Annotated in this window: 38 protein-coding genes, 2 tRNA genes and 1 pseudogene (1 of these 41 running past the window's edge); 19 read left to right on the top strand and 22 right to left on the bottom strand. The window is 41.5% G+C overall.

Annotation, left to right across the window (positions count from 1 at the left end; genetic code table 11):
• Nucleotides 1–385 precede the first annotated feature (385 nt).
• The 5 genes from B4Q04_RS18355 to B4Q04_RS18335 all read right to left on the bottom strand — a co-directional run bounded on the left by B4Q04_RS18355 (nucleotide 386) and on the right by B4Q04_RS18335 (nucleotide 10,962).
• Nucleotides 386–1,498 carry a family 16 glycosylhydrolase gene (locus tag B4Q04_RS18355; RefSeq protein ID WP_236631047.1) on the bottom strand — a complete coding sequence of 371 codons (1,113 nt, stop codon included), beginning with the start codon at nucleotides 1,496–1,498 and terminating at the stop codon, nucleotides 386–388.
• 113 nt (nucleotides 1,499–1,611) lie between these two features.
• Nucleotides 1,612–3,267 (bottom strand): hypothetical protein, encoded by a 1,656-nt coding sequence (locus tag B4Q04_RS18350; protein ID WP_123772398.1) that lies wholly within the window; start codon nucleotides 3,265–3,267, stop codon nucleotides 1,612–1,614.
• Between the two features lie 30 nt (nucleotides 3,268–3,297).
• Nucleotides 3,298–4,914, bottom strand: a complete 1,617-nt coding sequence (locus B4Q04_RS18345; RefSeq protein ID WP_088697663.1) for a RagB/SusD family nutrient uptake outer membrane protein — start codon at nucleotides 4,912–4,914, stop codon at nucleotides 3,298–3,300.
• Between the two features lie 9 nt (nucleotides 4,915–4,923).
• Nucleotides 4,924–7,893, bottom strand: coding sequence for a SusC/RagA family TonB-linked outer membrane protein (locus B4Q04_RS18340; RefSeq protein ID WP_088697662.1), 2,970 nt, complete (start codon nucleotides 7,891–7,893; stop codon nucleotides 4,924–4,926).
• Nucleotides 7,894–8,166: 273 nt separating this feature from the next.
• Nucleotides 8,167–10,962: a triple tyrosine motif-containing protein gene (locus B4Q04_RS18335; protein WP_088697661.1), complete on the bottom strand. Its 2,796-nt coding sequence runs from the start codon at nucleotides 10,960–10,962 to the stop codon at nucleotides 8,167–8,169.
• A gap of 461 nt (nucleotides 10,963–11,423) precedes the next feature.
• Between B4Q04_RS18335 and B4Q04_RS18330 the strand changes: the two genes are divergently transcribed.
• The 5 genes from B4Q04_RS18330 to B4Q04_RS18310 all read left to right on the top strand — a co-directional run bounded on the left by B4Q04_RS18330 (nucleotide 11,424) and on the right by B4Q04_RS18310 (nucleotide 15,151).
• Entirely contained in the window at nucleotides 11,424–12,788 is a 1,365-nt protein-coding gene (locus B4Q04_RS18330; RefSeq protein ID WP_088697660.1) for a tyrosine-type recombinase/integrase, read from the top strand.
• A 22-nt stretch (nucleotides 12,789–12,810) separates the two neighbouring features.
• A complete protein-coding gene (locus B4Q04_RS18325; protein WP_088697659.1) occupies nucleotides 12,811–13,488 on the top strand; it encodes a hypothetical protein in 678 nt (225 codons plus the stop codon).
• A 98-nt stretch (nucleotides 13,489–13,586) separates the two neighbouring features.
• A complete protein-coding gene (locus tag B4Q04_RS18320; RefSeq protein ID WP_088697658.1) occupies nucleotides 13,587–13,865 on the top strand; it encodes a helix-turn-helix domain-containing protein in 279 nt (92 codons plus the stop codon).
• A 3-nt stretch (nucleotides 13,866–13,868) separates the two neighbouring features.
• Nucleotides 13,869–14,249, top strand: coding sequence for a Rha family transcriptional regulator (locus B4Q04_RS18315; RefSeq protein ID WP_088697657.1), 381 nt, complete (start codon nucleotides 13,869–13,871; stop codon nucleotides 14,247–14,249).
• Nucleotides 14,243–15,151 (top strand): hypothetical protein, encoded by a 909-nt coding sequence (locus tag B4Q04_RS18310; RefSeq protein ID WP_088697656.1) that lies wholly within the window; start codon nucleotides 14,243–14,245, stop codon nucleotides 15,149–15,151. Before B4Q04_RS18315 ends, B4Q04_RS18310 begins: the two co-directional genes overlap by 7 nt.
• Nucleotides 15,152–15,632: 481 nt before the next feature.
• Here B4Q04_RS18310 and B4Q04_RS18305 read toward each other — a convergent pair whose 3' ends face one another.
• Nucleotides 15,633–16,424, bottom strand: a complete 792-nt coding sequence (locus B4Q04_RS18305) for a hypothetical protein (RefSeq protein WP_088697655.1) — start codon at nucleotides 16,422–16,424, stop codon at nucleotides 15,633–15,635.
• Nucleotides 16,425–16,513: 89 nt separating this feature from the next.
• Here B4Q04_RS18305 and B4Q04_RS22970 point away from each other — a divergent pair.
• Nucleotides 16,514–16,615: pseudogene (locus B4Q04_RS22970) on the top strand (IS1595 family transposase); the annotation flags it as partial.
• A gap of 258 nt (nucleotides 16,616–16,873) precedes the next feature.
• Here B4Q04_RS22970 and B4Q04_RS18300 read toward each other — a convergent pair.
• The 4 genes from B4Q04_RS18300 to mutS form a co-directional block, all read right to left on the bottom strand.
• On the bottom strand, nucleotides 16,874–17,185 hold the full coding sequence (locus B4Q04_RS18300; RefSeq protein WP_088697654.1) for a hypothetical protein: 312 nt from the start codon (nucleotides 17,183–17,185) through the stop codon (nucleotides 16,874–16,876).
• 253 nt (nucleotides 17,186–17,438) lie between these two features.
• Nucleotides 17,439–17,522 (bottom strand) — tRNA-Leu (locus B4Q04_RS18295).
• 87 nt (nucleotides 17,523–17,609) lie between these two features.
• Nucleotides 17,610–17,682 (bottom strand) — tRNA-Gly (locus B4Q04_RS18290).
• A gap of 133 nt (nucleotides 17,683–17,815) precedes the next feature.
• On the bottom strand, nucleotides 17,816–20,398 hold the full coding sequence (mutS, locus tag B4Q04_RS18285; protein ID WP_046287892.1) for a DNA mismatch repair protein MutS: 2,583 nt from the start codon (nucleotides 20,396–20,398) through the stop codon (nucleotides 17,816–17,818).
• Nucleotides 20,399–20,596: 198 nt separating this feature from the next.
• Between mutS and B4Q04_RS18280 the strand changes: the two genes are divergently transcribed.
• Complete coding sequence (locus B4Q04_RS18280; protein WP_013993789.1) at nucleotides 20,597–21,136, top strand: RNA methyltransferase; 540 nt, start codon at nucleotides 20,597–20,599, stop codon at nucleotides 21,134–21,136.
• Here the strand turns inward: B4Q04_RS18280 and folK are convergent.
• Nucleotides 21,133–22,278, bottom strand: coding sequence for a 2-amino-4-hydroxy-6-hydroxymethyldihydropteridine diphosphokinase (folK, locus tag B4Q04_RS18275; RefSeq protein ID WP_046287464.1), 1,146 nt, complete (start codon nucleotides 22,276–22,278; stop codon nucleotides 21,133–21,135). The two genes, B4Q04_RS18280 and folK, sit on opposite strands and share 4 nt — an antisense overlap.
• A gap of 71 nt (nucleotides 22,279–22,349) precedes the next feature.
• On the opposite strand from folK, the gene sppA reads away from it, so the two are divergent.
• Nucleotides 22,350–24,113 (top strand): signal peptide peptidase SppA, encoded by a 1,764-nt coding sequence (gene sppA, locus B4Q04_RS18270; RefSeq protein WP_088697653.1) that lies wholly within the window; start codon nucleotides 22,350–22,352, stop codon nucleotides 24,111–24,113.
• 74 nt (nucleotides 24,114–24,187) lie between these two features.
• On the opposite strand, the gene B4Q04_RS18265 is transcribed toward sppA, so the two are convergent.
• Nucleotides 24,188–26,287 carry an OmpA family protein gene (locus B4Q04_RS18265; protein ID WP_088697652.1) on the bottom strand — a complete coding sequence of 700 codons (2,100 nt, stop codon included), beginning with the start codon at nucleotides 26,285–26,287 and terminating at the stop codon, nucleotides 24,188–24,190.
• A 106-nt stretch (nucleotides 26,288–26,393) separates the two neighbouring features.
• Between B4Q04_RS18265 and B4Q04_RS18260 the strand changes: the two genes are divergently transcribed.
• Together B4Q04_RS18260 and B4Q04_RS18255 are read left to right on the top strand one after the other, a co-directional pair.
• Nucleotides 26,394–27,104 carry a queuosine precursor transporter gene (locus B4Q04_RS18260; protein ID WP_046287893.1) on the top strand — a complete coding sequence of 237 codons (711 nt, stop codon included), beginning with the start codon at nucleotides 26,394–26,396 and terminating at the stop codon, nucleotides 27,102–27,104.
• Nucleotides 27,105–27,268: 164 nt separating this feature from the next.
• On the top strand, nucleotides 27,269–29,998 hold the full coding sequence (locus B4Q04_RS18255; protein WP_088697651.1) for an AsmA family protein: 2,730 nt from the start codon (nucleotides 27,269–27,271) through the stop codon (nucleotides 29,996–29,998).
• Between the two features lie 220 nt (nucleotides 29,999–30,218).
• Here the strand turns inward: B4Q04_RS18255 and B4Q04_RS18250 are convergent, their stop codons facing one another.
• Nucleotides 30,219–31,013, bottom strand: a complete 795-nt coding sequence (locus B4Q04_RS18250) for a DUF2797 domain-containing protein (RefSeq protein WP_046287894.1) — start codon at nucleotides 31,011–31,013, stop codon at nucleotides 30,219–30,221.
• A gap of 77 nt (nucleotides 31,014–31,090) precedes the next feature.
• Here B4Q04_RS18250 and B4Q04_RS18245 point away from each other — a divergent pair, with 77 nt between their 5' ends.
• Nucleotides 31,091–32,605: a GH3 auxin-responsive promoter family protein gene (locus B4Q04_RS18245; RefSeq protein WP_088697650.1), complete on the top strand. Its 1,515-nt coding sequence runs from the start codon at nucleotides 31,091–31,093 to the stop codon at nucleotides 32,603–32,605.
• A 74-nt stretch (nucleotides 32,606–32,679) separates the two neighbouring features.
• Nucleotides 32,680–33,243, top strand: coding sequence for a hypothetical protein (locus tag B4Q04_RS18240; protein ID WP_013993797.1), 564 nt, complete (start codon nucleotides 32,680–32,682; stop codon nucleotides 33,241–33,243).
• 125 nt (nucleotides 33,244–33,368) lie between these two features.
• Here B4Q04_RS18240 and clpX read toward each other — a convergent pair whose 3' ends face one another.
• From clpX to B4Q04_RS18210, 6 genes are all read right to left on the bottom strand, one after another.
• Nucleotides 33,369–34,604 (bottom strand): ATP-dependent Clp protease ATP-binding subunit ClpX, encoded by a 1,236-nt coding sequence (gene clpX / locus B4Q04_RS18235; RefSeq protein ID WP_013993798.1) that lies wholly within the window; start codon nucleotides 34,602–34,604, stop codon nucleotides 33,369–33,371.
• A 97-nt stretch (nucleotides 34,605–34,701) separates the two neighbouring features.
• Nucleotides 34,702–35,382 (bottom strand): ATP-dependent Clp endopeptidase proteolytic subunit ClpP, encoded by a 681-nt coding sequence (clpP, locus tag B4Q04_RS18230; protein ID WP_046287895.1) that lies wholly within the window; start codon nucleotides 35,380–35,382, stop codon nucleotides 34,702–34,704.
• Nucleotides 35,383–35,484: 102 nt separating this feature from the next.
• Nucleotides 35,485–36,807 (bottom strand): trigger factor, encoded by a 1,323-nt coding sequence (gene tig / locus B4Q04_RS18225; RefSeq protein ID WP_013993800.1) that lies wholly within the window; start codon nucleotides 36,805–36,807, stop codon nucleotides 35,485–35,487.
• A gap of 96 nt (nucleotides 36,808–36,903) precedes the next feature.
• Nucleotides 36,904–37,254, bottom strand: a complete 351-nt coding sequence (locus B4Q04_RS18220) for a phage holin family protein (protein ID WP_088697649.1) — start codon at nucleotides 37,252–37,254, stop codon at nucleotides 36,904–36,906.
• A gap of 113 nt (nucleotides 37,255–37,367) precedes the next feature.
• Nucleotides 37,368–38,138, bottom strand: a complete 771-nt coding sequence (locus tag B4Q04_RS18215) for an alpha/beta fold hydrolase (RefSeq protein WP_088697648.1) — start codon at nucleotides 38,136–38,138, stop codon at nucleotides 37,368–37,370.
• Nucleotides 38,139–38,852 (bottom strand): pyridoxine 5'-phosphate synthase, encoded by a 714-nt coding sequence (locus B4Q04_RS18210; RefSeq protein WP_013993803.1) that lies wholly within the window; start codon nucleotides 38,850–38,852, stop codon nucleotides 38,139–38,141. It lies immediately after the preceding gene.
• 93 nt (nucleotides 38,853–38,945) lie between these two features.
• Between B4Q04_RS18210 and B4Q04_RS18205 the strand changes: the two genes are divergently transcribed.
• The 7 genes from B4Q04_RS18205 (at nucleotide 38,946) to B4Q04_RS18175 (ending at nucleotide 46,486) form a co-directional block, all read left to right on the top strand.
• The gene (locus B4Q04_RS18205; RefSeq protein WP_013993804.1) at nucleotides 38,946–39,602 is read left to right on the top strand and encodes a CBS domain-containing protein; all 657 of its coding nucleotides are present in this window, start codon (nucleotides 38,946–38,948) and stop codon (nucleotides 39,600–39,602) included.
• A gap of 102 nt (nucleotides 39,603–39,704) precedes the next feature.
• On the top strand, nucleotides 39,705–40,586 hold the full coding sequence (locus B4Q04_RS18200; RefSeq protein WP_088697647.1) for an NAD kinase: 882 nt from the start codon (nucleotides 39,705–39,707) through the stop codon (nucleotides 40,584–40,586).
• Nucleotides 40,587–40,687: 101 nt separating this feature from the next.
• Nucleotides 40,688–41,386: a DUF6089 family protein gene (locus B4Q04_RS18195; protein WP_013993806.1), complete on the top strand. Its 699-nt coding sequence runs from the start codon at nucleotides 40,688–40,690 to the stop codon at nucleotides 41,384–41,386.
• A 176-nt stretch (nucleotides 41,387–41,562) separates the two neighbouring features.
• Complete coding sequence (locus B4Q04_RS18190) at nucleotides 41,563–42,303, top strand: isoprenyl transferase (protein ID WP_088697646.1); 741 nt, start codon at nucleotides 41,563–41,565, stop codon at nucleotides 42,301–42,303.
• A gap of 4 nt (nucleotides 42,304–42,307) precedes the next feature.
• A complete protein-coding gene (bamA, locus tag B4Q04_RS18185) occupies nucleotides 42,308–44,920 on the top strand; it encodes an outer membrane protein assembly factor BamA (RefSeq protein ID WP_088697645.1) in 2,613 nt (870 codons plus the stop codon).
• Between the two features lie 91 nt (nucleotides 44,921–45,011).
• A complete protein-coding gene (locus B4Q04_RS18180) occupies nucleotides 45,012–45,833 on the top strand; it encodes an OmpH family outer membrane protein (RefSeq protein WP_088697644.1) in 822 nt (273 codons plus the stop codon).
• 143 nt (nucleotides 45,834–45,976) lie between these two features.
• On the top strand, nucleotides 45,977–46,486 hold the full coding sequence (locus B4Q04_RS18175) for an OmpH family outer membrane protein (protein ID WP_013993810.1): 510 nt from the start codon (nucleotides 45,977–45,979) through the stop codon (nucleotides 46,484–46,486).
• Nucleotides 46,487–46,555: 69 nt separating this feature from the next.
• Here B4Q04_RS18175 and B4Q04_RS18170 read toward each other — a convergent pair whose 3' ends face one another.
• The 3 genes in view from B4Q04_RS18170 to B4Q04_RS18160 are tightly spaced (at most 47 nt apart) and all read right to left on the bottom strand, a layout consistent with a single transcriptional unit that may run on beyond the window.
• A complete protein-coding gene (locus B4Q04_RS18170; RefSeq protein ID WP_088697671.1) occupies nucleotides 46,556–47,407 on the bottom strand; it encodes a glycosyltransferase family 2 protein in 852 nt (283 codons plus the stop codon).
• Between the two features lie 47 nt (nucleotides 47,408–47,454).
• Entirely contained in the window at nucleotides 47,455–47,991 is a 537-nt protein-coding gene (locus B4Q04_RS18165; RefSeq protein ID WP_088697643.1) for a methyltransferase, read from the bottom strand.
• Between the two features lie 43 nt (nucleotides 47,992–48,034).
• A protein-coding gene (locus tag B4Q04_RS18160) for a 3-oxoacyl-ACP synthase III family protein (RefSeq protein ID WP_013993814.1) crosses the window boundary here: on the bottom strand, nucleotides 48,035–48,530 show its end. It continues 560 nt past the right edge of the window; only the last 496 of its 1,056 coding nucleotides appear in the window; its start codon lies beyond the right edge, outside the window; it ends in the stop codon at nucleotides 48,035–48,037.

Here is a 48,530-nt window from a genome sequence, read left to right as displayed (position 1 = left end):
TTTTTTTTTTTTTTTTTTTTTTTTTTTTTAATTATTCAATATTGCCAACTAACTTAAGAAAACTTATATAGTACTAGGGTTAAAAAGGTAGGAATAATGCATTGGGTTTGCGAAAAACTTGAATAAATCGAAATATTAGGGGGGTAGATAAATGAAAGCTTGATGGTTTGTTGTTTAAGGTATTCATTATCTATTAAGGAAAACGAATGGTCTTAAAGTTTTTTACATGTGTGGGAACCTACAAAAGGAAGAAAACGCTAAGCTTTTGTATAGCTATTCCGTGTTTAAAATGATTGGCAAGTTTCAGTCGTTTAGAAAAAAACCTTGAAAATCCGAAGATTGACAAGGTTTTTAGTTGATTAGAGCAAAAGGTTGGTTCGTGACCTTATTGATAGATCCTTACATAGTCTATTTCAAAAATATCATCTGTGAAATTCTCGGGGATATCACCGCCCAGGGTTCCGCCCATGGCAATGTTCAACAGTAGGTAATGCGGGGCGTTATATGGCGTGTTCTGAGAGTTTTTCAATTCGTAAACAAGGGTGTCGTCTAGAAATACTTTCATTGCGGAGGCGTTCCATTCTAGGGAATAAACGTGGAATGAACCGGAGGCGTTTGTTATGGGGGTGGTGCCACCTAAATTCTGGTATTCATCAGAGTTAAGATCGGACCAATGAAAATGGGCAATAGTACTTTCCTTGTCCCAGCCGTTTTGTTCCAGAATGTCAATTTCGCCGCATGCGGGCCATTCGGCGTTGCCATATTGTCCGCCAAAATAGTTTCCGGTTTCATTTGAGTTGGCACCCAAAGTCCAGATGGCGGGCCATGTGCCTTTTTTACTTGGTAGTTTTGCCCTCACTTCAACTTTTCCATAAGTAAAGGCGAATTTTGAATTCAGCCTGGCCGAAGTGTAATCTTTTGTAGAGCCCTCAAAGGTATACTTCTCTTTTATGGCCCTTATTTTTAATGTGCCATCGCTTACAAATGAATTTTCACTACGATTTGTGTAATGCTGTAATTCGTTATTATGCCAGCTGCCATTATTCGGGGGGATCACCTGATAGTGCCATTTTTCCGGGTCGGGTTTTCCTTCGTATTCAAACTCGTCTGAAAACACTAAGGTATTAAAGGCTTCATTCGACTTATATACTTCTACATTGAAGGTCTCGTTAATGAATTCGCCCGTAGGGGAATAGGCCCAAACCACTATCGTGTAGGGGTGGGTGCCCTCTTCTGTAAATGTATGGGTGGTGGAACCATCCGTGCTGTCTTCTACATCACCATTTTCGAACCTGAAGGCATATCTCACCGCATTTGAGGCTGAGGCCGAAACCTCTACGATTCCGGAACCATTACCATTTGGGTGGGCGTCATCTGTACCTACAAGGGTGATGTCTACCTTCAAATCAGTAGGTTTTAGATCCTGTCCTGAATCCGTAGAACTGCAAGAAAGTGCAACTAGAAGTATAGAGAGTGATAGGTTTAGGTAGTTTATCATAATCATTCGGTAAAAGGGCGTTTTTCGATTAATTTTCATGATATTTTTTTCTGGTTATAGCAGTTTTCTATGAAAACCTTTCGAATAACTACCACAGGATTTAAGTTGCTGATTTATTTGTGAAAGTATACATTGTCAATAAATAGGGTGGCAGATCCAACGGGTTGTGCCGCATAGATGAGCTGGGCGATATTGCCTTTGGTGGTTAAGCCCGTAAAGTCGGACAAGGGTATGTCAAGCGATATCCAAGTGTTCTGTTCCGGATTGGCAATGGTAATTTCATGTTCTACGTCGTCGCCTCCGTCATAAGCTCCATTGGCGCCAAAGTCTACAAGTTTAATCCGTATTTCGGTGGCATCGGCCGTCCAGATATCCGTATGAAAATGGGTCATGCTACCGGCGTCGATTTGATTGTTTACGGTTTCTATTCCCACAAAGTTGAGGTCGCTGTACTTTTTCGTTGCATTGCCATCGATGTCGATTTCTTCAAGGGCAGCCTCCGACCAATCGGTCCTCCAAGTATCTACGGGTATATTGGTATAGGTGTCGCTAAAGAGGGAAATTACATCGGTATCGGGAGTTAGGGGAGTAGGGGCTGCCGCTGTTGGGTCGGTAGCCGGCGGGTTATAAAAATAGATGTTGTCGAGGTAAATGGTGCCATTGCCATCGAACTTTAATTGAATAATATCCGTAAGGTCTACAACACTTGAAAAATGACTTAGGGGAATGTCTACACTGTTCCATTGACCTGTGCTGATTTCAAAGGCATAGGCCGTTTCAGCTGGGCCGGAGCTGATGAGGTAGCCGTTCAGTTCACTTGAGTCGTCCGTCCAATAATCGATATGGAGCATGGTCATTTCCGAAGCATCTATGGGCGTGGCGAATTGGGTGCCTTGATAGTTCAGGTTTTCGTATTTTAAAACGGCATCGCCTACTATCTCTATTTCCGAAACAGCGGTGGCTTGGCCCCAGTCGGGGTTAAAATTGGTATCCGCTACGTTAGTATAGGCGTCGCTGAATAGGGAAATAACCTCGGTTTCGGCCACAGTCGGTGTAGGGGCTGCCGTGGTGGGTTCCCCGGTTTCGGTAGGTTCTTCGATAACACTTCCTTCGCCCATTACGATATTGTCGAAATAATGGGTGGTAGGGGCGGTCTTCTCCCCTGAAAAATCAAAGAAAAGCACCATTCTATCGTATTTGTCGGTGTCGCTTGCGGAAAAAGTAAAGGAGAGTTCCTCCCATTCATCGGCGGTAGTCGTTTCTGATTGTACTTCTTTGTTGATAGTACCGTCGGAACTGTCTTCAAGTTTTAAAAGCACAATTTGTTCTGCAGCAGGGGCGTATACCATGAGCTTTATCGTCTGAAGCCCTGAGAAATCAATTTTTCCGGATAAGTCAAAAAATAGTCCGGCCCAAGATTCGACTCCTTCCGTTTGAGTGTATGCTGCTACCCTATCTGAAGTATTGATCCCCGAAGCATCTGGGTTTTCGGTAAATTCAAGGGAAAGTGAACCGTCTTTTTCACCGAAAAAGGAAACATCGGGTCCCTCGCATTCAAAATCCAATCCTTTTGAGATATCGGGTAAGACCGTTTTGAAAGTACATTCTTCGGTAACGGGCTCAGGCTTCGGAGCCACATAGGCCGAAGGCGGTGGTGTATCATCTTCCATTTCACAAGAAAGATTAACGACCGACAATGCCCCTATAAAAATTAGTGGCCAAAGAATTGAGGTACGTGGGACTCTTATATTTGTTCTGTATTTTTTCATAATTCAATGTTTTAATTATGTTAGGCCATTTTAGTTGTATCCATCGTTTTGAGGGTAGTTAGGACCGAGTAAATCCATCTGTTCTTGTGGAATAGGCCAATTTTGCATGTACTCCCTGAGTATCGTTTTGGGGTTTCCTTCGGGGTACGACTCGTTCATATTGTCGTTGTTCATATGGTCGAGCAAGAACTCGTACAATTTGCCGGTTCTTTTGAGGGTATACCAGCGTTGTCCCTCAAAACCGAGTTCACGCGCCCTTTCATCGAGTACGGTTTGCAGGTCGATAGAGCTGGCCGGAGCGGCGTTCGCCCTTGTCCTAACGGTATTTAAATAATCGAGGGCCTTGGCATTGTTGCCTAACATCATTTGGGCCTCTGCTGCGATTAAATAGGTCTCGGCCAATCTGTAGACCATAATGTTTTTATAGTGGTTTCGGTCGGTGGGTTCGACCGTTTCATCGAAGAATTTAAGAACACCGGGATTTTGTCGTCTGTAGTACAGCATAAATTCGTTCTGGTCGGTTTCGCTGTTTTCATATAGATCGAGGGGATCGCCTAATTCCTTACCTTCAGGAAGTGCGCCTTCATCATTATAGGCATAGTTAAATATGTAATAGGTGTTGTTTTTTCTATCGTCGTTGGGATCTTCGTTAAGTAGGTCGATCATGTAGCTGTTCAATGAAATAAAGCCCGCTCCGGAACCTCCGTTTTCTACCGATTGTATCAAACCGGGCGCATCGGCGTATGACGCCACCATGTTCCAGTTCATAATATGCGGACCGCCACCGCCGATGGTTTCTTTTTCAAAATTGATGGCGAACAAGGTTTCTACGTGGTCGAGCTCCCCTGCAAAAACGTCTTTGGTGGTGGGGGCCAGGCTATAGTTTCCACTGTTCAATACCGCTTCTGTTTGGTCGGCGGCCTCGCTCCAATCGTTTTCCCACATGGCTACTTTGGCCCTGAGGTGCCTTGCCGCACCTTGGTTCCATCTTCCGAATTGCTCGGTAAAATAATCAAGGTTTTCGATTGCGAAATCGAGGTCTGACCTGAGTAAGGCGAATATTTCATCTACTGATGATTTGTCTTGGGGTACGTCAAAAGCGTTTTCGGGGGTAGTCGGCTCGGTAGTGATATAGATGTTGTTGAATAAGCGGTAAAGTGTAAAATACGCTTGCGCCCGCATACATTTGGCCTCGGCCAAAATTTGGTTTTTGAGGCTAATGTCGATGTCGTCGAGTTCTTCGGCCCCTTTGATAATGGCATTTGCCCTATCTACAACCTTGTAATTGCGAACCCAATAGGCGCTTATACCTGCTGTAGTTCCGTAGTCGCCAAGGCTGGCTCCCCACAACAGTCTACTGTAAAGGGATACCTCACCGGTTATGCCTACGCCCAGATCGCTTTTGGCTTGAGGAATCAAGGGAATGGTTCCGTTCAAGCTTAGGTCTTGGTAGATTTCACGATTGAGCGTGTAAAGTCCGACTACGGCCGATTCAAGACCTTCAGGGGTAGAATAGAGAAAATCGACCGATGTGTCGGACAGTAATTTATCCTCTAATAAATCATCATCGCAAGAGCTCGATAGGGCAACGGCAATGACTAGAGTAAAAAGTCTTTTTAACAATATGTAACTATTTGTATTTTTCATAACAGTATTTTAAAATCCTAGTTTGACGCCAAGTGTGATGTTTCTCGTCTCGGGAAATGCCGTGCCCGAATCGGTGAGGGGGTTCTGTTCCGGACTATACGACCTAAAATCGGTTAATGTCAGTAAATTGGTGCCGGTCAAATAAATTTTCGCTCTTTGAAACCCCGTTTTTGAAAATAGATCTTTTGGAAAGGTATATCCTAGCGTCAAGGTTCTTAGCCTTACGTACGAGGCATCCCTTACTGCAAAGGAATACAGGTGTAGATGGGTGTCGGGTTTCGGCCTTGGGTATTCGGTCGAAGGGTATTCGGGGGTGTAGTATTTGGCTCGAATACCATTAATGGATCCCTTCCATAATTCGCCATTGGCAAGAACGGTGTTCAGTTTGGTCGCTCCTTGTACAATATAGAGGTCGGCAAAAAGATCAAAATTCTTATAGGTAATCGTATTGGTGATGGATCCGTACCAATCGGGGTCGGCATTGATAAAAACATTGTCCCTATTATCGATCTGGCCATTGCCATCTTGGTCTACGACCCTGACGTCTCCGGGCTGCGCCAAAGGGTTGCCCGAACTTGCGATATCATCGCCTTCTTGATAGATGCCGTCGTATTGTGGTAGCCAAATATTGTTGATGGATTGGCCTACTGATAGGCGCCTGCCGTAGGTGTCGGTAATATCGATCGGGTCGCCGTTTTCATCCAATTCGCCCGTAAGGGAAATGATCTCGTTTTTGTTCTTCGAAAAAACGGTTCCGAGCGACCATCTGAACTCTTCTTTTCTAATGATATTTGTCGTTAAGGAAGCTTCGAGCCCCCTGTTTTCCAGTTCGCCCACATTGAAGCGAATTACATTGTACCCCGTCGTTCCGGCAATGGACCTGTCGAGCAACAGGTCGGTGGTGTTGGCTTTGTAATACTCTAAAGTACCTTCGAATAGATTGTTGAAGAGTCTAAAATCGACACCTGCGTTCAAGGTTGTTGTGGTCTCCCATTTTAAATCGGGATTGGGCAGGCGTGAGGAGGCGGTAGCTCCGGCAACGGTCCTGTCACCAAATATATAAGGAAGATCGTCTGCCACACCCAACGATTCGAGTGAATTGATACCTTGGTTACCTGTGGCCCCGTAACTTACCCTGAGCTTCATTTCATCTATGGCCTTGATATTTTCCATAAAAGGTTCGCTGTGCATTTTCCAGGCCACTGATACCGCAGGAAAGAACCCCCACTTGTTGTTTTCGGCAAAAACCGAGGCTCCATCGGCACGGGCAGTGGCCTCTAGAAGGTAGCGGTCTAGATAGCCATACCTTACCCGGCCTAGAAAAGAAAGCAGCCTTCTTTGTGAAACACTTCTTTCACTATTAAGCAAAGTGGTTGCATTGCCATTATAACCAAGGGCATCGTTCGTAAAGCCCGATTTGTCGAGTTGGCTATATTCGGTCAATTGTTCATCGAAGGCTTGTACCGCGGTAAAGTTTAGGCTGTTATTGTCGTTTATTTCAGGGGTGTAATCGAGAATGTTCTCTATCAACAGTTGTTTGAAAAAGGTGTTCGAGATAACGGCAAGGCCATCTATGCCTTCATCTCCTGCCGAATGCAATGATGAACGATAGATTCCCCTATTGGTGTTTCTGTTGCGCAAGAAGCTTTTTAAGGTATAGGATAGGTTTGGATTGAAATCGTATACCAAGCTCAAGTTGATGTCCGTAAGGTTAATTTTGGTTTCGTCTTCCGATTCTCTTTGGTCCCATAAAGGGTTGATCGCAGTGTTTGATGGTCCCAAATAATTTTTCACCAAGTTTCCTTCATCGTCAAAAGGTTTGGCCAATGGGGTTATGGTGGTGAAGTTTAGGTTACCGGTTTCTTGGTCTTGCTTGGCGCTTTGGTAGTTGAAAATACCTTTCAACGATAACTTGTCGGTAAGCTTTTGATTAATGTTTAGTTTAAAGGTGCCACGGTCGTATCCTGAATTGGGAATAATTCCTTCTTGGGAGAAGTAGTTAAGACTTGAAAATACCTTGGTCGATTCGTTTCCTGCCGAATAGCTAAGTGAATGGCTTTGGATTACGGCGTCTTGTAAGATCAAATCTTCCCAATCGACGAAGTCTTTGTTTGCAATGGCTTCCAATTCGAAAGGGGAGAAAATATTCTCATCGTTCAGGTATTCGCCCGTAAACCGGTTTCGGTTGGCTTCCCTTTTTAGGTCTATATATTGTTGTCCATCGTATTGATTGAAGTTCTTGGTAAGGGTCTGAATGGTGGTATACCCATGGTAGTCTATCGTCGATTTCCCCGATTTCCCGGTTTTTGTAGTTACCAGGATGACCCCATTGGAGGCTCGCGAACCATATATGGCAGTTGCCGAGGCATCTTTTAGAATTTCTATATTGGCGATATCATCGGGTGATACATCGTTCAAACTGTCAAAGGGCAGGCCGTCGACTATGACCAAGGGGGAATTGCCGTTAGGTGCTACGGAAACATTTCCACGGATAACGATTTCCGATCCGCCCCCAGGTCGGGCATCCGATAAATTTACCTGAACCCCTGCGGCTCGGCCCCTTAGCATTTCGGAAACGTTTGTGGTTGGTACCGAGGTAGCCTCGTTGACCTCGACACTGGTAACGGAACCGACTACATTGCTTTTCTTCTGTGTACCGTAACCTACTACAATAACTTCATCTAAGGTTTGGGCATCCTCTTCTAAGGTTACGTTTAAGGTAGTAGCATCGCCAACGGTGATTTCTTTCGTAAGAAAACCAATATAACTAAATGACAAGACATCTTTATCTGTGATATTTTGGATAACATATGCTCCGTCAAAGTCGGTTACAACCCCGTTGGAAGTACCTTTGACGACAATGTTGACCCCGGGTAACGGCCCCATGGCATCAGATACGGTGCCACTTATCGATTTAGTTTGTGAATAACAAACAGTAGTACATATGAGTACAATGAATTTTAATAGAACATATCTCATTTTCGAGCGGTTTAGTTTACACTCAAAAATAGATGGGTTAACGTATCCTTAACAAAGAAGATGCCTCTATAAAAAACCTACATTGACATAATTTGCGTATAAAAATTATGATTTTATTAAAATTACCCCGTTAAATATGATGATTGAAGAATATTAAGGGTCCGCTGTAAACCACTTTTTACTTTACTGGTTAATTGGTTGTTAGAGGGATTGTAGAGGCAATGTAGAGGTAATCGTATGATGTGTAGGGGCGGATTTTTTTATCGGGTGATATTAGAAGTTCAAAATATAGTCAATGAGGTTGTCTTGATGTGGTAGATCAAACTTTTTACGGAGCCTGTATCGCTTCATTTCAACACTTTTTACAGATATATTGAGTAATGGTGCAATTTCTTTGGAGGATAAATTGAGTCTCAAATAGGCGCATAACCGTAAATCGTGATTCGTAAGATTTTTGTGTTTGCTCTTGATGCGTTTTAAAAAGTCTTTGTCCGCATTGTTGAAGGCGTCTTCAAAAAACTTCCAGTCGTCTTCGCTGCTAATGTTTTGGTCAATTTTCTTAATGACAGGGTTGATAGCTTTTTTTTGCTCTGAAATGTTGATCAAATCTTCCTTGAGGGCATAGAGAAACTTGTTTTTCTTTAGGAAGCTCATGGTCAAAATGGCAAGCTCCCTATTTTTGTTCTCTATTTCGCTTTGAAGTTTTTCATTGACAATTTGGGCAATTTTATCCTTCTCTTCTAGCTTTTGAAGTTCGAGTTCCTTCTTGTTTCGTTTAATTATCGAGTCTTGTTTTTTTCGGTAATACCGTTTGTAGAATCTGTGTATTGTAAAGAATAACAGAACTAATGCCAATAGATATAATAAGAGTGCACTGTTTGAGGCGTACCACGGTCTATGTATGGTAAATGTGTATGATGCGATGTTTTTGCTTAGGCTGTTGCCGATTTTGGCCTTTACGATGAATTCATAGTCGCCAAAAGGTAAATTGGTATAGACGACTTCAGGGGTTTCCGACCATTCGCTCCATTCATTGTATTGGCCCTTTAGTTTATGCTGGTACTGAACGTCGATATATTTGTTGAATTCAGGGACGCTGAATTCAAATCGTAGATTGTTATGTATATAGTCAAATTCACCTTCTTGGGTTAAATTGGCCTTATTTGAAATATCGCGATAGTTTCCATAATTGATGGCATTGATCTGTACGTTGTGCTTGGAGGTCGAAATTTTGTTTAGGTCGAGGGTAAGGTATCCATTAGAGCTTCCTATGAGGTATTCATTGTTTGAAATGTGTGAGATATTTTCAAAACCCGATACACCAAAGTTGCTTCTTATGGCTTTGGGCATAGGGATGTTCTTCTGGCCCAGTTTTCCGGTCAGGGTATTAGGGGCAATATACTTTATTCCGTTATGGGTAAAATACCATAGCTTTTCGTTTAAGGTGTCTGGAATAATAATACTGGTTGGTGCTTCATCCTTATAAAAAATCAATTTTCTAAAGGTACTGTCCAGTGCAATGTCGTCTAAAGAGTGTCCTACGGTATAAATCGCATCATTGGTCTTGTAGTACAACCGGTCTTTGAACTTGAAAATGTTGGAGCTATGCCCCTTTCTGGGGATCTGTTGCATTTGTACTACTTGTTTTAAATTTTGGTCGAGCTCAAGTTTATATAGGCCTTTTTGTTCGTGATCGACGATTACCTGAAGGGAATCGATTTCAAAAAAACGGCTCGAAGTGTTGAACCCTTCAATTATATTGCGCAATTTCCAATTGCCGTTTTTTCTTTCCAGAACGCTTAATCCGTTGTAATTGCCTTGTAACAAAAGCTCGTTGTTGAAAGCAATGGTTTTTACGGCCCATGTTCCGGGAAAATCGGAGATGAGTTTTGCGGAATCTTCATGAATTTCAAAAGTCCCGTTGTTATGGCCACAGAATATGGTCGAACGAACCAGTTGAAGGCTCCATACTTGTCCTTCGGTACCTTTTATCAGTTCGAAATTATCGCTGCCGTCCGTTCGCTTTGCAAATAAGCCTTGGTTGGTTCCTAGGTAGAGATAGCCCTTGTGTGACAAGGCGGCGTATACCAGTCCTAAATTGCCCAAATGATCTGCATATTCGTTAATGGGAGAGTAAATGTTGATCACACTTACCCCGTTGTCAAGGCCTAGCCAAAGGTTATTGTCGCTGTCTTCAAATATAGAAAGTACCGTATTGTTGTTCAGGCCTTTGGCCTGGGTGATGTTTTGAATGAGTTTGCCGCTCGATGATAGGTGATAGAAGCCGTTTGCAATACTGCCCAACACAAAACTGCCATCGTTCAATTGAAGGCTTTCGTACAACTTCACATTTAAATGGGTCATGTCGGTTGGCCAAGGGTGTAGTTTTGAAAAGTCGTATTGGTAAAACTGTCCATTGTCGGTTATGACCATGAGGTTGTTTAGGTGTTTGTACACCCCGATAATCGTATGTGTGGTAAAAACAGGATGGTTGCTTACCAAAAGAGGTTTTCCGCCATCGATGGTAAATAATCCTTTTTTTGCTATTTGAAAGTAGACCTTATTGTCGACAAGGTTCAGCCTGGCCTTTTGTGACTCGGCCTCTATAAACTTAAAAGTATTTTCTGTGGGGTCGTAAATGTATATACGGTCTAAAGATTGAAAAAGAATGGAACTGTCTATGGGTAGAATCTTCCAAAACTCTTCATCTTCGGCCATGGTAATGCTTAACCTATCGGATAGGGAGGTATATTGTAACTCGCCGTTATCGTCTTTTTTCCAATAACCGAATTCTTTGTAAGATCCGGTGTATATTCTATCGTCAACCGCTTTGACCGACCTTATGACCGAAGCGTTTGGTAGTTTATAGCGGTGCCATGTAGAACCGTCGAATTCGAGAAGGTTCATGTGATTGGCTATAAAAATAGTCTTTGATGAAGATTGTGAAATACCCCAATTCTGGTATTCGCCGTTATATTCTTGGGGCGTATAATTTTTAATAGGGGGTAATTCCTGTGCGCATACGCTTAGGTATGTAAAACTGATCAAGTAAAGAATATAGTACTTCAAATCAATGGAATATAATTAGAACCTACGAAAGGGATAATTTAAAATAATAATCTTAGTTATGGCGATTATTTTTTTGGACAGAAACCTTAACAACCTTTCTTTTATGATTTTGAGATCGATAGGGCGAAATATGGGATGTTCTTGTCAGGTGCAATTTATGCATTTTAGACTGTATGTAGGAAAGCTTTTCGATTCGAACTGAAACAAGCGGAAAAAGAAAAAGCCAAGACGATTAATCTTGGCTTCTCATCTGTACTCGAGACGGGACTAACCAGATTCAATTCATTACCTATTAACCTCCCTTTAAAATCAACATTATGGTTAGTGTTTTCAATGAATGTACCATTATGTATGGTTTAATGGAGTATTTAAATAAATTGAATGCAATTTAAAGCAATTGATAAATGGTTGCAAATTGGTTGCAATAAATATATCTTTGATTCAATAATTAGGTAAATGATATGGCAACTACTGCGGTTTATACTGTAAATAAATCTTCCAATGCTTCAATTTACATCCGACTTTCAATCAAAAGAGGTTTGATGCTTAGACAGAAAACAGGATTAAGCATCAGTTATAAAGATTGGGGGACTAAATCTGGAACTGGGGCTGGATTGCCCAAACAAAATTCTGCCTATAACAAAAACCTCACAACGGATTTACAAAAATTAAAGGTTACAGTTAGCGAGAAATATAATGAAGCTAGCGCAAACGGCATTAATGTAAGTAATGAATGGTTGAGGTATGTTGTTGATTTGCATTTTAAGCGCATCACAGAAGATAAACAAAGTGATTTGTTGGTAGATGCTATTCAGAATGTTATTGATACGGCTAACATAAGGGAAAATGCCCACAATGGTCTAGGACTTTCTAAAAGTAGAATCAGTTCATATAAAAACCTATTAAATATCATAAAGGTTTTTCAGGGTAGAAGGATATTAAAGGTAAAGGATGTTAATATACAGTTTGGTAAAGAGTTTCTCAATTGGATGATGAATACAAAGCATTATTCAGAAAGCTATGCACGCAAAAAGATTGATGATTTGAAAACGGTGTGTAATGATGCGGAAATTTATGGTGTTCAAACTAGTGGTCAACTTAGAAAAATTAAAGGTGGTAAGCCTAAAAATGAAGGTATTTTATATCTAAGTGAAAATGAACTTGATAAGATTAAAAGTGCTAATCTCATCAATGACGCTCATAAAAATGTTCGTAAATGGATTCTTTTAGGTTGTCACATAGGTCAGAGGGGAGGCGATTTGTTGAAGTTGACTAAAGATAATTTTGTTACCAGAAGTGGACTTGAGGTTATTGAATTGAAGCAACAAAAAACTGGTAAGAATGTTACTATTCCAGTATTACCAACTACCAAAGAAATTCTTAAAACTGGGTTGCCTTATAAGATTGCCTTGCAAAGGCTCAATGAAAAAATTAAAGAGGTTTGCCGTATTGCTGGGATTGATGAACCAGTAAAAGGGGGTAAGGTTGTAATGGTGGATTCTAAAGGCAATGAAATAGCCAGAGATGGTAAAGGTAATTATATTGAAAGGGGTGTAAAGAGAAAAATAGCGGGAACTTTTGCAAAGTATGAACTAATGACTTCACACGTTTGCAGACGGTCTTTTGCCACAAACCTTTACGGAAAGCTTCCAACGCCTTTAATTATGCAGATAACAGCCCATGGAACGGAAAAGATGTTCTTAAACTATATTGGGAAAAGTTCTTTAGACTATGCTCAGCAAATAGCCGATTTCTATACTTTACAAGCTCAAAAAGAAAAGAAGGAATCCCAATTAAATGTTATTAAAAATGCTTCAAACGAATAGTTTGAAATAAATTTAAACAGCTATGAGTATTTATATAAATGAAAAATTATTGACTGGACTTAGGGGTGATAATTTTGATGATTATTTTAAGATGATGTTTGGGGTATGGCTGATTAAAAACTCAAATGAGGTTGTTGTTGATGGAGAGGTTTTAACTGGCTTTAGAAAGAATTTTGGTGCGGTTTACGGTTATAAAACAGGGAATAAGGACGGGAGTGATATTAAAAAACCTAATAGTATAATAGCTAGTGGTGTTTCTGAAAATGGGCTGGAATTGACAGATGCAATGTTTGTTGAAATCGAATTGAAAAGGGTTCAAAATATTACAGATGGACTAAATGATTTAACCGATTTTGCTAGAAGGAATTACATATTATTTCTAAATAAGAAACTTAATAGTAGTGTGAATAAAGCTAAGGATGAAAAAGATGAATATTGGTTTATAATTGGGGTTAAATTTGCTACTGGTGAAATAAATCAATTGCTACAGGATAATGAAGGTAATGCATCAAAAACAGCTAAAGAGTTAGGGAATGCGAACTATCGTCCTTACATCTCTGAAACAACGTCTGATACTAATAAAATATCCAGTAAGAATATCTACAATAGTCGAAATAAAATGACGAAAATAATAGAGCATTGTAAAAACAAAAATCTAGAAGTAACTAGTGATTTCGTAAACAGACTACCTGAAGAATAAACCTCTTTCAATTATAGTACTCAAAACAGTACTGGTACTGCCTAGTACAACAATCACATTCAATTTATTTGCCTTGTTAAACGTAAAAACAAGGTATTATGAAGCAAGTACAATTAATAAGCTTAACCCCAGAACAACTTCAGGAGGCAATTATTCAAGGTGTAAAAACTCAAATTGATGAGTTAAAAGAACATTTCCAGCCCAAAGAACCTACAATCTACATTTCCAGACAGGAACTAGCTGAATTACTTCATTGTGATATTAGTACAGTTCATAATCTAACGGTCAAAGGTATTCTTACTAAATACCAGATAGGTGGACGTGTCCTTTATAAAAGGGATGAGGTTGAAAATGCCATAATTAAAATTAAGAACTAGATTATGGCTACAATGGATATTACATTAATTAACGATTGTATAACGAGTCGTGATTTGGCAGAATTTACAAGGAAAAGACATTCTGATGTACTTCGAGATATCAGGGAAATGGAAAAATCTTGGAAGAATTATACTAAACGCAGTTTCTCGTTAAGTGATTACAATGACCGAACTGGACGTAAGCAACCAATGTATAAACTTGAAAAACGGGAAATCTTATTTATTCTTTCAAAATATGATGATGAGCTTAGGGCAATGATTATCATCAGATTAGACCATCTTGAACAAAAAGAAAAAGAACGGGTTAGAATAATGGAAATTGAACTTTCCTACGTTGATAATAGGTCGGATATTGAAGAAAGACACCCTAAAAGAAAATGGTAGATTATGTAAAGGTGTTTTTGCTGGATGTAAATGTTGAACGTTTAAATAATTTGACTTGTCTTGAGTTTGTGAGCGGTTTTTCAGAGCGCACAGGAGTAATCTATGAAAAGAAGGTAGCTAAATACCATAATTGTAAAATAACGGTTTACGAGACGGGTAAAATCATCTTTTCAGGAAGTGTACACAAGCTTTATAATTCACTTCATAACATTGCAGCACCTAAGAATACAGGAATTAAATATAGGGGGTTCAACGGTAATCTGTTCACACTACACAATTTCATTGAAGTTATGAATCATCTAACTAACTTGTTCGATTGTAAGCCAGAGCAAATGATATTACAGAATATTGAGATAGGAGCAAACATTGAAATTGATTTTGACCCTAAAGTATTCATTGCTGGACTGCTTTTCCAAAACGGACAGCTATTTGAGTTTAGGTATAAGCGGAATTTTGCAATAATCCACCATCAGCATTATGATATTAAAATTTATAACAAATCTGGACAATACGGAATGACGGTACATACAATAAGAGTTGAATTGAAATATAAAAAGATGTCTGAAGTTAAAAAAATCGGTATTCAAACATTTGCTGATTTTACTAGTTGTAATTTTAGAAAAGCTTTTGATTTACTTTTAAAAAAGTTTGATGCAATTGTTTATTTTGATAGAAGCATTAGAAAAGATAGCTTAACAAAGCCCCAAAAAAAGGCAGTAGAATTATATTCAAACCAAAACTATTGGTTTGGTGGAATAAAACCTACGGATAGGGACAGACCCAAGAAAAATTTAAAAAAAATAATAGAAATGTATTCTAGGAATTTTCATAAGATGATCAGAGAGGGAATAGTAAAAAACTGTCTAATTTCTACCCAACTTCCTGAAACCAAAACTGTCTAATAATTACCTATTCAAGTATGCTTGATAAATATTAGACAGAATAGTTTGAAAAATTTAAATACATTTAAAATAAATGTTTCATCGAAACGACCTTTAAAATCGTTGTTGCTTTATAAGATTTTCTCAATTAGTACATGTGGGGGGGGGTGCAAAGGATCGGAAACAAGACTTGAAAGAGAACTATAAATGGAAAAACATTATAGTGAAAAACTGGTATTTATATACCTTGCTAATCTGTTAAAAAAATACTATCAAACCAATAATATAGTTGTTTTACCGTTATGGAAAAACTATTAATTTTATATTAATAAATTTTACTATGAAAAAAATATTGGTTGTAAGTAGTAATATTATCATATCAATAATTATATCTACAGTTGTTTCCTATCAATCATTAATATTTCACAGGTCACAATTTGTTTTTGGAATGGTGTTTATTCTTACGCTATTTTCTTTAGGAATATTGTTAAATAAAAGGTATTTATAATTTTACTCTTACACCTCTCCATTTTTTCCCTGTGTACTTGAATATCCTTGGTATAAGGAAATCATTTTCATCAAAAAAATCTTGATTACCTATTAACATTCTATCACTACCATTCATAAGTACATACTCATCCCCTCTCTTAATCGCACCTCTAAGTAATAATGTATTATATTTTATTCTATCTAAAGAGAATACAACATTTAAGTGGTTGTCGACCACTTCAACCGCATTATCATCATAGTTAAACATAAAATGACAATCTTCATTCAGCCTTAAATAATTATCCCTTATAATACCTACGGCGACACCTGAAACGCTATATAGGTCTGCATCCAATAGTATTTGTCCTTTAGTATTTATTTTAATTTTAAGATTGCAACCACCTTCTTTATCTTCAAAAAGAACACAATACTCTGTATCTGGATAAATACACCTTTCATTTCCAACTCCTATGCTAAAAGGTCCTTTTTCGGAATTGGCAATAGTGATGTATAATGATTCAGAAAAAATATCATTATCAAACATTGGAGCTTGTATTAGTTTTTCAGATTCGCAATTAAAATTATTTACGACATTTATTTGAGGTTTTTCTTCGTAGCTATCGATGCTTTTTTGAAAGGCATATGGTATTAAAAGCTCAAATAATAAATAGCCGGGAATCAATAAAATAAATGTCCATATCGCTTTCTTTTTTAGGTTTAAATGTTGTTTACAATAACCAAATAAATGAACTTTTTTACTGCACTTATTCCCTTCTTTTGTTATGGCTTTACAATTTTTCTCCATTTTGTAGTGTTTATTTACACTGTTATTTTGGTTTAGTATAGTTAACTTCTTGTATAAAGCATTTAGAGCAAATTAGATGGAACGGTGAAGTTGTACGTTCTTTTGATGGTACTTCAAAGGTTTATGATTGTAAGGGAAACAAATATAAATGTAAGAATACTGGTGAATATTTCAGCGTAAAGAACAATACTATTTTGATGGCACTAAACTTCTGTGTTGTAAGAGCGTTTTTAAGGGTATAGTTACTAACCTTAACGGGGTAAAGTTCTAGTATAATATTTTGATTTGTCTAGAAAAAGCACCTAACTTTAAGTAAGACACCTTTAAGGTCTTAAAATCAATTACTTATATTTTGAAAAATAGCAAATTGGAAACCTAAATGGCTAAGAATTGCTAATACTTTAAAAGTTTTTTAATTTTTACGTCTAACAAACAAAAGTATCAAATGTCTATACCATTTCTTTTAGCTTATTTATTGCTTCATCAAATATCTTTTGAGTGCGGTTAAAAGTAAGTTTAAATGATGTTTTATCATTGTCACCGTAAAGTTCAGCATCATTAATAAACATCTTTATTAAGTAAATATCCGTATGTTCGAAGCTCCTTTCAATATACTTGTTTTCCTTCATTTCTCTCAAAAACCCATTTAAGCCAATGCTCGCAAACTTCAGAGTGATTTTGTCAAAGGATAAACTACTTAACCAAGCTTCACGGGCTTGCTCCGTAATATATAATGCATCTTTGATGTCTGAACTGTTCATAGTCAATAATTTAAGTGGTTTGAATAGGTAAAGTTATTTGTAAAGGGTTTAATTAAAAAGTTGATTTGAAGCTTTTTTCTTCGTATAAAGGACCGTAATAATAAAAACGGATAACCACTTTTTTTTGTGTTAAGAATATAAAAAAAGTTGAGTGCTGATATGTAACCTTAGGTTTGGTTGCAAAGTGGTTGCTAAAATCAAATTATTTAAAACAATAAATCCCTGAAAATCAAAAGATTAACAGGGATTAAAGTACTCGAGACGGGACTTGAACCCGTACGGACTAATGTCCATTGGATTTTAAGTCCAACGTGTCTACCAATTCCACCACTCGAGCCGCTATTGGTAAAGTCTTTAACAAAAAAACGCCGACAAGCAGCGTTTATAATGTCGAGCAAAAGACAGATGAAATCTGTGCTCTTTGAGCGAAAAACGGGATTCGAACCCGCGACCTCCACCTTGGCAAGGTGGCGCTCTACCAGCTGAGCTATTTTCGCATAGTTATTAAAGGTAAAGAACGTGACATCTTTCACAGATGCGGATGCAAATTTAATACAATTCTCTAAAATGCAAAGAAATTTTTTATGAAATCTGAAAAATAAAAAAACAGACGGTTTTGCTGTAGGGAATTTACGAACTAACCTGCTTGTTTTTGGTCAATAATCGTTTGATCTCGTTTAGTTTCATAAGGGCTTCAACCGGTGTTAAGGTATTGATATCGAGGTGGGTTATTTCTTCCTTTATCTGTTCGAGCAAGGGGTCGTCTAGATTAAAGAAGCTCAATTGCATCTCGTCTTGGGCACTTTGTAATTTATCGGTGAGCTCTTCGCTTGAGTGCGATTTTTCAAGTTTTTTTAAAATTTTGTTTGCCTTTCGGATTACTTGGGACGGCATTCCGGCCATTTTTGCTACGTGAATGCCGAAACTATGCTCGCTTCCGCCTTCGGTCAATTTTCGAAGAAAAAGTACATTGTCTTTTAATTCCTTTACCGAAACGTTGTAGTTTTTGATGCGCTCAAAGGTGGTCGCCATTTCGTTGAGTTCGTGATAGTGTGTGGCAAAAAGCGTCTTGGCCCGTGCCGGATGCTCATGTAGGTATTCACTAATGGCCCAGGCAATGGAAATACCGTCGTAGGTGCTTGTACCCCTTCCGATTTCGTCGAGCAAGACCAAACTGCGCTCCGATAGGTTGTTCAAGATAGAGGCGGTCTCGTTCATTTCTACCATAAAGGTAGATTCGCCCATAGAAATGTTGTCGCTCGCCCCGACACGGGTGAAAATTTTATCCACATAGCCGATTTCGGCAGCCTCTGCCGGCACAAAAGAGCCCATTTGGGCCAGGAGAACGATCAAGGCCGTTTGTCTAAGGATGGCCGATTTACCGCTCATATTGGGTCCGGTGATCATTATGATCTGTTGCTCGTCTCGGTTGAGGGTCACATCGTTCGCAATGTAGGCCTCTCCCAAGGGCAATTGTTTTTCTATGACCGGATGCCTACCGTTCTTGATGTTGATTTCGGTTGTATCGTTAATGACAGGCTTGGCATAATTGTTCTCTTTGGCAAGCTGGGCAAAGCCGCAAAGACAATCGAGTTGGGCTATCTGCTGTGCGTTGTTCTGTACGGGGGCAATATACTCTTGGGCCCAGACCACCAATTGTGAGAACAGTTGTTGTTCGAGGCTAAGAATGCGCTCCTCGGCCCCAAGGATCTTTGATTCGTACTCTTTTAGTTCTTCGGTGATATAGCGCTCGGCATTGACCAAGGTCTGTTTGCGGATCCACTCCTCGGGCACCTTGTCTTTATGTGTGTTCCGTACTTCGATGTAGTAGCCGAAAACGTTGTTCGAGGCAATTTTTAATGAGGTAATGCCCGTGCGTTCGCTTTCGCGGGCGAGCATTTTATCTAAATAGTCCTTTCCTGAAAAGGCGAGGCCCCTAAGTTCGTCAAGTTCATCGGAATAACCATCGGCGATGGTCTTGCCCTTAGGGATGTGTACGGGGGCCTCTTCGTTGATCATTTCCTTGATCTTGTTGCGGAGCATATCGCACGCGTGCAATTGGTCGGAAATAAGCTGGAGGGCCTCGTCATTACTTTGGGCCGTTAGTTGTTTGATAGGGATGATGGCCTCGAGCGAATTTTTGAGCTGTACAATCTCTTTTGGGTTCACTTTTCCGGTCGCCACCTTTGATATGAGGCGTTCAAGGTCGCCCATCTGTTTGATCCGTTGCTGTATTTTCAGCAAGGTGTCGTCATGGTCGTGTAAATAAGAAACTACCTGGTGCCTACGGTTTATCTTTTCGGTATTCTTTAAGGGAAGTGCCAGCCATCGTTTGAGCATACGTCCGCCCATGGGTGACAAGGTCTTGTCTATGATGCTTAAAAGGGTTACCGCATTTTGGTTGGTAGAATGGTAAAGCTCTAGGTTTTTGATGGTAAAACGGTCCATCCAAATGTGCTCTTCTTCGGCAATGCGCTTTAGGCTGTTGATGTGTTGCAACTGCCGGTGCTGCGTTTCCGAAAGGTAGTGCAAGACTACGCCCGAAGCAATGATACCGTGTCCTAAATGGTCAACACCGAAGCCCTTTAGGGTGCTGGTGTTGAAATGGTTGGTAAGGGTCTCTTGGGCATAGTCGTTCTGAAAGACCCAATCTTCCATATAGAAGGTGTGGAACTGATTTCCGAAAACCTCAAGAAATTCCTTTTTGTATTTTTTGGGAACCAACACCTCGTTCGGGGCAAAGTTCTGCAAGAGTTTGTCGATCTGTTCTTCGGTTCCTTCGGAAGTGAGGAATTCCCCTGTGGAAATATCGACAAAGGAAACCCCTAAGAGCTTTCTTCCAAAATGAACGGCACAAAGGAAGTTGTTGGACTTGGCGCTTAGTATATCGTCGTTCATGGCTACCCCGGGTGTAACGAGCTCCGTAACACCACGCTTCACGATCGTTTTGGTCATTTTGGGATCCTCTAGCTGATCACAGATGGCCACGCGCTCACCGGCCTTTACCAATTTGGGCAAATAGGTGTTTAGCGAATGATGAGGAAAACCTGCCAGTTCGGTACGGTCGCCACCATTGTTTCTATGGGTGAGTATAATGCCCAGAATTTTAGAGGCCCTTACGGCATCTTCCCCAAAAGTCTCATAGAAATCCCCTACGCGAAACAATAGTAGGGCATCAGGATACTTCGTCTTGATGGCGTTGTACTGTTTCATCAAAGGTGTAACCTTTTTTGTTTTTTGCGATTTTCCCAAAGCGATCTGAATAGTTTAATTTTACAGCGAAAGTCCGTAAAACGAAAGTACTATTTTTTCAAGGGAAGATAAACCATTGTTGATATTTGAGGATAAGTTTATCTTCGGCGTTTTACCGGATCGGTAACCTTTAAAACACTCCCTTAACGGAGGTACAGTATGCGAAAACTCAAGAACGAAGAATTGAACCGATTAGATGTCGAAGCCTTTAAACAGGCCGATAAAACCCCTATTGTTATTGTGTTGGACAACATCAGGAGTTTGAACAACATCGGTTCGGTCTTTAGAACTTCCGATGCCTTTTTGATCGAAAAGATATACCTCTGCGGTATTACCGCACAGCCGCCCCATAAAGACATTAGAAAAACGGCCCTCGGGGCTACCGAAAGTGTAGATTGGGCCTATGAGGAAAATACAGTGGAGCTTGTAGAAGCGTTGAAGGCCGATGGGTATACCGTCTTGGCTATTGAACAGGCCGAAAATGCCGTAATGTTGAACGCACTTGAAATAGATGCGGATAAAAAGTACGCCCTAGTATTCGGGAACGAAGTTAAAGGGGTGTCGCAAGAGGTGGTGAGCGCCAGTCACAATGTGGTGGAGATTCCCCAATACGGAACCAAGCACTCCTTGAATATTTCGGTGAGTGTGGGCGTGGTGGTATGGGACCTGTGGTCTAAACTAAATGCCTTAAAGGCCTAATTCGGCAAGTGAACGGCAAACTTGGAGATCTTGTCAATAATGGTGTCATAATCTTCTTTGCGTTCCACAAAATCAAGGTCGCCCAATTCAATGATCAGGTTGTTCTGCTCAGGATAGCCCTTGATGAATTCAAAATACCCTTTATTGATCTTTTGGAGATAATCGGGGGCAATTTTTTGTTCGTAATCCCGGCCTCTTTGTTTGATGTTATCGAGCAAACGCTCCGTCGTTTGATACAGGTAAACGTATAAACGGGGCTTCTTTACCTCTTTGTACATGAGGTGGAAGAGTTTTCGGTACAGTTCAAATTCTTCTTGCTGTAGCGTGATACGGGCAAATATAAGGGACTTGTATATGTCGTAATCGCTTACCATGAATTTTTTGAACAGGTCGTACTGAGAGGTGTCGTCGGTAAATTGCTGGTACCTGTCGGCCAAGAAAGACATTTCCAAAGGAAAGGCATACCGACTTTGGTCTTCGTAAAATTTCGGCAGAAAGGCGTTGTCGGCAAAGCGTTCCAAGACCAGTTTGCCACTGAAATCTTCGGCGATTTTGTTGGCCAAGGTGGTTTTACCGGCCCCGATGTTCCCTTCGATGGCTATAAAGTTCAAATGGGCAAAAAGGTCGGCCCTGTTCTTGTGCAATCGGTAGGTCGTGCGTTCAAGTTTGCCCTTGTCACGGCATTCTTGAATGAGGTTGCGGGTGTCTTTGTTCAGTACCGGGTGATAGAACTGGGGAGCGATATCCGCCAAGGGTTTTAATACGAACTTACGGTAGGTGAGTTCGGGGTGTGGTATCACCAAGTTTTCTGAAATAAAGGTTTCCCTTTCGTAATATAGAATATCGATGTCGATAGACCTCGGATGGTAGCCGTCTTCCGAAGACCGCACTCGTCCGAGTTTGGTCTCAATGTTCAAAAGGGTGCGCAAAAGCTCCTGTGGGGCCATGACCGTTTTGATCGATATACAAATGTTCATAAAGTCGCTAGACTCAAAACCCCAAGAGCTTGTTTGATATACATGCGATATCTTCTGCACTTCTCCGGCGGTATTGTGTATAGCGAACACTGCATCCTGCAGGTTGTTCAAAGTGTCACCAAGATTGCTTCCTAGTGAGAGGTATACTGTTTTGGGGTCATTCATAATATAAGGCAAAGTAACAAAAAGTAGAGGTGAGTTCATTATCTTTGGATAAAAATACTAACCTAATTTTCATGAAATTTTTAAGAAATCTCTTGGCGGCCATCATAGGCTGCCTTATTGCTTTTGGTGTTGTGTTTGTTATGTTCATTATCTTTATCGGTATCGTGGGCAGTTCTGAAGACACGGTGACCATAAAGAAAAATTCGGTTTTAGAGCTGCAGTTAAAACGTCCGATCAGCGATTATGTGGGAGATAATGCAATGGATCCTTTTGCCGGGGCATTGTATGAGCAGTCACAAGGACTTGATGAAATCTTACATGCCATTTCTGTGGCAAAGGACGATGACGATATCAAGGGCATTAGTATCAACAATAATTTTATGATGGCGGGACTTGCCCAAACGCAGGCCATCCGCAAAGCACTTGAGGCATTCAAGGCCAGTGGTAAATTCGTTTATACCTATGGTGATTTTTACATGCAGAAAGATTACTACCTGGCAAGTGTGGCCGATTCTATCTTTATGAACCCGGTCGGGGCCTTAGATTTTAGGGGCTTGTCTTCGGAAGTGTTGTTCTTTAAAGATTTACAGGAAAAGACAGGGGTGAAAATGGAAGTCATACGCCATGGAAAGTATAAGAGCGCCGTTGAGCCTTTTATATCAAATGAAATGAGCGAGGCCAACCGTACCCAAATTAAAGAGTTGATAGGTTCGCTGTGGAATTCAATGCTGGAAGATATTTCTAAAGGAAGGAATATACCTTCTGCCGACCTGAACGTCATTGCCGATACCTTGGGGGGAAGAACCCCTGAATATGCCAAGGAAACAGGACTGTTGGACGGAGTAATTTTCTTTGATCAATACCAGCAGAAACTCAGGAATGCGTTGAACCTTGGTGAAGATGACGATATGAACGTGGTTTCACTAGACGACTATGTCATTCGTTCGAACAAGAAAATCGTTAAAAAAGGAGCCGATAAAATCGCCGTTATTTTTGCACAAGGTGAAATATTGTATGGTGAAGGAGGTCCTGATATTATAGGTCAGGGCATCATCAATGAGGCGATCATAGAAGCCAAGGAAGATGATAAGGTAAAGGCCATTGTACTCAGGGTAAATTCCCCGGGGGGCAGTGCCTTGACCTCCGATATAATTTGGCGGGAAATCGAATTGGCCCGAGAGAAAAAACCTGTGGTGGTGTCCATGGGGAATGTGGCCGCTTCGGGAGGGTACTATATCGCCGTGGGTGCGGATAAAATTTTCGCGGAACCCACAACCATTACGGGTTCCATAGGTGTTTTTGGAACCATACCCAATATGAGTGAACTGGCCGGGAATATCGGTATCAACGCCGAGCAGGTAGGAACCAACAAAAACTCGGTTGAATACTCCCTTTTTGAACCGATGACCGATAATTTCAGGAACTATGTTCAAGAAGGTATTGAGAGTACCTATAATACTTTTTTACAACGGGTAGCCCAAGGGCGTAACATTAGTATGGCCCAGGCGGATAGTTTGGCGCAAGGCCGGGTCTGGAGCGGTGTAGATGCCAAACGGATGGGACTCGTAGATGAACTGGGTAATTTGGAGGATGCCATAGCGGAAGCCGCAAATATGGCCGAGTTAGAGAATTACGGACTCAAAAAATACCCTAAATATAAATCGGGATTCGAAAGGTTTATGGAAGATTTAGGTGGAGCCAGTGCTAAAGTGAAACAAGGGATTATTGAAGAGGAAATAGGAGCGGAAGCCTATTCTATATTGAAACAAGTGAAGTCCGTTATGGAAAGGGAAGGGGTTCAGGCACGCATGCCATTTGTACTTGATATCAAATAGTTTTGTTATTGAATAAAATAAAAGAGCCAGCATATTGCTGGCTCTTTTGGTATATAATAGGTGGTCTTGGTATGCTATTTTACAAGGTTGATTTCAACCCTTCTGTTTTGGGCGCGACCATCTTTGTACATGTTGGAGGCAATGGGCTTATCTTCCCCGAAACCAACGGCGGTCAAACGCGAGGCGTCGATTCCGTTTTTGATCAAGAAATCCCTGACCGACATGGCCCTAGATTCAGATAGCTTTTGGTTGGTGGCTTTGCTTCCTATGCTATCGGTATGGCCTTCCACACTGAACTTCGCATCCGGATATTCTTTTAAGATGCTTATGATGTCTACTAAAACGGCGGTAGATTCCGACTTTATACTTGCTTTTCCTGAATTGAAAAGAATGGTCTTGGCGTAATCGTTCAACTGCTTCTGTACTTCCTCGGTAACTTCGGGAGCTTCAGGACAGCCTTTGTTGGCCACGGTTCCCATCTCGTTAGGGCATTCGTCGTCTTTATCCAAAACTCCGTCGTTGTCAGTGTCGGGCCATGGGCACCCTTCGTTTTCGGCAGCTCCGGGTTCGTTCGGGCATTTGTCGTCTTCGTCAAGTACATCATCACCATCGGAATCAACAAGCGGACAGCCATCGTTCATGACTTCACCAGCTTCCTCTGGGCACTTGTCATCTTTGTCAACTACCTCGTCACCATCGGTGTCAGGCCATGGGCAACCATTGTTTTCGGCTGGGCCGAACTCATCGGGACAGTCGTCTTTTCGGTTGACGATGCCATCGCCATCCCTGTCTTTCGGTTTTCCTTGGTAAACGGGTATTTTTAATCCGGCATAAACGTCTGCAGCTTTAGAATTGTCGCTTAACAATAAGCTCATAACCGATCCGGAACCGATGTAAAGAGGTCCGGCCCTAAAACCTGCGCCCCATTGTGCACCTGAACCTTGTATAAGGCTAACGGGCATGTAAAAACTGAACCATTTGCTTTCATAGCGAGGGGTAAATGATACCATGGTAGGTATTCTATTGGTATTTACCTTAGTGCTAGATCGTAAAGAGAAATCGGTGTTCAGGTTCAGGTAAAAACTCTTGTTCAGGCTATAGTCTACATTAAAATGCAAGGCCGTCGGTAAAGCGAATTTTTCTGAACTACTGGTGCCGGTCTGGGTATAGAGATTGTTTAGAAGGTCTTCGAGGTTGTCTTCGTTCTCAAAATCGTCCTCATTTACCGTTCCTGTAATGTCATAGGTGTTTTGGGTACCGTTCTTATAGTTGATGGACCCAATGTCGCTGATGGAAAGCGCGAACTTTAATTTGTATTTGTTTGGATGTTTGAAAGTATTCGAACCGTCGTTGGAGGCATAGGAGGCGTAATCTGGGCGCCACTCATAAACGACACCTAGATCGGCGCCGAAGCCGGTTGCCCCATCTACGATTTCAACTTCAAAATCTTCGAAATTATCGTCAATATTATCGCTGTGCCCGTAATTTACCTCACCGGTCGATTCAATGCTTCCGGTGGTCTGCCCTCCTGGAAGGGGAGTGCCGTCGGCATCATAATCTATAGTGACGTTTTTTCCGCTGGCATAAGCGTTGCCCAAACCTTGCAGGTATTTTAAAGAGATACCTCCCTTTAAAAAGTGCTGGTCTTTGTTCATTAACACTCGGGCATAGGTGACGCCAACTTCGGCCCAAGCATTCGCCGTAAGGTAGACATCGTCCTCGTCGATCAATAGGTCTTCGTTTTCGTCAAAATCGTTGGAGATGCTTTCAAAGGTGTTTCCGTTGATCTTATTTACGTTGTAGCCGACCCTTCCCCTTGTAAAAATGGCCAAGGAACTGGTAGGGGTGAGGTTGAACATAAACGATGGCCCTAAAATATCGGCATTTCCAAAAAAGTTGTTACTGTCTTTGGGGTATTTTTTGCCATCGGTATCAAAGTCGAAATCAGAGGTGACCACGTCGCCCAACTTTAATCCGTAGTAATCGTTACTAAAGAATGTACTGGCACCTGCAATATTAATGTCCGTTTTGAACCTTGAATCCGTAATATTGGCAGGGTTGGCGATAAGGCCGTTGACACCGCTGTAGTTGTCCGTCAGATAACCGACGTACGACTGGGCTTTGGCACTTAATCCGCCTAGAACAAGTAATGATGTAAGTATCGTTTTTTTCATGCTTGGGTTTTTTTAAGCTATTTTTGGTTTTTAGAGAGTCTTGCAATAACGGGCAATCATCGACGAAATTGTATGGTTCATCGATGATTTTAACACGAAAAAGCTTATGAATCTAAAAGATAGCCGTTTGGCGTATCAGATATATCTTTACCTAGGAGCGCTTTTTATAACTTCTTTGGTAGTCTCTAATCTTATTTTTCAGAAGTTTTTTTATTGGAATCCCTTTGGTGATTTTACTGTTTTTGGGGTCTCGTTGTTCGAGATATCGGTGGGTGTCTTGCCTTATCCGATAACTTTTTTGATTACGGATCTGATTTCGGAAATCTACGGACGGAAAAAGGCCAATCAGATTGTTACTGCAGGTATTTTTGCTAGCCTGTTCTCAATGGCCATCATCTTGGTGGCCGAAATGGCCCCGGCCATAACTTCTTCCCCTGTAGGCGATTCGACATTTACCAAGGTGTTCGCCCTTTCCCCCATAGCCGTCTTGGCTTCGATGATCGCTTATCTCTTTGCGCAGTATATCGATATTGCCATCTATCATTTTTGGAAAAGGATTACCAAGGGCAAGTACCTTTGGGTCCGGAACAACTTTTCCACTTTTCTTTCCCAGTTCGTTGATACCTTTACCGTAGTGGGGCTGCTCTGTGTTTTTGGCGTTTTGCCATGGGACCTCTTTTTTGGTCTGGTGGTAAGCGGTTTTATTTTTAAGGTTTTAATAGCGTTTCTCGACACTCCTTTTCTGTATTTCTTCGTATATATCATGCGAAAACGGTTCAAATTGGCCGTTGGGGAAGAAATAGCGCTAGAGGTATAATATTCATAGCTTTTTTGAGTTGTATCGATAGGGTTAAGAATCTTGATATGAGAGCTCAAAAAACCGCTCTTCTTTCGTTAGGTTAAGCTTGGTTTCAAGCTTGTTCTTGGCCTATGTGTTTTGTATTCCATTGCATTTTATAAATCAGTATTTGAAATAGAATTATGAAAAAGAAAATAGTTAGGATCGTAGGAGTGCTTGTATTGCTTATTGTGGCCATACTGGTGGCCGCACCCTTTTTCCTTGAATCTAAAATCGGTGAGATCATAAAGAATAACGTGAACAATAATGTGAACGCAACTCTCGATTTTTCAAAGGCCGATTTGAGCCTTATTAGTAATTTTCCCAATGCCGAAGTGGGCTTGGAAGATGTGGTTCTTTTGAATAAGGCCCCCTTTGAGGGCGATACCCTTTTTGCCGCCAAGAGCGTAGCGCTTAAAATGGGTATAGGTGAATTGTTCAAGGGGCAAGGTGAGGCTATAGGTATTAAAAGCCTAACGCTTGATGGGGCCGTGGTGAACGTTACTATAGATAAGGAAGAGAATGCGAGTTTTGATATCGCCCTACCTTCCGACGAGCCAAGTGCGCCTGCCGAGACTTCCGGTGAGGGCTTTGTCCTAGACCTGCAGTCGTATGCCATTACCAATACCAAAATTGTTTATGATGACCGCTCTACCGGTATGCGTTTGGAAATTTCCGAAATGCAGCACAACGGTAAAGGAGATCTTTCTTTGGAAAAATCGGAACTCGATACCTTTACCGAAGCTTTGGTGTCTTTTGAAATGGATAGCACCAATTACCTGAACAAAAACAAAATTCAACTCGACGCCCTTATCGGAGTGGACTTGAATGAAAATAAATATAGTTTCCTTGAAAATGAGGCGCTGATCAACCAATTGGCCTTGGTCTTTGACGGATTTATTAAACTGAACGAAAACAACCAAGAGGTCGATATCAGCTTTAAAACCCCGTCTTCGGACTTTAAAAACTTTTTGGCGGTCATTCCTGCAGAGTATTCAAAGAACATAGAAAGTGTAAAGACTACCGGAAATTTTATCTTGGAAGGTCAATTTAAAGGTATTGTCGATGAAGAGCACATCCCTAAATTCAATATAAAGATCAATTCTGAAAACGCATCCTTCAAATATCCTGATTTGCCGAAATCGGTTCGTAACGTTTTTATCGATACCGAAATAAACAACAATACGGGTATTGTGGAAGATACCTATGTTGACATTGAAAAACTGTCCTTTATGATCGACGAGGACAAGTTTAATATGACGGCCAATATCAAGGAGCTTATGGGGAACACAAAGGTAAAGGCCCATATCGATGGCAATATGAATTTGGCCAACCTTGAACAAGCGTATCCCGTGCCTGCCGACCTTGATTTAAAGGGGTTGTTGGTCGCCGATGTCAGTACGTCTTTTGATATGGCTTCCATAGAAAAGGAGCAGTATGAGAAAACAACGACCAATGGTAAGCTTAGTATCAGTGATTTTGAATATAAGTCTGCTGAGATACCCAATCCTGTAAAACTGAAAACGACAAGTTTGACCTTCAACCCGACTACGGTGACCTTGAATGAGTTGAGCGGTACTACGGGTAAGACCGATTTTAACGCGAAAGGAACCATCAAAAACCTGTTGGGCTTTATGTTCAACGACGAGAAGGTAGAGGGAGACTTTGACCTTTCATCCAATACCTTTGCCTTGAGTGATTTTATGGTCGAAGAAAATGAGGGGCAAACCCAAGAGGACAAAACCGAAGGGGCTGAAACGGGAGGCACTGAAACGGGAGGTGCTACGGAAGAAAAAATTAAGATTCCGTCATTCTTGGATGCCAACATCAATGCATCGGCCAATACTGTGCTTTATGACAACCTTACTTTAAAAGATGTAAAGGGAAATCTGCGTATAAAAGATGAAAAGGCCACGTTGACCAATATGACCTCTTCTATTTTTAATGGTACTATGGCCTTTAATGGTGAGGTTTCGACCAAGGAGGAAACTCCCACCTTTGCCATGAATCTCGACATGAAACAACTGGGAATCAGCGAAACGTTCAAGTCTTTGGAGCTCTTTAAGGCGGTTGCACCGATTGCCCAGATTCTAAAAGGTACACTTGATTCCGATATAAAACTTTCAGGTAACCTTACCGATGACCTGGTGCCTGATTTATTGACCTTGAGCGGTGATATTTTTGCCGATATAATGACCAAGGAAATCGATTCGGAAAGCGCTCCCTTGCTTACCGCATTAGATAGCAAGTTGAGCTTTATCGACCTTAAACAATTGAACCTCGATGATTTGAAAACCAAGCTTAGCTTCGAAAACGGACTTGTAAGCGTGAAGCCTTTTACCGTAAAGTATAAGGATATTGCCATCAACGTTGGAGGTAGCCATACCTTTGACAAGAAGATGGATTATAAGGCGACTATGGAAGTGCCGGCGAAATACCTCGGTAGTGACGTGAACAAACTGATTTCACAAATAGGCGAGGACGACTTAAAAGATTTGACGATTCCCGTTGTGGCCAGTATTGGAGGTAATTATGATAATCCTAGTGTAAGCACCGACCTGAGCTCAGGGGTAAAGAACTTGACCGGTCAATTGGTGGAAATTCAAAAGCAAAAACTTATCGGTAAAGGAAAGGATAAGGCCAAAGATCTATTGAGCGATGTGTTGGGAGGAAACAATTCTGAAACGGATTCTACCAAAACTTCGACCAAAGATGGTGTGAAAGAGGTCTTGGGCGGTCTTTTGGGAGGAAGTAAAAAAGATACGACCGAGGTGAAAGCGGATTCGGCCACGCCTAAGAAAGATGAAGATGTGGTCAAGGAGAAGGCCAAGGACATATTGGGCGGTCTCTTGGGAAAAAAGAAAAGTGAATAACAAAACGGATAGCCTTCTTTCTTTGGCTCCTTTTGTTGTTTCCGATAAAAAATATAAAAAAGGTAAACCGACTAATGTCCCCCAATCGCTTAAAAAGTGACTGGGGGCTTTTTTGATAGGAAAACTTTCAACAGCCTTTTGTCGATAGGGAGGCCGTTCAGGTTTTGGTGAAGAGCGAAAGTGTGGCGTATTGCTGTTTTGTTCTAAGCTTTAACAAGTCTTAGCTAATCTGAAGCGATATGTAATATCCCTCGTTGCTGCGAACGTTGAACACGGTATTGTCTTCGAAAATAAAATATTGGCCCTTTATCCCTTTTAAAATGCCTTTGTAGTTCGGGGTTTTTGTGAGGTTAAGACTTTTTACCTTTTCAGGATATTTCAGTACCGGAAACTCAAGATTGGTCTCTGTATTGTCGGCAATGTAATACGCTTGGGCCTCCTCAGGGATGTACTGCTTTAGTTTGTTGCGCCATTCGACCAAGTTTTCATCCTCTACGTTATTCGTGAGCATTTTTCGCCAATTGGTCTTGTCGCCAATGTGGTCTTTAAGGGCTACTTCCGTAATCCCGGCCAAGTATCTATTTGGTACTTCAACTATTTCGATAGCCTCGTGCGCCCCTTGGTCGATCCACCGTGTAGGTATTTGCGTCTTTCGGGTAACGCCGACCTTGATGTTGCTCGAGTTGGCCAAGTAAACGATATGGGGTTGCAATTGTACTTTTTTCTCGTATTCTAGGTCGCGATCTTCTTTGTCAAGATGGGCGGTACTGAGTTCGGGCCGCATGATCCAATCACCTGCGGAGGGTATTTCATAGAAACAGGTCTTGCAAAAACCTTGGCGAAAAATAGGACGGTCATTTCCGCAGTTCAAACATTGGAACTTTATGAAATTGATTTCTAGGGCTTTGCCTAAAACTTGGTTTACGTTTAGAAAATCATTTTCAAATACCATGTAGTATTGAATGGGGTTTCCTATTTCCGTCTGCATTTTTCTTAGAACGCCTTCGTACTGCATAAAAAAGTTTGATTTAAAATCGATTTGAAAATGATAACTATTAAACCTAAATTTAGCGAATTCAAAGATACCCAAAAATGCCAATTACCCTATTCAATTCCATTGCCTCATGGTTGCTAAAAAAGCGATATCACCAGATAGAACTTTTTTTAAAATATCCTGGAGAAGTTCAAGAAGAGGTGTTGCACCAATTATTGGAAATTGCGGAAGATACCGAAACCGGTAGGCGGTATGGTTTTGAGTCCATCAACAACTACGAAACTTTTCGCGAACGGCTTCCTATCGTGTCTTACGAAGAAATGGAGCCTATTATAGAAAGAACCCGTAGGGGCGAACAGAATATATTTTGGCCTACCTCTATCAAATGGTTCGCCAAGAGCAGTGGTACTACCAATGCCAAGAGCAAGTTTATTCCGGTAAGCGAAGAAGCGCTTGAAGATTGTCATTATAAGTCGGGTAAAGACCTGTTGTGCCTGTACCTGAACAATAATGAAAATTCGCAATTGTTCACCGGCAAGAGCCTTCGTCTTGGCGGAAGTAAGGAGTTGTACGAAGACAATGGTTCTTTCTTCGGAGACCTGTCGGCCATTCTAATTGATAATATGCCTTTATGGGCGGAGTTTAGCAGTACGCCGAGTAACAAGGTGTCGCTGATGAGCGAATGGGAAAGCAAGCTCAAGGCCATAATCAAGGAAAGTACGCAGGAGAACGTGACCAGTTTGGCGGGAGTGCCTTCTTGGATGCTGGTGTTGCTGAACAATGTGATCGAGGAGACGGGAAAAGACCATCTTTTTCAGGTATGGGAAAACCTTGAGGTGTACTTTCATGGAGGGGTAAGTTTTAACCCCTACAAAGAGCAGTACAAGAAATTACTGCCTCGAAAGAATTTCAAATACTATGAAATTTATAATGCATCGGAGGGCTTTTTTGCCATTCAGGATAGGAATAATGCCGATGACCTGCTCTTGATGCTCGACTACGGTATATTCTATGAGTTTATTGGAATGGACGAATATGGCACGGAAAACCAAAAGGCCATTCCGCTTTGGGAAGTAAACGTAAATACCAATTACGCCATAATCATTACCACAAATTCGGGCCTTTGGCGATACAAGGTGGGTGATACGGTACGTTTTACTTCTATCGATCCCTATCGTATTAAGGTTACGGGGCGTACCAAGCACCATATCAACGTCTTTGGGGAGGAACTGATCATAGAAAATGCAGAGGAGGCCCTAAAAACTATTTGCATGAAGACTGGTGCGGAGATTAAGGATTATACGGCGGGCCCAATCTTTATGGAGGGTAAGGAAAAAGGAGCCCATGAATGGGTCATAGAGTTTAGAAAACCACCTGAAGATATAGATGTTTTTACTGAATATTTAGACAATGCCCTAAAATCGTTGAATTCCGATTATGAGGCGAAACGATACAACAATATTACTTTGAATCTCCCAAAGGTACATGTGGCGCGTGAAAACCTTTTTTATGATTGGCTTAAGTCGAAAGGGAAGCTGGGAGGGCAACATAAAATTCCGCGATTGTCGAACAAGAGGGACTACATCGAAGAATTGCTCCACATGAACAAATAAAAAAGGGATTTGTCCGTTTAATATTGGAAATTGACACCAATAACTGAACCAAACGGCAAATAAAAACCAGTATTATGGCAGAAAGACTTGTAATTGTATCCGATATGTGGGGAGCTAAAAAAGGGCTCTGGATCACCTCGTATCTTGGATATCTTCAGCAGTATTTTAATATCGCCTTTTACGATTGCCAACAATTGGGGAATGTGGATGAAAAGATCAACTCGGCGGAGAACGTACACCAGGCATTTGTTGATGGAGGGATCGACACTGCGGTAGCGCACCTGCTTAAAAAGGAAAAAGAACCGGCACACTACCTTTGTTTTAGTATCGGTGGGGCCATAGCTTGGAAAGCCGGACTCTTAGGCTTGCCCATGAAATCCTTGTATGCGGTTTCCGCTACCAGAATACGTTCGGAGGTCGAAAAGCCCGAGGGTGAAATCCGTCTTTTGTTCGGTGACGGTGATATGTACCGTCCTAAGGCGTCTTGGTATGAGAAATTAGGCCTAACAGGCGAGCTGGTCGAGGGTTTTGGCCATGATATGTACAGTGATGAGAAAATTATTAAAAAAGTCTGTCTAGACCTTCTGAATACGGTTACACAAAACGCGGGAAGAAATGTTGGACAAAAAGTGATATAAAAGAACGTTTGCCTATTGGCGAGCTTACGAATACTTAGGTTTTAAACTAACACTCAATAACATAAAAAAAGCGGGACCACTCAAAGTGGTCCCGCTTTTTTTATGGGTTTGTATTCTTATGGAAACTAAGAAACCGCTTTTAGCTTTTTTATGGTCTCATAAGATAATTTGTCTTCGGCATAGGCCTTGGTTACCTTGAATACGGTTTCGTCGTTGCTCGGCATTTCGAACATGGCATCGGTAAAGATGGCCTCGCACAATGACCGTAGGCCCCTGGCCCCTAATTTATACTCAATGGCTTTTTTAACGATATAGTCCAAAGCTTGGTCCGTAATGGTAAAGCTTATATCGTCCATCGCAAAAAGCTTTTCGTATTGCTTTATAATGGCATTTTTAGGTTCGGTAAGGATAGCCCTTAGGGTCTTTTCGTCCAATGGGTTCATGTGGGTCAATACCGGAAGCCTTCCTATTATTTCTGGGATCAGTCCAAATTCCTTCAAATCCTTTGGGATAATATATTGAAGGATATTGCTTTGGTCTAGATTGTCGTCGGTTTTTGCCGCACTGTACCCAATGGCCTGCATGTTCAACCTTTTGGTAATGGCACGCTCAATTCCGTCGAAAGCACCTCCCGCAATAAAGAGGATGTTTTCTGTGTTGACCTCGATAAATTTCTGGTCCGGGTGTTTTCTTCCTCCTTTGGGCGGTACGTTTACGACCGTACCTTCGAGCAACTTCAAGAGTCCTTGTTGAACACCTTCGCCAGATACATCACGTGTAATGGAAGGGTTATCGCTTTTACGGGCGATCTTGTCTATCTCATCGATAAAGACAATGCCGCGTTCGGCTTTTTCAAGGTTGTAATCGGCCGCCTGTAGCAAGCGGGTAAGTATGCTTTCCACATCTTCGCCAACATAGCCCGCTTCGGTCAAGACCGTGGCATCTACAATGGCCAAGGGTACGTTGAGCATTTTTGCAATGGTCTTGGCGATAAGGGTCTTACCTGTACCGGTTTGGCCCACCATTATGATGTTACTTTTCTGGATCTCTATGTCGTCATCTTTTGACTTGGGCTGTAAAAGCCTTTTATAGTGATTGTAGACCGCTACCGACATAACTTTTTTGGTACGCTCTTGCCCTATGACGAACGTGTCTAAAAATGCTTTGATATCAATCGGTTTCTTCAGGGTAAGTTCTGAAGAAAGGTCATTGGTCTTGGTCTGTCTAGATTCTTCGGTAACAATACCGTGGGCTTGCTCTATACATCTGTCGCATATGTGCGCATCAAGACCAGCAATCAAAAGATTGGTTTCAGGTTTCTTTCTGCCACAAAACGAACATTCTAAATTTTCTTTAGCCATATAAATCTACTTTCTTTCAAAAAACAAACGCAGATAACTGCGTTTTGGTTCATCGATTTGGTCGAAAAACCGATAATTCGTGTATACTTGGTCGAGATTATGCTTTTTCCCTTACCAAAATTTCATCGATCATACCGTAGGCTTGTGCTTCTTCGGCTTTCATCCAGTAGTCACGGTCACTGTCTTCGTTGACCTTCTCTATAGATTGACCTGAGTGCTTGGCGATGATGTCGTACAATTCCGATTTTAATTTCAAGATCTCGCGGGCGGTTATTTCAATGTCGCTCGCCTGTCCTTGGGCCCCGCCCATAGGTTGGTGAATCATTACCCTAGAGTGGGTCAGTCCGCTGCGTTTTCCCTTTTCACCGGCGCATAGCAATACGGCTCCCATTGAAGCGGCCATTCCTGTACAGATGGTAGCGACATCGGGAGAGATGAACTGCATGGTGTCATAAATGCCCAAACCGGCATAAACGCTTCCGCCTGGTGAGTTGATGTAGATCTGAATATCTTTTGAGGCATCCGTACTGGCCAAGAACAATAATTGTGCTTGGACGATATTGGCGACCTGATCGTTAATGCCCGTTCCTAAAAAGATAATGCGGTCCATCATTAATCTGGAAAACACATCCATGGCCACGGCATTCATCTGACGCTCCTCAATAATATTGGGCGTTAGACCAACGGGATACATGCTTGTTAAGATAGAATCGTAATAGGTACTGCTGATACCTTGGTGTTTTATAGCATAGTTCTTGAATTCTTTTCCGTAATCCATATTTTTCTGTTCGATGTTTAGGTACCCTGGGGTATAAAATAAAAAAGGTGCCGAAAATATTATTTTCGGCACCGTAAAGATACTTATAATTTTTTGGAAATATTACCCGTATACCTCCTTCACAAAGTTTTCATAGGTAACCTCTTTCGTTTTGAGGTTTAGTTTTTCTTTGTAAAGGGTAAGTAGTTTTTGGCTCATCAATTGTTCCGATAAACGCTTGACCTCGTCTTGGTTACCCAAAACACGAGCGGCAATATTGTCCAATTCTTCTTCTTTCGGGTTCAATTGTCCGAACTGTGCCATTTGCGATTTTATGAAACCTTTGGCAAATTCCTTAAGCTCGTCAAATTGAATTTGAATATCGTTTTCTTTGATAATCTTACCTTCAATAAGTTGGTAGCGAAGCCCTTTTTCCGATTTCTGGTATTCTTCACTGGCCTCTTCTTCGGTCAATGGGTTTTCTCCGGTCATCTGGATCCATTTCGTCAAGAAGTCCGCAGGAAGTTCAAACTTGGTGTTTTCGATAAAATGTTCGGTAACGTCGTTCAATAATTTTTGGTCGGACTGTTGCTCGAACTGTTTTTCCGAATCATCTTTGATACGTTGCTTCAATTCTTCTTCCGATTTGACCTCGTCTTTGCCGAAAAGTTTATCGAAAAGCTCTTGGTCTAAAGCAGCAGGCTCCCTTTCGTTGATTTCTTCTATGGTGAAAGAAGCTTCAATGTCTAGGTCTTTCGCTTTTTCTTGTGAAACGCCGAAAACGCTTGATAGTAAGTAGTCTTCCTTAAACAGGCCTTTTGACTTTAAGGTTACGACATCGCCTACTTTTTTCCCTTTTAGGGCATCCAAAGCTTTTTTGCTCTTGATCTTGTCCAGTTCTAGCGTGGCCTTATTGTCTATCTCTTCTTCTTCGTTCTTGAACGTACCGCTTACTTCGTCATTTTTGGAAACTTCGTTCTTGCTGACCAGTTTGCCGTATTGTTTTTGAATACGGTCAACTTGCTCATCTACCATTTTATCGTCGGCAATGATCTTGTAATGGGTGATCGGTTTTTTGGTCTGAAGCGAGATTTCAAAATCGGGAGCAAGGCCCAACTCGAATTCAAAAGCTAATTCTTCATTGTCCCAATCAAAATTGTCTTGTTGTTTAGGAAGCGGGTTCCCAAGAACATCCAGTTTTTCCTCGGTAAGGTATTTGTTTAGGTTATCTTGAAGAAGCTTGTTCACTTCGTCGACCAAAACGGCCTTTCCGTACTGCTTTTTAATCAAGCCCATGGGCACATGGCCTTTTCTGAAACCGGGCACGTTGGCCTGCTTTCTATAGTCCCTTAGAATACTATCTACCTTGTCTTGGTAATCTTCTTTGGTGATGGCCACTTTAACGACGGCATTTAGATCGTCGATCTGCTCTTTTGTAATATTCATCTAAATCTTCTTTTTTGTTTCCATAAAATGGGATGCAAAAGTAGTACATTTAATGTAGCCTAGCAAGTTTTTAAACCGTTGGAATTCAAACAATCGTTACGATTTTTCATCCTCTTTTAAAAGTGAAAACAATATGGATTGCAAAAAGGATAGCAACAGGCTGAAAAGTATGGCCCATAAAATGCCGTCAACGGTAAAGCCATCGATAAGGTTATCGGCCAATAAAATAATTATGGCATTGATAACCAAAAGGAAAAGTCCTAGGGTTAAAATGGTTACCGGTAGGGTGAGCAAGACCAAAATAGGCTTGACTATAAAATTCAAAAGACTGAGTACGACAGCAACAATGATTGCGGTGGTGTAACTGTCGACAAAGACATGGGGAAGCACTTTTGAAAGTATGACTACGGCAAGCGCGCTCAAGAGTATTCGTAATATTAGTTTCATGGGTAAAATGTATTTGGTTATGCATTGCGAATCGGCTCGCTACCCTTAAAGATAGAAATTTGTACGCGGTTTTATGGTCTTGCCCCTAAAATAAGCAAGTGTAAAAAAACGGTTTACCCTTTTAGGAATGCCAATGATTTTTCAAAGAACTGTTTTGGGTTTTCGGCGTGTAGCCAATGTCCGGCGCGATCTATGGTTTGTAATTCTGCCTGTGGGAAATGCTTTTTGATCTCGGTGAGGTCGTTGGGCATGATGTATTCCGATTTGTCGCCCCTAAGGAATAGCGTGGGGCCGTTGTACATATCCGTAGGGTTGATATTTTCCCCTATTTCGTTCATTTTCTGGCTTAAGACCTTTAGGTTGAACCGAAAGCCCAATTGGCCTTTTTCTACCCAATATAGGTTTTTGAGTAAAAACTGTCTAGTGCCGAAATCGGTGATATACTGCCCTAGTGCCCCATCGGCTTCGTTTCGTGATGTCATGGTCTCGAGCCGAAGGGCGTTTAGGCCGTCGATTATAGCTTGGTGGTGCGGGGGATAAAATTTAGGGGCAATGTCGGCAATGAGGATCCTGTCGGTAAGCTCGGGGTAGGAGCAGGCGAACTGCATGGCGGTCTTGCCGCCCATGGAATGTCCGATAATTGCGGCCCGGTCTAGATGGTGGGCTTCCATATAGGCCTTAAGGTCTTCGGCGAGCAGGTCGTAGTCGAAATCGTCGGACCAAAAGCTTTTGCCGTGGTTGCGCTGGTCGATGAGGTGGACTTCAAAGCCGGCTTCGGCATATTGTCCGCCCAGGGTTTTCCAGTTGTCTGACATTCCTAGGAAACCGTGTAAAATTAAAAGGGGCGAACCTTTGCCTATGATTTTGGAGTGTAGGGTAGTCATTTATTTCAATTTGTTCAGGTACATGTTTACTACGTTTTCAAGTCCGAGGTAGAGCGCTTCGCAAATTAGGGCGTGGCCAATGGAAACCTCTAGTAAATGGGGGACGTTTTCCTTGAAATATTTAATGTTGTCTAAGCTTAAATCGTGTCCGGCATTAAGGCCCAAACCGCATTGGTATGCAATTTTGGCAGCTTCGGTAAAAGGCATGACAGCTTTTTCCGGTCCCTTTCCGTAATCTTTGGCGTAACTTTCGGTGTATAGTTCAATTCGGTCCGTGCCGGTTTCTGCCGCACCTTCGACCATCTTGGCTTCGGCGTCTACAAAAATGGAAGTACGTATGCCTGCATTTTTGAAGGTCTGTATAACGTCTTTTAGAAAGTCTTTGTGTTTTACGGTATCCCAGCCGGCATTCGAGGTAATGGCGTCTACGGCGTCGGGTACTAGGGTGACCTGGGTGGGGCGCACTTCGAGTACGAGGTCGATAAATTGCTTCACGGGGTTGCCTTCGATGTTGTATTCGGTAGTGACCAATGCTTTTAGGTCACGTGCATCTTGATAGCGAATATGCCTTTCGTCGGGCCTTGGATGTATGGTTATGCCTTGTGCCCCAAAAGATTCAATGTCTGCTGCCGTTTTCAATAAATCGGGCATATTGCCACCTCGGGCGTTTCTAAGGGTTGCAATCTTATTTATGTTAACGCTTAATTTAGTCATTTGCCGATAGAATTTACCATTCGGCACAAAAATACAAATTAGGCATGCCTTTTGATATTTTTAATTAGTATTTTGCGTTTAGTATAAAGAGTTATGCATATTCAAGACCACATAGTCACCAATATTCCGTCGTTTAAGATAGGGGACTCCTTAGCGGGGGTTATCACCTTTTTTGAAGGAACCACACATTCGCACGTTGCCGTTACGGAGAACGATGCCTATTTGGGGTTGCTCAGTGAAAACGACCTTGAGAATTTCGATAAAAACGAAAAAGTAGAGCAATACCGCTACGAACTCGATACCTTTTTCGTGAGAAAGGAAACGAGTTGGTTGGACGTGCTCGAAACTTTTGCCCGAAATGAATCTAATCTCGTGCCCATTATCGATGAAAAGGGAAGGATTGATGGATATTACGATCTTACCGATATCGTAAGCGTGTTTATCGATACGCCGTTCTTTACGGAGCCGGGAGGTATTATTGTCGTGGCGAAGGGTATTAAAGATTATTCTTTTAGTGAGATAGCCCAGATCGTGGAAAGCAATAACACTAAACTTATCGGAGGTTTTATAACGGATTCAAAAAACGACGTGGTTCAGATTACCATTAAGATCGCCTCGTCTAACTTGAACGATATTCTACAGACCTTCCGACGGTACAATTACAACGTGTTGTTCGGAAATAGCGACGACCAATTTTTGGAAGACCTTAAAGAGAGGTCCGATTATTTGGACAAATATCTCAACGTCTAGATTATTCCTTCGATTCTCAATAAAATAATCCACAATCAAAAGTACAATCGCTATTTTTGTCGCAAAAGCCATAAGGTTTTTGTAACCCGATAAAGAAAAGTGATGAAAGTTGCCGTCTACAGTCAAATGTATCAAGAAGACACCTTGCAGTATGTAATGGAGTTGCTTGATGAACTTGAAAAGGAAGGGGCCGAGATAGCGATAGAAAAGGAGTTTCATGCCTTTCTTTCCCAAAAACATAGCGCAGGGGCCTATAGTACGTTTTCCGATTCGGAAGGCTTGGATGCTTCCTTTGATATGTTTGTGAGTTTTGGGGGCGATGGCACCATTCTTCGGGCGACTACCTTTGTGGGCGATCTGGGCATTCCAATTGTTGGGGTGAATACCGGGCGCTTGGGCTTTCTGTCTACCTTTAGTAAGGAAGAGGTGCGCAAAGTGGTGCAAGAGTTTAATAAGGGGGCATACACTATAGTGGAACGAAGCTTGGTGGAAGTAGATGAAAGGTCCGATATACCCGAGTTGAACGGGTTGAACTTTGCCTTGAACGAAATTACCGTAAGCAGAAAGGATACGACCTCTATGATAACGGTTGAGACCTATCTGAACAATGAATATCTGACTTCCTATTGGGCCGATGGGTTGATTGTTTCTACGCCTACGGGCTCGACCGGATATTCCTTGAGTTGTGGGGGGCCGGTTATCGAGCCTACCGCAAAATCACTTGTCTTGACGCCGATAGCGCCTCATAACCTCAATGCCAGGCCTTTGGTGATTTCAGATGATACCCAAATAAGGCTAAAGGTGTCGGGTAGGGAAGAGCATCACCTTATATCTTTGGACTCAAGAATAGCATCGGTGGCCAACGGAAAGGAAATCCTTATCAAAAAGGCCGATTTTACCATCAAAATGATCGAATATACTTCAGAGAGCTTTTTGAAAACCCTGCGTAATAAATTGTTATGGGGAGAAGATCGCCGTAATTGAATTCGTAACGGGCAATAAAAAACGGCAAATCCTGTTTATCATGTGAGAACATTAATATAATAGTTGGGTGCAATTGTTATATTCGCAAACTAATACTATTTATGAAGCGATTCATTGTCATAGTCTTGCTATGCACTTTTGGCAGCATAACGGCACAGACCTACGAAGTGGGTGTATTTGCCGGGGGAGCCAATAATATTGGAGACGTCGGACGTACGAATTATATTTTGCCCTCGAACATTGCCCTGGGGGGGATTTTTAAATGGAATATCGCCAAGCGCTATGCGTGGCGTGCCAGTGTAATCTACGGAAAGTTCAATGCCGATGACAGCAAATCGAGCAATCCCTCACGTCAACAAAGGGGGTATGAGATGGATAACTCCATTCTTGAGGCGTCTGCGGGACTCGAATTTAACTTTGTAGAGTACAATCTACATAAACTGGGGCCAGCCTTTACTCCTTATCTATATACCGGCCTTACCTATTTTAGGTACGATTATAATTATTTCGATGCCGGCAGGTACATAGATGTTTCACAAAGGGATGGTGCCTTTGCCATACCTATGACCGTTGGGGCTAAACTCCGTTTGAACCAATTTTTGATTTTGGGGGCCGAAATAGGCGCACGTTATACGTTTACCGATAACCTAGATGGTAGTAATCCTGAAAAACTCAATGTGAGTCGACAGTTGTCAGACCTGAGGTTCGGAAATGTCTTTAGTGACGATTGGTACGTTTTCTCAGGACTTACCTTGACCTATACCTTCGGTAGAAAGCCTTGTATGGAATGTTTTGAGTAGGTAAACCACTGTGTTTCCTCATTTTTATCTTCATGAGTTGGTTCTAAAATGGGAATAATTAAAATTTATGGGCTACTTTTGCCGAGCGCGTGAAAAAAATCAAATTTTATAACGTTTTAGTACCGTGAAAGTCTGGGCTAAAATTTTGTTGAACAGCGCGATATGATCAATTCACTATGGACAACCTAGAAGAATTAGACAGAAATAAACTACCTCATCACGTTGCTATCATTATGGATGGGAATGGGCGCTGGGCCAAAAAACAAGGGAAATTACGTGTTTTTGGCCATGAGAACGGGGTCAATACGGTTCGTGAAACGGTTGAAAGCTGTGTTGAACTTGGTATAGAGTACCTTACGTTGTATACATTCTCTACAGAAAATTGGAAAAGACCTAAGCTAGAAGTCGACACTTTGATGAAGCTTTTGGTGTCGTCTTTAAAGAAAGAATTAAAGACCTTTTCGGAAAACAACATCCGGTTAAATGCTATAGGTAATATTGAGTCTTTGCCCAAACGCGCTTATAAAGAGCTTGTTGAGGTTATGGGTAAAACAAAGCAAAATACAGGAATGACGCTTACTTTGGCCTTGAGTTATGGTGCACGGGAAGAGCTGAAAAACGCAGTAAAACAAATAAGTGCCAAAGTTAAAAATAATATAATTTCAATTGAAAACATTGACGAAACCATTATAAATAGCCATCTTTACACGCATGATTTGCCAGATGTAGATTTGCTTATCCGTACTAGTGGAGAGCATCGTATCAGCAATTTTTTGCTGTGGCAGATAGCCTACGCGGAATTATATTTCGTTGATGTATTTTGGCCCGATTTTAATAGTCAACAATTGGCAAAAGCCATAAAAAGTTATCAGAACAGAGAACGAAGATTTGGAAAAACCAGCGAACAACTCAATTAGCGATATGAAAGGGTTCATATCCTTCGAACCTTTAATTACACTTCTATTACTTCTTACTACCGTATTTTGCTCCGCACAAGAACTTTCTTTTGAGGATGGCAAAAAATACATTTTAGGCGGCTTGGAAGTAACAGGACTGCAAAGTTATAACGAGCAGACAGTAAAGACCTATACCGGCCTAAGGGTAGGGCAGCCCATCACCTTACCGGGAGATGAGATCAGTAGTGTTATCAATAAACTTTGGGGGCTTGAGCTTTTCAAGAATATCGACTTTTATATTACCAACATCGAAGGTGATAAGGTCTTTCTTGAATTGAACATTATAGAACGCCCTACTTTGTCAGATATCACTATAAACGGTGTAAAACCTAGAAAGGTCGATGACATTCTTGACGATACCGACCTGAAAAAAGGCAAGAAGATTACCGAAAGCTTGATTGCCAACACCAAAAACTATCTCGATAACAAGTATAAGAAACAGGGGTATTTAAATGCAAAGACCTCTATCATCGTGGCCAACGATACTTCTGAGACCAATGCCCAGAAGATGGTTATCAATGTAAACAAAGGTGATAAGGTCAAGATCAAGAAAATCATTTTTGAAGGGAACGAACAGCTTTCCGATAAAAAATTAAAAGGCGCCTTTAAGAAAACCAAGGAAAAACGCTTTTGGCGTTTCTGGAAGAAATCTAAATTCATTGAAGAAGATTACGAAAATGATTTAGACCTTCTGTCCGATAAGTATGCGGAAAACGGTTACCGTGATGCACGTATCCTTTCCGATTCGGTTATAAAGGTAGATGAGAACAACATTATATTAAAGTATCAGATAGAAGAAGGTAACAAGTACTATTTCGGTGATATTGACTTTGTGGGTAACAGTGTTTATACCGACCGTCAGTTAGCCGCAGTGCTGGGTATTAAAAAAGGGGATACGTATAACGGTGTTTTGTTGAGGGAGCGTATTGCCGACGATTCAAAACCTGAACCCCAAGATGTTACCAGCCTGTATCAGAATAATGGATATTTGTTCTCTAGTATCAATCCTGTAGAGGTTTCTGCGGAAAACGATACCATTAATTTTGAAATACGGGTGATTGAAGGAAAGGAAACTTTTCTTAACCATGTAGACGTAGTCGGTAACGACCGTACCAATGACCATGTAATCTATCGTGAGCTTCGTACAAGACCAGGTCAAAAATACAATAAGAGTGATATCATCAGGACGATTCGCGAACTACAACAGTTGGGATACTTTGATGCGGAACAAATTAAACCGGACATTCTTAATCCGAACCCTAATGAAGGTACGGTTGATATCAAGTACAACTTGGTAGAGTCGGGGTCAAGCCAGATAGAACTACAAGGTGGTTATGGCGGTGGAGGTTTTATCGGAACTTTAGGACTTTCGTTCAATAACTTCTCTATCAAAAATATTTTAAAGGGCGAGGAGTATAAGCCGGTGCCTATGGGTGACGGTCAGACTTTCGCCATGAGGGTGCAGGCGAGTAGAACCTTTAGGGTTTACAGTCTTAACTTTGCGGAACCTTGGTTGGGTGGAAGAAAGCCCGTTCAATTTAGTTTGAACCTTTCGAGAACACAACAGTTCGGGGTAGATTACAACAACTCTACCAGTAGTAGGATCGAAGTTGATAAAGATCGTGGTTTTTCCATTACAGGTATATCCGCCGGTTTGGCAAAGCGTGTGCAATGGCCCGACGATTTTTTCACCATTTCACATTCCTTGAGCTACCAATTGTACGAGTTTAATAACTATGATATCGGATTGTTCAACTTTGGTAACGGAAAATCAAATTCCTTTGCCTATACCTTGGGGATTTCAAGAAACGCCACTTCTGGTGGACGTATTTACCCAAGGGGTGGGTCTAATTTTGAAATTACCGCCAAGTTTACACCGCCATACTCCCTTTTTAGCAGCAAAGATTACGAGAGCTTACGGGACCGTAGCGAAGAGTTGAGTCTCTTGGAAACTCAGCAAAATGGGTTAAGTGTATCAGATGAGGCGGAATTGGAAGAAATCGACCAAGAACGCTTTAGGTGGTTGGAATACTATAAGGTAAAGTTTAAAGGAGATTGGTATACGACCTTGGTTGATAAATTGGTATTGCGTACCAATGCGGAATTCGGTTTCTTGGGGAACTATAACAACGATGTGGGCGATGTGCCTTTTGAGCGTTTTTTCGTCGGTGGTGACGGTCTAGGGAACTTTACTTTGGATGGTCGTGACGTGGTGCAGTTGAGAGGTTACGAAAACCAATCGTTGACCCCTATCGACCCCGTAACAAGTCAGCAAGAAGGTGGTTTGGTCTACAATAAGTTTTCGATGGAACTACGCTATCCATTAACCTTAAAACCTTCAGCTTCCATTTATATGCTTGCATTTATGGAAGGAGGTAACGCCTTCAACAATTTTCAGGAATTTAATCCGTTTCAAATAAAACGATCGGCCGGAGTGGGGCTGCGCATATTTATGCCGGCATTCGGGTTATTGGGTATTGATTTTGGTTATGGGTTTGACGAAGATAATAGACCTCAGTCTATCGGAAACGGACCTAGCGGACTTCAAACACACTTCATTATCGGCCAACAGTTTTAATTTAAGGAATCGTTCAATATGCTAAAGCACTCATTTTAAAAGTTTTAGTAATTTTGGCACGATATTTTCTATTGGATAAAACGATAAAGTAATGAAAACAAAATCAAACGTTCTTTTTGTACTGGTACTGACCTTGTGTTCTGTATATGCATTTGCTCAACGTGGCGTACGTATCGCTTACGTAGATATGGAATATATCTTGGAGAACGTAGAAGAGTATAGGGATGCCAACAAACAATTGGCGGACAAGGTCCAGAAATGGAAAATCGATATTGAGCAGAAGCAGAGCGAGGTTGAGCAGATGAAGAAAGATTTGATGGCCGAACGTGTGCTCTTGACCGATGAGCTGATTGCCGAAAGGGAAGAAGAGATCCAGATTCTGGAAAAGGAAATGGTAGAATACCAACAGGATCGTTTCGGTCCGCAAGGTGACTTGGTGTTGCAGAAACGCCGACTAATCCAACCGATTCAAGATCAAGTGTTCAACGAGGTTCAAAAAATCGGGGCCAATAAGAAATACGACTTTATTTTCGATAAATCGGCCGATGTGGTTATGTTGTATTCCGAAAAAAGGCACGATATTAGCGACTTGGTGCTCAGGGGCATCTCTAGGACACGTAAGATCAGTAAGCCCAAAAAGGATAGCAGGAGTAAGTTTGAAGACGGGGAAGAGGCTGAAGAGGAAATGAGCGAAGCCCTTAAAGAAAGAAAAGAGAACGCAGAAAAGGCGCAAGAAGCCAGAGAGAAGAGTGTAGAGGAGAAACGGGCCGAACAGTTAAAACTAAGGGAAGAACGCAAAAAGGCGTACGAAGCCCGAAGAAAGAAACTCTTGGAGGAACGTGAGGCCAAACGCAAAGAGAAGCTCGAAGAACGCAAAGAAGGCGGGCAAGATGAGGAGGAAACCGAAGAGTAAGAAGGTTTAATTAACAAAGTGCCGCAATCATCTGCTAAATAGACATAATTTTAATACATTGCGGCGATTTGTATACCAAATGTCGAACATTGAAAAATACATTAACCTGAAATTAACACTCAATTTTATTAACTAGAATTATCATGAAACACTTAAAGAAAATAGCAGTAGCCTTAGTATTGTTCGTAGCCGCTACAGGTTTTGTTAACGCACAGAGCAAAGTAGCACATATTGATGTTACCCAATTATTAAGTGCAATGCCGGAGATGAAAGCTGCTGAAGCGGAGCTTAAAAAATTGTCTGAAACGTATAATGCCGATATTGAAAGTTCTATGACCGAGTTTCAGAACAAGGCTACCTTGTACCAAAACGAAGCTCCTTCCAAATCAAAAGAAGAGAACGAAAAAAGAGCGATAGAGCTTCAAGGTGTTCAAAAGAATATTGGTGAAGCACAACAAGCTGCACAACGTGAATTGCAGAAAAAACAACAGGAGCTTTTTGCACCTATATCCGACAAAGCCAAAGCGGCCATAGAAAAAGTAGCGGCCGCCCAAGGTTTTGACTACGTGATCGATGCCCAGCCAGGTGGTGGTCTTATCGTAGCAAAAGGTAAGGATCTATTGCCAGACGTAAAGAAAGAGTTAGGTATTTAATCGACTTCAGATCATATAGATAAAAAAGCCCGCTATCGTAGCGGGCTTTTTTATTTTGTAAGGGTTCGGTCAAAAGAGTTTGTTCTTTATATTTTTCCATCGCAAGTGGCGTATGAACTGACCTTCGGATTTGCTGACCAAGAAGGGGGTGTTCTCTTTTTTGGCTTCAAGGTAGCCGTATAGGTTATCGGAAAATGCTTGTGGTTTCCGCTGTTTAAAAGCCATTTTTAATGAAGCTATTACCGTAATTAAAAGCCCATAGCGCATGGTGTACATGGCCTTGCCTTGAAGGAGTTTGGCCTTTTGGTTATATGCGTTTCCCGTGGGCCTAAGGTGTTTTACCTTGAGGGTGTCATCCGTATAGATTTCGAAGCCGTGGTATTGGGCCAGCAATTCATCTACGGTATCCCAGCCCATGGCATTGCGTAATCCGTCTATAGCTTTGAAACACTTATTGGTGTAGGCTTTAAAGGCTCCGCGAACATGGTTTTTGTCCATAGGGTGGTTCAATTTCCATTCCCCGGTTTCGTCCTGTTCGTAAATAAATCCCCCAGCTATGCCGACCTTGGGTTGCCCCCTGAAAATATATGCGATCTTTTCGAAGTAATTATCGGGTAGAATAAGGTCGGCATCCAGCTTTACGATAAACTCATAATCCTTGTCGAGAAGTTGGAGCCCTTTGTCAAAAGCATTGATCACTTTGCTCCCTGGCATGTGTTCGGTAGAGGATAGGGTGTTTAGCTTTGTAAAAATGGGGCTGAGCGCTCTAAATTGGTCGATAATGGCTTCTGTGTCGTCTGTAGAATTATCGTTCACTACAACCACTCTTTTGGGCTGTAGCGACTGTCTGAGAATAGAGTTTAAGGTATCGGCCAAAAAGCCTTCCTCATTATGTGCGGGAACAATAACATAGTAATGCATGGCCATAGGGTGTTAAAGGTCAAAAGCTATGAAATTGAATTGGATTCTTAGGCTTGGTCGGTAGGTTTTTTTTCGGCGTACACAATGTAGTACCGAGGGGTAAAACTTCGTAATAAGGGGCGTAAACCTATTTTTTTGACAGGATTCGTCCATTTGGCCCTGTCCTTAATTTCCCAACCGGCCTTTTCCAAGAGCCAATCGAACTGCCAATCTTCAAATTCGTGGTAGTGTCGGTCCCATGGGTCGGTCTTGCTTCGATAGGCCGGCGAAAACCAGAGTTTTAAAGGTATGCTGGCTACTAGTTTGTCAGCTTTGATTTCCCTTAAGGTGTTAAAAGGGGCCAAAAGGTGTTCGAATATTTCAAAAGCCGTAACGACCTGCGCCTCGGATGCCTTCACTGACGAAAAATCAAGGTCTAAATCTTCTCCCTTGGTGTTCTCTACGGAATACCCCTGTTCTTTCATGATTTTTGAAAACGGATTCTCAACACCTAGATCCAGTATAGACTCATCGGTCGATACGTGTTTTCTAAGAAATTCTAGAGTGTGTTGAAAACGTTTACTCGGATAGGTATTCTCGTACATTTGAACAGCTTGCAAGGTTGGTTGCCCGTGCGTCAACCGGATGTTATACCCTATAGACTATGGCATTGATATTCATGCCTGCACCGACACTTGCAAATATAACAACATCTCCCTTTTGAACCTCTTGATTTTCTATTTTTCCGTTAAGTACCAAATCGAATAGGGTAGGTACTGTAGCTACGGAACTATTGCCTAGTTTTCCAATGCTCATGGGCATGATGTTTTCCGGTACTTCCAAGTCGTAAAGCCCATAGAAACGTTTTACTATGGCTTCGTCCATCTTTTCATTGGCTTGATGGATGAATACTTTTTTGAGGTCGTTTACGCCCAGTCCACTTTTGTCCAAGGCATCCTTCATGGCTTGAGGTACGTGGGTAACGGCAAATTCATAAATTTTACGACCGTACATCTTAATGTACTTGGTGTTGTCTTTTTCCTTTTTGTACGACGTTCCAAAGAAAAGGTAATAGGCCTCGTCCTTGGTGTGGGTGGCGCTTGTGTGGGACAGTATTTCCCCTGCACCTTCTTTTTCTTCGATT

This window comes from Zobellia sp. OII3, assembly GCF_002211465.1.
Lineage (GTDB): Bacteria > Bacteroidota > Bacteroidia > Flavobacteriales > Flavobacteriaceae > Zobellia > Zobellia galactanivorans.
This window is presented reverse-complemented; position numbering and strand designations above follow the sequence as displayed.

Excerpts from the sequence above, each read along its gene's own strand:
- B4Q04_RS18355 (WP_236631047.1), bottom strand. The coding sequence starts at position 1,498 with ATGATAAACTACCTAAACCTATCACTCTCTATACTTCTAGTTGCACTT.
- B4Q04_RS18350 (WP_123772398.1), bottom strand. The coding sequence starts at position 3,267 with ATGAAAAAATACAGAACAAATATAAGAGTCCCACGTACCTCAATTCTT.
- B4Q04_RS18345 (WP_088697663.1), bottom strand. The coding sequence starts at position 4,914 with ATGAAAAATACAAATAGTTACATATTGTTAAAAAGACTTTTTACTCTA.
- B4Q04_RS18340 (WP_088697662.1), bottom strand. The coding sequence starts at position 7,893 with ATGAGATATGTTCTATTAAAATTCATTGTACTCATATGTACTACTGTT.
- B4Q04_RS18330 (WP_088697660.1), top strand. The coding sequence starts at position 11,424 with ATGGCAACTACTGCGGTTTATACTGTAAATAAATCTTCCAATGCTTCA.
- B4Q04_RS18325 (WP_088697659.1), top strand. The coding sequence starts at position 12,811 with ATGAGTATTTATATAAATGAAAAATTATTGACTGGACTTAGGGGTGAT.
- B4Q04_RS18320 (WP_088697658.1), top strand. The coding sequence starts at position 13,587 with ATGAAGCAAGTACAATTAATAAGCTTAACCCCAGAACAACTTCAGGAG.
- B4Q04_RS18315 (WP_088697657.1), top strand. The coding sequence starts at position 13,869 with ATGGCTACAATGGATATTACATTAATTAACGATTGTATAACGAGTCGT.
- B4Q04_RS18310 (WP_088697656.1), top strand. The coding sequence starts at position 14,243 with ATGGTAGATTATGTAAAGGTGTTTTTGCTGGATGTAAATGTTGAACGT.
- B4Q04_RS18305 (WP_088697655.1), bottom strand. The coding sequence starts at position 16,424 with ATGGAGAAAAATTGTAAAGCCATAACAAAAGAAGGGAATAAGTGCAGT.
- B4Q04_RS18300 (WP_088697654.1), bottom strand. The coding sequence starts at position 17,185 with ATGAACAGTTCAGACATCAAAGATGCATTATATATTACGGAGCAAGCC.
- mutS (WP_046287892.1), bottom strand. The coding sequence starts at position 20,398 with ATGAAACAGTACAACGCCATCAAGACGAAGTATCCTGATGCCCTACTA.
- B4Q04_RS18280 (WP_013993789.1), top strand. The coding sequence starts at position 20,597 with ATGCGAAAACTCAAGAACGAAGAATTGAACCGATTAGATGTCGAAGCC.
- folK (WP_046287464.1), bottom strand. The coding sequence starts at position 22,278 with ATGAATGACCCCAAAACAGTATACCTCTCACTAGGAAGCAATCTTGGT.
- sppA (WP_088697653.1), top strand. The coding sequence starts at position 22,350 with ATGAAATTTTTAAGAAATCTCTTGGCGGCCATCATAGGCTGCCTTATT.
- B4Q04_RS18265 (WP_088697652.1), bottom strand. The coding sequence starts at position 26,287 with ATGAAAAAAACGATACTTACATCATTACTTGTTCTAGGCGGATTAAGT.
- B4Q04_RS18260 (WP_046287893.1), top strand. The coding sequence starts at position 26,394 with ATGAATCTAAAAGATAGCCGTTTGGCGTATCAGATATATCTTTACCTA.
- B4Q04_RS18255 (WP_088697651.1), top strand. The coding sequence starts at position 27,269 with ATGAAAAAGAAAATAGTTAGGATCGTAGGAGTGCTTGTATTGCTTATT.
- B4Q04_RS18250 (WP_046287894.1), bottom strand. The coding sequence starts at position 31,013 with ATGCAGTACGAAGGCGTTCTAAGAAAAATGCAGACGGAAATAGGAAAC.
- B4Q04_RS18245 (WP_088697650.1), top strand. The coding sequence starts at position 31,091 with ATGCCAATTACCCTATTCAATTCCATTGCCTCATGGTTGCTAAAAAAG.
- B4Q04_RS18240 (WP_013993797.1), top strand. The coding sequence starts at position 32,680 with ATGGCAGAAAGACTTGTAATTGTATCCGATATGTGGGGAGCTAAAAAA.
- clpX (WP_013993798.1), bottom strand. The coding sequence starts at position 34,604 with ATGGCTAAAGAAAATTTAGAATGTTCGTTTTGTGGCAGAAAGAAACCT.
- clpP (WP_046287895.1), bottom strand. The coding sequence starts at position 35,382 with ATGGATTACGGAAAAGAATTCAAGAACTATGCTATAAAACACCAAGGT.
- tig (WP_013993800.1), bottom strand. The coding sequence starts at position 36,807 with ATGAATATTACAAAAGAGCAGATCGACGATCTAAATGCCGTCGTTAAA.
- B4Q04_RS18220 (WP_088697649.1), bottom strand. The coding sequence starts at position 37,254 with ATGAAACTAATATTACGAATACTCTTGAGCGCGCTTGCCGTAGTCATA.
- B4Q04_RS18215 (WP_088697648.1), bottom strand. The coding sequence starts at position 38,138 with ATGACTACCCTACACTCCAAAATCATAGGCAAAGGTTCGCCCCTTTTA.
- B4Q04_RS18210 (WP_013993803.1), bottom strand. The coding sequence starts at position 38,852 with ATGACTAAATTAAGCGTTAACATAAATAAGATTGCAACCCTTAGAAAC.
- B4Q04_RS18205 (WP_013993804.1), top strand. The coding sequence starts at position 38,946 with ATGCATATTCAAGACCACATAGTCACCAATATTCCGTCGTTTAAGATA.
- B4Q04_RS18200 (WP_088697647.1), top strand. The coding sequence starts at position 39,705 with ATGAAAGTTGCCGTCTACAGTCAAATGTATCAAGAAGACACCTTGCAG.
- B4Q04_RS18195 (WP_013993806.1), top strand. The coding sequence starts at position 40,688 with ATGAAGCGATTCATTGTCATAGTCTTGCTATGCACTTTTGGCAGCATA.
- B4Q04_RS18190 (WP_088697646.1), top strand. The coding sequence starts at position 41,563 with ATGGACAACCTAGAAGAATTAGACAGAAATAAACTACCTCATCACGTT.
- bamA (WP_088697645.1), top strand. The coding sequence starts at position 42,308 with ATGAAAGGGTTCATATCCTTCGAACCTTTAATTACACTTCTATTACTT.
- B4Q04_RS18180 (WP_088697644.1), top strand. The coding sequence starts at position 45,012 with ATGAAAACAAAATCAAACGTTCTTTTTGTACTGGTACTGACCTTGTGT.
- B4Q04_RS18175 (WP_013993810.1), top strand. The coding sequence starts at position 45,977 with ATGAAACACTTAAAGAAAATAGCAGTAGCCTTAGTATTGTTCGTAGCC.
- B4Q04_RS18170 (WP_088697671.1), bottom strand. The coding sequence starts at position 47,407 with ATGCATTACTATGTTATTGTTCCCGCACATAATGAGGAAGGCTTTTTG.
- B4Q04_RS18165 (WP_088697643.1), bottom strand. The coding sequence starts at position 47,991 with ATGTACGAGAATACCTATCCGAGTAAACGTTTTCAACACACTCTAGAA.